This window comes from Paraburkholderia sediminicola (assembly GCF_046027825.1).
Lineage (GTDB): Bacteria > Pseudomonadota > Gammaproteobacteria > Burkholderiales > Burkholderiaceae > Paraburkholderia > Paraburkholderia sediminicola_D.
This window is the reverse complement of record NZ_JAQQDU010000076.1, coordinates 1-42,921: the sequence shown is the minus strand read 5'-3', so window position 1 is coordinate 42,921 and position 42,921 is coordinate 1. Positions and strand designations below refer to the sequence as shown.

Here is a 42,921-nt window from a genome sequence, read left to right as displayed (position 1 = left end):
TCAATCGGCGCAGTCCAGTAGCGCAATAAAACAAACTAATAGAGCGGCGCTATAAAGCGGTGAGTGCCCCGCCAGCGCTAATCCTTTAGGGCCGGCGCCGCATTGTGCGGCGCCGGCCGCTTTTTTGTGGCTGTATTCTGCCTCTCATCATCGCCACGGCACGCTTGCCAGCGTCCGTCGGTCTGTCTTGTTATTCTGCTGTTCGACCCAGATCGGGTTGACCCAACTCAACCCGAACCAAGCCGGCTTTCCAGTGACCAGGCCCGCATTTTGCACAGGAGCGTGCGTCGCCCAATCTTTCGCACGTATCTTTTCGTGTAAAAGCCCAATTAAGGGGCTGGCATCAGGTTCGGGCAGTGCGTTTTGCCGGGCAATGCGTGTCGCCTGCTGAAAGAATTACATGCCGCGCGTAGCAACGCGGCGGTCGCCCGGATGGTTGCAATCCATTGCAGACCTCGGGTGAGAACCTCAATCCCTTCGCGATACGCGAGAACGGAGGCTTCTGGTGTTGATCAGCCGTAGAAAGCGGATCGGCAAGATCCGCAAAAAACCAACAAGCATCGCGGCAACATCTCTGGTCGCCGTGGCCCTCGGCGGAATCGGTGCTCTGCCGGGTTCGGCCGTGGCCCAAACCCCTTCGCCGCTGGGTGAATGGCAGTACTCCGTGGGCATTCCGCTGCAGAAGCTGTGGCAGCCGAATATTCCCGACTGGCAGGTGCGATTTGGCGCGGCGACGTCGTTCCAGCCGCGTTATGAGGGCTCCGACCGGTATCACGTGATGGCCGGTCCGAGCATCGACGTGCGCTACAAGGACCTGTTCTTCTTTTCGAGCGGCGAGGGCCTTGGGGTCAACTTCGCGCAGGGGCAGAACTGGCGCATGAGTCTCGCGGCCGTCTACGATCTCGGGCGTCGTGCGCACGACGATCCGGAGGAATTGAACGGCCTCGGCAACATCAATCCGGCGCCGGGCGCCAAACTCTCCGGGGAATATGTCGTCTCGAAGGATTTCCCGCTTGTGCTGCGCGCCGACATCCGGCGCTATTTTGGTGGCTCGAACGGCTGGATCGGCGATCTCGGCGCCTATCTGCCGATGCCCGGCAGCACCAAAAAATTCTTCTGGTTCGCCGGGCCGAACGTGTCAATCGCGGACTCTAATTACATGAATGCCTGGTACGGTGTGAATCAGAATCAGGCGGCGCACTCGCAATACTCGGAGTATCACGCGAGTGCGGGTTTCAAGTCGGTGGGTTTCGGCATTAGCGCAGTGTGGCTGTTCGACAAGCACTGGTTTGCCACTGCCGACGGCGCATTCGAACAACTGGTCGGCAGCGCGGGCAATAGTCCGATTACGCACAGCAGGGCCACCGGTGTGGCCGATATCTCCATCAATTACCGCTTCTGATGCAGCGTTCCTGCGGTTGGGTCTTGGGCCAACGTGCTGCGATGACGTTGGTGCGGGGGTTCTTTACTGGGCGATAGTGAGTGTCTTTCTCAGTCGTTGCGCATACAACCAGGCCACCTCCCAAGGAAAAACAGACAGACTAGCGTGCCCGCCGCGCAGCAAGAAACTGAGTCATCAGTGCCGCAACCTGATCGACTGCTTCATCCAGCACAAAGTGCCCACCTTCAAGCAGATGCACTTCGGCGCTGGGCACATTGCCGCAATACGCGTGAGCGCCTTCCACTTCGAATGAAGGATCGTACTTTCCCCACACTACAAGCAAAGGGGGCTGACGTTCCTCCAGATATCGCTGCCATAGCGGATACCGCTCGACATTCGTCCGGTAGTCATAGAAGAGCTCAGTCTGAATATCGATCTGTCCGGCCCGCGATAGAAACGCAAATTCATCAGTCCAGGTATCCGGATCGTAACGATCGGCATTCGGACTACGTCCAACATGCCGCAACCGTGTCGCCTCAAACGAAAGCAGATTCGCGCGCAACGCAGCTTCATGCGTTGCGCGATCGTTCCAGAATGCCTTGCGCGTTTGCCATAACGGACCGAGGCCCGTTTCGTGTGCGACTGCGTTTTGCACTACCAATGCCTCAACACGCTCAGGGTTCGAAAGTGCAAGCCGGAAGCCCACCGGACCTCCGTAGTCCTGCATCACCAGCGTATAGCGCTTCAGTTCCAGTGCATCGATGAAACGTGTCATCACATCGGCGAGGTGGTCAAAGGTGTACTCGAACGCGTCGGGCGAGGGTGCGCTGCTGTGGCCGAAACCCGGGTAATCCGGCGCGATCAGCCGGTAGTCTTGCGCGAGCAACGGCATCAGCGTCTCGTACATTCGCGACGACGACGGGAACCCGTGCAGCAGCAGAATCACCGGCGCATCGCGCGGCCCGGTTTCGCGGTAGAAAATGTCGAGACCGTCGATCTCGATGCTGCGATAGCGCATCCCGGTGCGTGTGGATGTCATGAACATGCTCCTTCAATCGTTTGTAAGATCGATCATGCGCCGCGCGAACTGTCGCGCAGATGCAGTCCCGCCGCCGCGACAAAAAAGCCCAATGCAGCGATGCAGACACCCGGCCAGCCCCAACGCGCGAGCGCTGGCCCGGCGATGGTGGCGCCTATCGCGCTGCCGACGAAAAAGAGCCCGGTATAGAGCCCGTTCACCCGGCCACGTGATTCGGGCGCAAGCAGATTGATCGCGCGCCGGCCAAGCGCCTGATCGGCAATCACACCGCCGTCGAGAAAGAATGCAGCGACGGCCAGCATTGCGATCGATGTGGTACGCGACACACCTGAGGTCAACGCCAATGCCGCCATCAGCGCGGCCGCGATGGCGACCGCATGCGCGAGCATGCTGGCGGGCTTCGACCAGCCCCTGTCTCCGGCACGGCCCGCCAACGGCGCGATGAACACGCTGCTGCCGCCGGCTAACGCAAAGAGCGCGACGGAGGTACTGTTCAGACCGAGCGGTGCGCGCGTCAGAACAATGGCAACGCTGCTCCAGAACGCATTGAAACCGGCCATAAGCAGGCCCTGGTACAACGCCCGCCGGCGCAGCACGGGCTCCTGCGCTACCAGCCTCACCATCGACGTCAACAGCGCGGCATAGGGCGGCGCACCGTGAGGGCGACTATCCGGCAAACGCGGCACCACGGCGAGCGTGACGGCGGCGAGCAGCAGGGCGTCGGCCGCGTAAAACGCACGCCAGCCGAGTGCACCGCCAATCACACTGGCAAGCGGCCGCGATAACAGAATGCCCAGCATCAGACCGCTCATCACATTGCCGACGACTTTGCCGCGCGAAGCCGGTGGCGCGAGCGACGCTGCCGCGGGCACCAGCATCTGCACGACGCTCGATGTCACGCCGACGGCGAACGATGCCGCCAGAAACACCGGGGCGAACGGCGCGATAGCGGCCAGGGCGAGACACGCGATCTGTGCGAACAGCGTCGCCGCAATCAAGGGCCGATTCGGCAAGCGGTCGATCAGCGGAACGAGCCCAACCAGGCCGACCGCGTAGCCCAACAACGTCAATGCGGTGACGAGCGTGGTCCATGCGCCGAGATGCAGCGAGGCGTTGAGCGGGCCGACCAGGGTTTGTGACGCGTACAGGGGCAGCACGGCGACCGCGACCATCGCGGCGAAGCGGACGGTCGGTACGTTTTGTACCGGCGGCGTGGCTGTTCGGGCTGCGGTCTGGCATTGGATCGTGGGAGAGTCCATCGTCGGGTTGGCAGTCAAGTGAAGGTGGACCGATGCTACTCTCACGTCAGACAAACACAATTCGCACTGAATTTGATACATCCTCACGAAAAACGGGAGAATCGGCGATGGACGCATTGCGCGATCTGGAAACCTTGGTGGCGATCGTCGAGGAGGGCAGTCTGACGAGCGCCGCGCGCCGGCTTGACCGGTCGTTACAGGCCGTCAGCCGGTCGCTGCAGGTGCTGGAGCGGTCGCACGGATCGACCTTGATCGTCCGAACGACACGCACTTCGCAACCGAGTGCGGCCGGCATGCGCTTTTACGAGCGCGTCAAAGGCGCGCTGGCCGAACTCGAACTGGCGCGCACCGAACTGGCGGAGGAAGCGCACCGGCTCACCGGCCGCATGCTGATCAATGCACCGACGCTATTCGGACCGAAATTCATTGCGCCGCTCGCCGCGGAGTTTTTGCAGCGCCATCCGCAACTGGAGTTGTCACTCGATCTGAGCGACGAGTATCGCGATCCCGTCGAAACCGGTGCGGATGTGACGATCCGTATCGGCGAAATGCCTGATTCACGGCTGGTGGCGCGACGGATCGGCACGCTGCGGCGGGTGGTGTTCGCCGCGCCCGCTTATCTTGCCGAACACGGCAGACCGTCGCATCCGCGGGATTTGGCGCGACACGACTGTGTCGTTCGAACGGGTGTGCCGCATCCTGGCCGGTGGGTGATGACGTCTGCCGACGGCAACGAGATTGCGGTGAACGTGGCAGGGCGCTTCGACAGCAATCAGGTGGCTGCCGTGAACGCCGGTGTGCTGGGCGGGATGGGGGTCGGGGTTGCGGCCTTCTGGCAGATTCAGGAATGGGTCGAGGCCGGACGGGTTGAGGTTTTGCTGGCGGATTATCAGCTGACCCCCTTGCCGTTGCATGCGATGTGGGCGAAGACGCGGCGGTTGCCGCAGAGGACGCGGCTGTTGGTCGATTTCCTTGCTGTCAAATTGGGGGCGCTGTAGTTTTCTAGTCAACAGCCGGATTCACGTGAACGCTGGCCGCGCCAGGCGAACTGCGCAGCCGTCAACGCCGCGCAGCAGAAGGTACGATGCGCCATTGTGCTACGCTTGCCAGATCGAAACCCACGCACTGCGACCCCGCCTTTATCATGCGTTCCTGGCGCATATCGACACCGCCCCGCAGCGGGCACATCAACACATCGCGTGTTACCGACCTCGTCATGTCGATTTCACATGCCGACCCGGACGCGCTCGCTGCAAGCATTCTGAAAACCGTCGGCGACACGCTTCCCGTTGCGCAGTGCACGATTTTCGCCTACGAATTCGACGCGAGGCCGCGCACCGTCTCCGCCGCCGACCATCGCGGCGGCCGGTTTCTGCGTGATGTCGCTGACCGCTACGCTACGCATTTTTATGCGCTCGACGGCAACCGCGCCATCGTCGGCCGCCCGCAAGCGAGGCAGCCGCACGAAGCGTTAGTGCTGCATCAGCAGCAAAGCGAAGAAATCGAAAACGAAGCCTATCGCGCTGCGTGCTACGCGCAGCCCAACGTGTCGGACCGGCTATCGTTGCTCCTGCAACCCATGGAAAGTGTCTGGCTGTCGATCAATCTGTATCGTGACAGTGCCTATGGCATGTTTCAGCCAGGTGAACTCGAGCATGTGGAGAGCATGGCGCACCTGTTCGCGCACGCGGCGAAAAGCCATTACGCCCTCAACGGACAGCATCAGCAAGGGACGGCCGCCGCGATGCTGGCACGCGTCAGACGCGCCTGCCCGGCGCTGACGCCGCGCGAGATCGACGTGCTGCGCGGCACGCTCGAAGGCGCGAGCGCCGCCGAGATTGGCGAGCAAATGGGCATCAAGGCCACCAGCGTCGTTACGTATCAGAAGCGGGCTTACGCGCGGCTGGGTATCTCCAGCCAGCGCCAGTTGTTCGCGCTATGCCTGCTGCCTGAGCGGTCCTGATCCGGTGCGACGGCGTTGCGGCAGTAGATTGGCTGTGATGAAGTTGATCGGCAGCCAGAAGAACCGCCGAAGCGCCGTTGAACTAGCACCTGAAATCACCCGCGCTTCGCCAGCGCATCGGCCTGCGTCTCACGATCCCAGCGCTTCAGCCACGGCATGATGAAATCCGCGAAACCGTCTGCGGGCGGCGACAGCGCGCGTTCGGTCGAGCGATACACGCAGACCTCGCGGATAGTCTCCGGGTCGACGATCCGCTTCATCACCAGACCGAAGGTTCGCGCGAGCGGCGCGACGTAGGCGGGCGCGAGCGTCACGGCAAGCCCCTGTGAAGCGAGACCGAACGCCGTCGTGACGTTGTCGACCACGTCCACCGGAATGATGCGCGCCTCCACCGGCAGATTAGCGAGCATCTGTTCGACAGCGCGCTCGTGATCGCGCCCGGTGGCAACAATGGGCACGCCGCGCAAATGCTGCCACTGCACCCGGCGCCGCACGGCCAACGGATGGGTTGGGGCGCACCACATCACCCACGGGCTCGCGAAGGCCGGATCGCAACGCACCCGCGTGCCGCTTTGCCGATCCGGACCGATCGCCAGGTCCACGTCGCCGCTTTCCACGCGCTCCAGCAACTGTTCGACCACGGTGTCGCAAATGCGCACGACCACTTTCGGTTTGTCGCGCGCATACTCGGCGATCGCCGCCGGCAACGCGGTCGCCGCGAGCACCAGCGGCGCGCCGACGCGCACGATGCCGGCCGCGCGATTGCGGATGTCGTCGGCGGATTGGGCGGCGGCGCGCACATAGCGCAACACCGATTCGGCCGACGATAGAAAATCCTGCCCCGCGCTGGACAGATTGACGCGCCGCGTCGTACGGTCGAAAAGGCGAAAGCCCAGTTCCGTTTCCAGTTCGGCCAGCAACTGGCTGACCGCCGACGAGGTCAGCCCGAGCCGTTCCGCCGCCGCGCCGATGCTGTGCAAATCGACGATGGCGAGAAACGCTTCGAACTGACGGATGGTGACGCGTGTGAGTGGCATCAGGCGATTCTAAAGAAAAACTTACTAATCGTGAAAAATCGATTGATTGTGTGCGGCGAGCCATTGGCCGAGACTTGTCCTGGTCGACGCGAAGCCGGAAACCCGCTTAGACTTTCGTCTCGCCCACGCGGCTACGACCCGGCTGCAAGAGTCCACGTTCAGGGCCGCATCCAAGGGTATACGCAGGCCACAGCCAGGCCACATGCGGGGCTCCACTCAAGGAATTGCCATGTTCGACCACATTCCCGCCTATCCCGGCGACCCGATTCTGAGCCTGAACGAGGATTTTCAACTCGATCCGCGGCCCAACAAGGTCAACCTGAGCATCGGCATCTATTTCGACGATGCCGGCAAGCTGCCGGTGATGGACGCGGTGCGGCGTGCCGAAACCGCGCTGCTCGGTTCGATCGGCCCGCGCTCCTACCTGCCGATGGCGGGCCTGCCGCTTTACCGCGACGCAGCACAGGCGCTGGTGTTCGGCGCGGACAGCGAAGCGCGTGCAGCGGGCCGCATCGCGACCTTGCAGACCATCGGCGGCTCAGGTGCACTGAAAGTTGGCGCGGATTTTCTGAAACGCTATTTTCCGGCCTCGCAGATATGGATCAGCGATCCGAGCTGGGAAAACCATCGCGTGGTGTTCGAAGGCGCGGGTCTCACGGTCAACACCTATCCCTATTACGACGAACAGACCGGTGGCCTGCGTTTCGCCGACATGATCGACAAGATCGGCCGCTTGCCGGAGCAGAGCATCGTGCTGCTCCACGCGTGCTGCCATAACCCGACCGGCGTCGACCTGAGCCCCGCGCAATGGGCGGAACTGGTGCCGGTTTTGCAGCGCCGCAAACTGATTGCGTTTGTCGACATGGCCTATCAAGGTTTCGGCGCAGGTCTCGAGGAGGACGCTGCCTGCGTGCGCCTGCTCGCCGATGCGGGGGTGCCGTTGATTGCCGCCAATTCGTTTTCGAAGAATTTCTCGCTGTACGGCGAGCGTTGCGGCACATTGAGCGTTGTCTGCAAGAGCAACGAAGAAGCGGCTCGCGTGCTCGGGCAATTGATGTCGACTGTGCGCGCCAATTACAGCAATCCGCCGACGCACGGCGCTCGCCTCGTCGCCAATGTGCTGTCGGACGCGTCCTTGCGTGCTTCATGGGAAGCGGAGCTCGCCGCTATGCGCGACCGGATTCTCGCCATGCGCGGCACCATCCACGAAGGCCTGGCAGGCCGCGTCGATGAAGTGATGCGCGCGCGTTACGTCGCGCAGCGCGGCATGTTCACCTATACGGGCTTGAGTGAGGCCCAAGTTGAGCGTTTGTGCAGCGAATACGCCGTGTATTTGTTGCGTTCGGGGCGCATGTGCGTCGCCGGATTGAATGCGCGCAACGCTGACTATGTGGCGTCGTCGATCGCGGCGGTGGTGGCGGGCGCATAACGCCTGTTGCCCGCAACGGCCGGGCACAACGAACGAAAAGCGAACGATAACAACGGAGACCCTGATGACGACTCTTGAATTACAACCGGCAAGCCCGCCGAAGTCCACCACGATGCATCCCGACGAATGGCAGGCACGCGTACAACTGGCGGCGTGCTATCGCATCTTCGATATGCTCGGCTGGACCGAGATGATCTACAACCACATCACGTTGCGGGTGCCGGCGAGCGTCAGTGGCGGTGAGCGCCACTTCCTGATCAACCCATTCGGTCTGCACTACAGCGAAGTGACAGCGAGCAATCTCGTGAAGATCGACGCGCAAGGACGCGTGCTCGACAACTCGCGGTATCCGGTGAATCCCGCTGGTTTTGTCGTGCATGCGGCGATTCACGAAGGCTTGCCGGATGCGCATTGCGTGATGCACACGCACACGACGGCAGGCGTCGCGGTGGCCTGTCTCGAAGGTGGCCTGGAGCAAACCAACTTTTATAGCGCGCAGTTGCATGACCGCATCGCGTATCACGACTTTGAAGGCATCACGGTGCATGCGGAAGAAGGGCCGCGCCTGCTCGAACATATCGGCAATAGGCAGGCGGTGATCCTGCGCAACCATGGCCTGCTTGCATGGGGCCACACGTTGCCGCAGACTTTCGCTATCCTGTGGACGCTCAACCGCGCGTGCGAAATCCAGATGGCCACGTTCTCGATGGGCCGGGCGCGGCCGGTGCCGGAAGAAGTGGCGATCCGCTGTACGCGCGACGCATTGCAGTTCGATCCGCGTCACGGTGCGGGACAGGATGTGTTTGACGCGTTAGTGCGGCGCGTGGATCGCATCGACGCGAGCTATAGGGACTAACGCGAGGAACTCGAGCGAGAACTGAGGCGAGCACTAACGCAAGTATTGAGGCGAAGATTGACCCGAGGATTAAAGCAAGGATTGAAACGATGAAAGTAGGAATCTACGGTGCCGGCGCGATCGGTGGCTGGATGGGCGTGAAGCTTGCGCAGGCCGGCCATGACGTGAGCGTGGTGGCGCGCGGCGCGACGCTCGGTGCGTTGCAGCAGCACGGCTTGCGTCTGATTGAAGGCGGCGTGACGCACACCGTAAAGGTGAAGGCGAGCGAACAGGCGGCGGATCTCGGCGTGCAGGACCTCGTCGTGGTGGCGGTGAAGGGCCCGGCCATGGCGTCGGTGGCCGCGCATATCGCGCCGCTGCTGAACCCGCAGACGATCGTGCTGACAGCGATGAACGGCGTGCCATGGTGGTTCTGCGACGGACTCGGCCGTGATTTCGCCGGCAAGCGGCTAACGTCGATCGATCCTGACGGCGCGATCGCGGCGGCGATTCCGACCGCACAGACGGTGGGCTGCGTGGTGCATGCCAGCTGTCTCATCGAGTCGCCAGGTGTCATCAGGCATCATCAGGGCAACGGGTTGATCGTCGGCGAGGCGTCGGGGCAATCGGGCGAACGCGTCAAAGCGCTGACCGCCACACTGGCCGCGGCGGGCTTCAATGCGGCAATGTCGGAGCAGATTCAGCGTGACGTCTGGTACAAGCTGTGGGGCAACATGACGATGAATCCGATCAGCGCCATCACCGGCGCGACCACTGACCGGATTCTCAGCGACGAACTGGTGCGCAACTTCGTGACGAGCATCATGCTGGAAGCGAAGGAGATCGGCGCGCGCTTCGGTATTCCTATCGAGCAGGCGCCGGCGGATCGCCACGAGGTCACGCTCAAACTCGGCGCGATGAAAACCTCGATGCTGCAGGATGTGCAGGCCGGCAAGGCGGTCGAACTCGATGCGCTGGTGGCCGCCGTGCGTGAACTGGGGCAGCTTACCGATGTGCCGACGCCGTACACGGACGCGTTGCTTGGGCTCGCGCGCCTGCATGCAAGTACGTTGGGGTTGTATCCGAGACAGTGAACTGTGTTATGAGAAGAAGCCGCCCCGGGTTGTTAACGGGGCGGTTTTTTTATCTTATGTCTTACTTCTTCGGCGTCGCATCGTACTCCCGTCGCATTAGGCAGCCACTTCGGAAGCCGGCGGTAGCTTCGCCGCCTCGATCAACGACAACACCCGTTGCGTGTCGTCGAGTTCCGTCATGCATAGCAGCGCAAGGCGTGCCAGATACAAAGGCGCTTGCGCTTCACCTTCAGCGGTCAGTATCTTGCAGAGCGTCGTGTAGACGAGGTCGAGTTCGCTATCGGTCATGGTTTGGGTCCTCTTGCGTCAGTTCGTCAGGCTGGCCGTCACGGCGCTTTGCACGTTCGCCGCGCTGCCGTTGCGCCAGCGGGCGAGCACATGACCGTCCGGCCTGATCAGGTAGACGCTGCCCGGCGTCGCGTCGAGCATCTCGTGCAAGCGGCCCGCCGGATCGATCACATGCGGGCTGGTGGCGCGCGGCGCATCGCCCGGGATCAGCGTGACCGCTTTGAACGGAATGCTGTATTCGCCGAGCGCGTGCTGCAATTGCTGCCATGCATCGTCTTGCGCCCCGTCCGCGCCGAAGCGAAGTGCGGTGAAGCATGGTCCAAGCAGATCGGTGAGGTGGATATCCATCGCGACGCCATCGCACATGCGTTGAAGACGGCATTCCGGCAGTACCGTGCCGGGCGCCGGACCTTTGACGAACGCGCCCGATGCAACAGCCGCGACCTGATTGAGCGGCGACTGGGTATACGTAATCGCATGTGTCTGGCGCGGATTGATCAGCGGCCGCACGGCAGGATGATGCTCGGCAAGTCCTAGCACGGCCGAGCGCATCAAGTCGAATGCGAACGACGGCGGCGCCATGAATTCCGTGCTCTTCATCCCGTAGCTCAGATTCTCACGCGCCGCGAAAACGCGCTCGTCGCTATAGCTGTCGAGCAGACGGTCCGACGCAATGCCGTTGACCACACAAGCGAGTTTCCAGCCGAGATTGTCGGCGTCGTCGATACCGGAATTCGCGCCGCGCACGCCGAAAATCGGCACGAGATGCGCGGCATCGCCCGCGAACAGCACCGAGCCGTGGCGGTAGCGTTCGAGCGTCAAGGCGTTGGCCTTGTAGACGGTGATCCAGATCGGCGACCATTCGCCTGTTTCGCCCATCGAGTCGAGCACGCTCTGCACGCGTGGCATGACGTTTTCGGGTTTGACAGCAGCCTCCGGGTCTTCATCGTCGCGAAGCTGGTAGTCGATGCGCCAGACGTTGTCGGGCTGCTTGTGCACCAGCACCGTCGAACCGGGATTGGAGGGCGGATCGAAGTATGCCAGACGCTCGGTGGCGCGCTCGCTCTTCAGTTCGATATCGACGATCACGTAACGGCCTTCGTACGTCGTGCCGGTGAGCTTGAGGCCGAGCGCCTCGCGAATCGTGCTGCGGCCGCCGTCGCACGCGACAACCCAATCGGCACGCATTTTCCAACTGGTGTCGCCGGTGCTTAGGTCGAGCGTAGCGCCGGCGGTGCCATCGTCGGCCTGCTGTTCGATGCCGGTCACGCGGGTTTGCCAGCGGATGTCGATCAGATCGGCATGCTGTTCCACTTCGTCGAGCAGCAACTGTTCGATCTGGTATTGCGCGATGTTGATCATCGGCGGGAGCGATTGCTCGTCGTCCTGATGCATGGCGAAGCGGAACACTTCGGCATCGCGGTAGAAACTGCGGCCACCCGTCCATGGCAGGCCTTTTTGCAGGAAACCGTCCACTGCGCCCAGGCGTTTGAAAATCTCCAGGCTTCGGCGCGAAATGCAGATCGCGCGGCTGCCGGTGCAGACACCGTCGTCGGCTTCGATCAGCACTGAGCGCTCGCCCTGGCGAGCCAGCGCGAGCGCCAGCGTCATGCCGACCGGGCCACCGCCGACAATTGCAACGGCGCGCCGCACGGGATCACGCCCGTCGACCAGCGGCGGCACCACGCCCGCATAGTAACGAGGCGTGAACGGATAGGGTTTGAAGCTGCGGCTCATGCGTGTCTCCTGGATCTTCGATGCCGATGGATTGCCCGCCGGCGCTTGAGCGCGCTCTGGAGGCGGTGCGAATCGATAGGTGAAGTATGAAGGAGGGGTGGCGCGTGCCTGTCCTCATTTTGGGTACATCGCGCTGGCGCATTACATATAGAAAAGCCGCGAGTGCTCCAGCACCTCGCGGCTTTTCTTGTTCAATCATGCGGGGACCGCGCAGACGACCTCAATCCGCCCCAGCCGCATGCGAAGGCTGGCGCGTGTACTGCACGCTCCCGGCGACCAGGCATTCCTCGATCATCGCGCGGAACGTCGGCGCCGCATGAGACGCGCCGGTCGCGCCCATCTCCGGGCCGCCTTCTGGGGCGCCCCCGATCCCGACCACCAGCGTCGCCCGCGGCCGCCATTCCCGTGTACGCCGCAGCATATTGCGCAGATACGGCGGCGAATCCGGCGCGTCGAGCGAGATGATGCAGATGATCGGCGCGTCCTTGAAGCTCGGTTCGTCGGCATGTGCGCTGCGATAACCCGAGTGCGTGGCCATCATCGGCGCGAGTCCCTGGCGGCCAAGCAATTGCACGGCGATCGCGGTGGTCACTTCGTCGAATGCGCCGCGTCCGGGGACGCACAGCACCGACGTCTTTTCGCTTTCATGGCGCGACTGCGGGCGAGCCGAAATATGGCTGTCCTGCCGCTCCGAAAGATCAGCCGATGCTGAAGCCAGCATCGCCCCAGCCGAGTCGGCCGGTTCCGCGCGCGACAGGCGGTCCGGCAGTCCGTCGGCGATTTCCAGGTTCTCGACGATATCGACCAGCGCGTCGTTGATCCGCGCCAGCTGCTCGGGCATCAACACCCCGCGCATCGCGTCGTTACGCGCGAGCTTGAGACCCTCCAGCGCGACCTTGTCGTAGTAATCGATCAGCGACATCTCTCGCAGCAGGCGCTCGGCCTGCACGATGGCTTCATGCGGATCGTCCGCCAGAATCCGCTGATAGAAGGTCTGCGCGGGCGTCAATGCGGGCTGGTCGCCCAGCAGCACCGTGAGAAAGTTCAGACGATCGGCGTAGCGGCCCAGCGTGACGACACACAGTGTGAGCGGCGTGGACAGGACGAGGCCGATCGGTCCCCACAGCCAGCTCCAGAAGATCGCCGCCACCACCACCGCCAGCGGCGACAACCCGGATCGGTGACCGTACAGCAGCGGCTCCGCAATTTGTCCCGCCACCACATCGACGACGATGAACAGGATCAGCGTATAGACCGCCATGGTCCATTGCGGCTGGATGGCGGCGGCGAGAAACACGGCAAGAATCGCGGCGATCCAGATGCCGATGTACGGCACGAAGCGCAGCAAGGCTGCAATCACGCCGAACAGCAGCGCCCCCGGCACGCCAATGATGGCCAGACCGATGGCGATGATCCCGCCCGCGCTGAGGTTCACGCCCAGTTGCGCGACGAAATAGCGGCTCAGCCGCCCGGCGGCGTCGTTGATCGCCGTGGTGGTGCGGTGCAGATCGCGCGAGCCGAACAGACTGATCAAACGGTCGCGCAGATCTTCGCGCTGCAGCAGGATGAAGATCGTGACGACCAGCACGATGAAGGTGGTCTCGATCGGCGCAATGGCCGGTGACAGCGCGCGTTGCGCGAGTTGCATCGGCGTGAGCGACGGCTCGTGCACCTCGACCGGCGTCGGCACCGGGGGCGCATTGCGCGCGGCGCGTCCGGTCAGGCGCGGCGGGCTCGGCTTGCTCGGCGCGACGCGTTGCAGCGTGGCGGCGGCGCGGCTCATCAGCGAATCAGCCCGGCCGACGGTTTTCTCCTGCACCGTCTCGATCTTTTGCTCGATCGCCGCCTGATACTGCGGCAGATCTCCCGCCAGTTGCACCAGTTGGGCGCCGATCAGGCCGCCGACCGCCAGCAAGGTGGCGAGGGCGAACAGCACGGCGATAAAGATCGACGGCAATTGACCCATGTGCAAGCGCCGCAACGACTGCACCAGCGGTGCCAGCAGAAAGCTGAGCAGCACGGAGAGCGTGATCGGGATCAACACCTCGCGGCCGAAGTACAGTGCGCACACCACCACCACGCCGGTAATGATCGACGCCAAACCATGCAGACTGGGCGTGCCCGGCGGGTAGACGCGGTTCGGCCGGCCATGCGGCGGTAATGATATTTTCATGAGCACACGTTTCGATGTTGTGGCGCTGTCGCGGCTACCGAGGGCACGCGCGGAGGGCGGCAGTCAGATAAAGCGCCTGAGCAATTCATATGCCTGGATTGTAGGCGCTTTGAGGTGTGCCGACCGACTCCCTTAGCCCATGTGCAAACGCAACAGTTCGAACAGTTGCGAACTCGCATACAGCAGCAAGCCGATAAAGCCGCCCACAATCGTTCCGTTGATGCGGATGTACTGCAAATCCTTGCCGATGTTCAGCTCGATTTGCCGTGACATTTCGCGCGCGTCCCAGTTCTTAACCGTATCGCTGATATGGCGCGTGAGGAACTGGGCGAAGTCGGGCGCCATGGCGCGCGCCGCTTCTTCCAGGTGGTCGTTCAGCGACTGACGCAGCGCCGGGTCGTGCGCCAGTTCGCGGCCGACCCATTGGCCCATCGCCATCACTCGGGCGTGCAAGGCCGAATCGCTGCTTTGCAGATCGCGTTTGAGCCATGCGCGCAATTCACCCCACATGTCTTTCACATACGCGCTGAGGGCTTCGCCCTCCACCAGATAACGCTTCAGCTCCTCGCCTTTTTCCAGGAACGCCGGATCGCTCTTGAGTTTGACGATCAGCTTTTGCGCCGCGTCGTCGAATTTCTGGCGCAACTGATGCGTGGGGTTCTCGCTGATCTGCTCGAGCATACGGTTCACTGCGTTGGCGATCGTTTCGGCGCCTTTTTCCCCGAGCCACGCCGACGGCAGGATCATCTCCATCTTGGGATATTCACCCTTCACCCACTCGACGATGCGCTCAGCGATAAACTCGCGCGCCTGCGGTTCGTGCAACAGTGCCACGACCTGTTCGATGCCGGCGTCAAGCAATTCCTGATGACGGCCGTCTTTGGTGAGCGTGTCGAGAATCGAGCCCATGGATTGCGACAGATCGACTTTGGCGAGCACGTCGCGCAACGCGTCCTTGATGAAGACCTGGATGCGCACGTCGTCGGTCAATTCGAGAATTCCGCCTGTCAGCTTGACCACGTAGTCGCCCAGACGCGCGGTATTGGCCGGCGTCGTCAGCCAGCCGGTGATGCTTTGCGCCGGGTCGTGTTTCTGGATCAGGCCGACCAGCGACGGCACGTCCAGAAACTTGTCCTGCACGAACACCGCGAGGTTGTCGGCAATCTTGTGTTTGTTCTTCGGAATGATCGCCGTGTGCGCGGAGACGATTGGAATCGGCACACGGCGAAACAGCGCGACCACGGCGAACCAGTCAGCGAGTGCGCCGACCATGGCGGCTTCGGCCACCGCTTTGATGCCGTCCACCCAGAGGCCGCGCGGCATGAAGGCGGTCACGACGAAAACGCAAGCGGCGGCTGCCAGCAGCAGTAACGGGGTGCGCTTGGCCTTCTTCAGTTCGGTTTCTTTGTTCATTGGCAGCGGCGCGGCGGGGTTCAATTCGATTGACATGTTGCGGTGCGATTCGTGGTCGTCCGGAAACGCGAGTGTAGCGCCGCTGTTCCGGCCAGTGTGGCACGGCTTTGGGACATGCTTTGACCTGTCGGCACGGTAACATCTGCGGTTAGACTGCGAAGCGATGCCCGTGCGAGTGGCTTGAGCCGGCGCGAGAAGAGTGCTGAGCGAACCACACGCGGGCGCTAAATAGTTGTTGAACGAGCGCTGATCGAGCGCCGAATGAATGTTGAGCAACGATGCAATTGAACGGAATGGAGGCACAGTGATCAGGTTTCTGCACACCGCGGACTGGCAGATAGGCACGCAATTCGGCCAGTTCGAGCCGGACGAAGCCGCGCACCTCGCGGAAGCGCGCTTCGAAACCGTGCGCCGTATCGCCGAGGAAGCGGCGGCGCGCAAGGTCGACGCCGTGCTGGTCGCCGGCGACGTATTCGACCTGCAGACTGTCTCGGACACGGTGATCCGCCGCTTGTTCGGCGCGCTGCAAGCGTTCTCCGGGCCATGGATCATGCTGCCCGGCAATCACGATGCCGCGCTGGTCGAGAGTGTCTGGACCCGTGCGCAGCGCCTGAACTGCGTCGCGCCGAACGTACGGTTGGTGCTTGAGCCCGGCGTGGTGACGCTCGACGCCTGCCAGTGCGCGTTGCTCTGCGCGCCGCTCACGCAACGGATCACCTACGACGACACGACGGGCTTCTTCGACACAACGGAGACGCCGCCCGGCTATCACCGCATCGGGCTCGCGCATGGCAGTGTGAGCGGGATTCTGCAGGAAGGCATTGATTCGTCAAACCCGATCGCCCCGACGCGTGCCGCGAGCGCGCGTCTGGACTATCTCGCGCTCGGCGACTGGCACGGCCATTTTCGCGTCGACGAACGCACCTGGTACGCCGGTACGCACGAACAGGACCGCTTCCGCGCCAACGATCCGGGCTTCATGCTCGACGTCACACTGACCGGGCCAGGCGCCGTGCCGGCCGTCGAAGCGGTACGGGTCGGTAAATATCAATGGCATCGTTGGGAAGAGACGATCTCGGTGCCGACCGATGTGGATTCGCTCAAGTTGCGCCTCGGCGCGTTAGGCAGTCACGACGTGCTGCGCGTAACGGTAAGCGGCACGACTGCGCTGGCCGAAGCCGAAGCGATCCACGTCGCGGTGGAAGAGACCCGCGCGCGGGTGCGTGCGTTACGTGTGGATCTGAGTGGCCTGCAGGTGCTGCCGACCGCCGACGACCTCGCCGAACTCGGCGCGCAGAGCGGCTACCTCGCGAAGGTGGTGGCGCGGCTGCGAGGCTTGCAGGAGGACCCGCAGTCCGACCCGCAACAGGTCAAGCGCGCGGCGGAGGCGTTGTTGCTTCTGGCGCGTTTCCAACGTGAACTGCCGCGCGAAGCGAGGTCCGCATGAAGCTGGAAAGTATCGCGATTCAGGAGTTCAAGCAGTTCAGCGGCCGGCTCGTTATCGACGACCTGCAGCCCGGGCTCAATCTGTTCACCGGCCCGAACGAGGCCGGCAAGAGCACGATCGCCGAAGCGGTGCGGGCGGTGTTCCTCGAACGCTACAAGGCTTCGCACTTGAAAGACCTGCTGCCGTGGGGCAAGGCGAGCGGCCAGCCTTCGGTTGAAGTGACGTTCGATATGGAGGGCACAGCGTGCAGGCTGTCGAAGCAGTTTGTCACCCGGCAGCGCTGTGAGTTGAAGATCGGTCAGACGGTGTTCGGCGAGGACGAAGCGGAGGACAAGCTCGCCGCGTTGCTCGGTTTTTCGCGTGCCGCACGGGGGCCGCTCAAGGCGGAAAACGCGGGCGTTCCCGGTTTGTTGTGGGTACAACAAGGCGGGACGCAGGAGGTGCGAGATTCCACGGGGCACGCGGCGCAGTATCTGCGCGATGCGCTGTCGCAACTCTCGGGCGGCAATGAGTCGGCGGGGGAGGATGCGCTGATCGCGGCGGTGCAGCGCGAGCTTCGGCAGTTGCTCACGGCACGTACGCAGAAGTCCACTGGACCGCTGGCTGAGGCCGAACAGGCCCTGGCGGCGTTGATTGTCGAACGCGACGATCTGGAGCAGCAGCGTCAGCAGTTCGACGAGAATATCGGGCGCCTTGCTACGGCGCAGATAGCCTTCGAGGACGCGCAAAGCAAGCGCCCTTGGGAGCTTCACGAGCAGAAGGCCGTGCAGGCGCAACAGCGCGCCGATGCCGCGGCAGAACTCGAACGCAGTCTTCTGGGGCTGGCGCAGTCGCTGAAATTGAGCGATGCGGAACTGGCGCTGTCGGTGCAGCAGGAACAGGCCGCAACAGAACTGGAGGCGGCCGTTGCCCGCGAGCGGCAGCAACTCGATGCCGCGCGAGCCAACGTCTCGGCGGTTCAGCATGAGCATGCGCAGGCCCAGGCGAGCGTGGCGCAATTCGAACAGGCGTATGCCGACGCCAGCCGCGCCCACGAACTGGCGAACGCCGCGGTGACCGCGGGCGATTTGCGCAGCCAGATCGCTCTGCACCGCACCGAGAGCGAGCGGCTTGAAGCGGCTATTGCAGCCGCGAGCAAGGCAAACGAGGCCGTGCTGGAGGCGACGCGCGCAGCAGCGGCAGTCGAAATCGATGCGGCGCAATTGAAGCGGCTCCAATCGCTCGATGCGGAGTTGATCGTGCTGCGCGCGCGTACTGAAGCGGCGATGACGCGTATTGAATACCGGTTGAATGGTGCGATTACCGTCGGCGATGCGAAGGTGAGCGGCGAGGGCGTGCTGCGACTCGACGAGGAGAAGCTGATCGGTCTTGGCGAGCTCGGTGAATTGCGTGTGATTCCGGGCGTTTCCGATCTGTCGGCACAGTTGGCTGAGTTGGCATCGCTCGAAGCCCGGCATGCGCAGGTATTGCAGGCGCTGGGCGTGGCATCGCTGGGTGAGGCGGAGGCGAGGCAGGAGCAGTGGAAGACGCTGCTTGCCCAGCAGAAAAGCCAGGCGAAGATTCTTGAGGTGCATGCGCCCCAAGGCATCGACGCGCTGCGTGCTGCCTTGGCTTCGGCTGTTGCACGGCTGCAGACATCAAACGAGCGTCTGGCTCTTTTGCCCGATGTGTCTGCCGCGCCACCGCTCGACGAGGCCCGCCGGAATGCTGACATCGCGCGTGATGCGTTGGAAGCCGCCAGAAAAGTGCTGACGCAGGCGGCGGAAAGCAAGTCCACCGCGACGGCCACGACTGAATCGCTCGCCGCTCAGTTGCAGCGAAAGGAAACCCAACTGAGCGATGAAGCGTTTTGCCGCAACCGTGCGCAGTGGCAAACAAAAATTGTTGAGCAGCGTGTGCAGGTCGAGGCGCTGAAGCGGCAACTGGAGGGAAGGGAACGCGAACTGGAAGCGGCGCGTCTTGACGATCCGGCGGCTGAAGCGAAACGCTATCGGGCGTCGGCGGATCTTGCGCGTAACGAACAGCACGCGCGGCAAGTGCGGATCGCTGAGTTGCGCAGTCAACTGGAGACGGTTGGCGCGTCCGGGCTAGGGGAGCGTCTTGCGGCGGTGAAGGCGTCGGTGGAACAGGCCACGCGTCGCAAGGACGAACTCAGCTTGCGGGCGAGTGCGTTGAGTCTGCTCGACGAGGTGCTAGTCGACGAACGCGATGCGGCCGTGGCACAACTGCGCGCGCCGCTGACCGAACGCCTTGGGCACTACCTGAAACGGATATTCCCGCAGTCTACGATTGCACTCGGCGACGATCTGAGTCCCGCAACGCTGGACCGCTATGGTCGTGCGGATACGCTCGATGCGTTGAGCTTCGGCACGCGGGAGCAACTCGGTATTTTGACGCGGCTGGCGTATGCGGATCTGTTGAAGGCGTCGGGCCGCCCAACCTTGCTGATGCTCGACGACGCCGCTGTGCATACCGATGCGGCACGGCGCGATGCGATCAAGCGCGCGTTGATCGATGCGGCTACGCGGCATCAGATTCTGGTGTTCACGTGCCATCCGGAGCTTTGGGATGACCTGGGTGTCCGGCAGCGGGCCATTGAGGATTTGAAGGTGGCAGCGTAGGGGATTGGCAACGTGTTGATTTCTGTGAATGACCCGGGGGCATCATGACTCAGCTCTATCGCAACATGGATCAAGCGGCGCTGCGTGCGGCCTACGACAACGTGGCGGCGGTGGCTGACGTCGCCGAGCGCATGCTCGGCTTTCAGGCACGCAGCGCGGCGTTGTATGCCGCTTTGCCGTGCCGGCGTGATGTGGCGTACGGCCCGCGGCCGCGGCAACGTTTCGACTGGTTTCCTTGCGGGCGGCCTGACGCGCCCATTTTCGTGTTTATACACGGCGGCTACTGGCAGTCACGCAGCAAGGAAGATTTCGCGTTCGTCGCCAGTGGGCCGCTAGGTTGCGGCTTCAATGTTGTGCTCGTGGAGTACACGTTGGCGCCGGAGGCATCGATGACGCAGATCGTCGGTGAAGTCGATGCGCTGCTGGCGGCGCTGGCGGCCGATCGCGATGGACTCGGGACGCGCGGTTCCGTCTGCCTTGCGGGGCATTCCGCAGGTGGGCAACTGAGCACGCTTTACCGCACGCATGAGTCCGTTGTGCACGCCATGCCGATCAGCGCATTGGTGAATCTGGAGCCGATTGCGATGTCCTGGCTCAACGAGAAGCTGCAGCTAACGCAGGCAGAGCTCAGTGCTTATAGCCCGATGCGGCACATCGGCAACGGTGTGCCGATGACTGTCAGCGTCGGCACAGCCGAGTTGCCGGAGCTGGTCCGGCATTCAGAGGAGTACGCGGCGGCGTGCCGGCAAGCGGGGGAGCAGGTAGAGTTTGTGCCGGTCGCCGGGTGTAATCACTTTACGATTCTTGAGGACCTCGCGCGGGCGGATGGGTTGCAAATGGGGGCGTTGGTGAGGGGGATGGGGCGAAAGTGAGCGGAGTGCTCACTCGTACCATCGTGGCGTATAGACCCATTCACCTCCGTCGACGCCGTTAGCAAACGCCCGCGTCGTCGTCGACCCCACGATCACCATTGTCCGCATATCCACATCCGACGAGCGCAGTTCGCCGAGCGTGATCGTCCGCAGTGTGCTGCCGGGTCTGCCGATATCGCGACCGAGCACGACTTTCGTCGCCGCCGCGCGATGTTCCCGCACGATGTCCAACGCTTTGTCCAACTGCCAGGGTCGTGCGCGGGAGATCGGGTTGTAAAACGCCATGACCAGATCTGCTTCGGTGGCATGCCGCAGGCGTTTTTCGATGATGGTCCACGGTTTCAGATTGTCGGATAACGACAGCATGCAGAAGTCGTGACCCAAGGGCGCGCCGGCTTGCGCTGCGGTTGCCATGGCAGCGGACACCCCCGGCACAATGGCGAGTTGGACCGTGCGCCAGTCAGCGTTTGCCGCACCGCCTTCTTCCAGCGCTTCGAGCACCGCAGCAGCCATCGCAAACACGCCAGGGTCGCCCGACGACACCATCACCACGGACCGTCCAGTGCTAGCGAGTTCGAACGCATGACGCGCGCGCTGCATCTCCTCGCGATTGTCCGTGCCGTGTACGCGTTGATCGGCGCGTAAGGGGCCGGCCATTTTCACGTAGGTTTCGTAGCCGAGAATATCGGTGGCTTCGTTCAGCGCTGTTCGAGCGGCGGGCACCATCAGGTCGGCGCTGCCGGGGCCGAGGCCGATCACGGTCAAACGGCCCCGTGTACGGCCAATCGTGTCGGGGTCGATTGCCAATGCCGCCAACGCGAGTGCAACCCCTGCGTCCGCGTCGTCATGCAGTGTTTGATAAGGGACGCGTAGCGCGGCATGCAGCAAATTACTCGGTGGCTCGCCGTCGTCCGGGCGCGGCTGGGCAAAACGTAGCGGCACGTTCAGGCTCGCTGCGGCATCGGCCAGTGCCGGGTCCGCCATGTGTTCAGAAGGGGCCAGCAATGCCGCGAGCGAAAGTGTCGCGAGACCATGGGCGTCCAATGCCTCGCGCACCAACGCAGCAATTCGCTCGCCTGAACCCTTCTGGGAATCTGAGCCGGAATTTGCGCCGAGGTCCGCGTTCGTAGCAGATTGCGAGCCGGCACCTGCACTCGTGCCTGTACCAGCATCAGCACCGGGACCCGCACCCGGCACAGTCACTGCTGCCACCACGCTCCGGGGATGGATCACCAACTCATCATCACGCCCATCCCACGCACATGGCGTCACCCGAATCGCGAGACGTGCCGATTCCGAGCGCGGCAGTTGCGCATCATCGAGCCATGGCGCTTCACCCTCGATTCGCGTGCTTTCTCCAGCGAGCAGGTCCGAAACAAAGCGCTTCCCTTGCGCGATATCGGCGAGCGCGTAACCTTCAGGCGGATTGAGCACGCAGGTGCCGAAGCGAAGTTCGCCACTCGTCGTAATCGCCGGCGACACGGCCAACGCAGCAGCGATCTCACGCGCCATCACGTTGACACCAGCAAGGCCACCGAGCAACGGCACGACCGTGCTGCCATCTTCGGCAACGGCCAGCACCGGCGGCTCGACGCCTTTGTTCGACAACAAGGGCGCCACGCAACGAATCACGATCCCGGCGGCGCACAACGCCACGATCGGCGTGCCGCGGGCATAGAGATCACGCAGATGTGCACTGAGTTCCGTGTACGAGACGTCAGCCTCGACTCGCCCCTGCAAGGCATGCACCTGGCAACCTGCATACAGCGTCTGGATACGCCGCGCCGTTGCCAGCGCGCCCGCACCGAGAATCACAATCGCGGGTGGCGTCAACCTTGCCATTTTTCCCCCGGTACCACGAGTAGCGAGAAATACGGCGACGCCATCGGATCGACTTCGGCGAGTGGCACGATGCGCTGATTGCCCATCGTCGCGCGTTCGACGTAAAGCGCACGATGCGCGAGCCCCAGCTCGCCGAGTACGCGCCGCACCTTATCGAAATTGCGGCCGAGCTTCATGATGACGGCCGCGTCCGCATCGGCGAGGCGCCGGCGCAATTCGTCTTCAGGCAAGACGCCGGACAGCACCGATAAACTCTGATTGCGATACACCAGCGGCGAACCGAGCACCGCCGCACCGCCGAGCATCGAGCACACGCCGGGTACGACTTCGGCCTCGAATCGCGCCGCGAGGCGGTCGTGCAAATACATATACGAGCCGTAGAAAAACGGATCGCCTTCGCAGATCACCGCGACGTCGCGGCCCGCGTTGAGGTGACCGGCGACGATCTCCGCAGCGGTGTCATAGAAGTCGGCGATGATCGCCTCATACGAAAGCGGTGGTTCGAGCGCTTCGGTCGTGACGGGATAAACCAGCGGCAGATGCTGTTGGGCGTCATCCAGATGTGCCTCGATGATGCTGAAGGCGTTGCCTTTTTTACCCTTCGCGACGAAATATGCCACTACGGGTGCCGCTTTCAGCACACGCAGCGCTTTCAGCGTGATGAGTTCAGGGTCGCCGGGGCCGACGCCCAGTCCGAATAAACGTCCTTGTACGCTCATTTACTCGACCTCCGTCGCCAGCGCATTCACGGCGGCAGCGGCCATCGCGCTGCCGCCGCGTCGACCCTGAACCACGACGAAGGGTACGCCGCTGCTATCTTCAGCAAGCATCGCTTTCGATTCGGCCGCGCCGACAAAACCCACCGGAAAACCGAGAATCAGTGCGGGTTTCGGCGCGCCGTCATCGAGCATGTCGAGCAGATGAAAAAGCGCGGTCGGCGCGTTGCCGATCACGACGACGCTGCCTGCCAGATGCGGCCGCCACAATTCGAGCGCCGCCGCCGAGCGCGTATTGCCGAGTTCGCGCGCGAGCGCGGGCACGTCCGGATGCGTGAGCGTGCAGATCACTTCGTTGTTCGCGGGCAATCGTGCGCGCGTGATGCCTTGCGCCACCATGCCGGCGTCGCACAGAATCGGCGCGCCTTGCGCGAGGGCCACACGGCCCGCAGCGCCTGCACCTTCAGAAAACTGAAGATCTTCAATGACGTCGACCATGCCGCAGGCGTGGATCACGCGCACCGCGAGTTTTTCGAGGTCGGCGGGAATACGCGAGAGATTGGCCTCCGCGCGTATCGTCGCGAAGGATTGGCGATAGATCTCCTGACCGTCGCGAATGTAATCAAGCATCTAAAGGGCTCCGGGCCGGGTGTGCCAAGTGTTCGAGCATGTCGGCGGCCTGTTCGATCGTGAGTTGGTGCGCGACACAGGAGCCGAAACCCGGCTGGCGGTCGCGTCGATAAAGGTCGTAGATGCCGGGCGCCACGGCGAGCAGCGTGTACGGCGCGCAATGTGCAGCGGCGCATGAGCGCGGACAGCCGCTCAGATGGACGTCGACGCCGTCGGGTAAGCGATTCGCTAAACGCAGTGCGTCGGCTTTGGTATCGGCGAGGCTTTTTGCGCAGCCTGTGGATCCGGCGCAGGCGATCAGGTGCGTAATGGGCTGCGCGGGATCGCAGGCGAGGCCTAGCGCGTTCATTTCAGCGAGCACGGCGGGCGCGGCATCGGCAGCGATATCGGGCAGCAACACGCTTTGCCAGGGCGTCATGCGCAGCGTGCCGTTGCCTTGCCGTTGCGAGAGTGTGGCAAGGCCGCGCAGGGTGACGGCGTCGAAGCGTCCGAGCGGCGGTTGGCCGCCTGCGTGCTGCAGGGCCACGACTCGCTGCGCGTGCGCGCCGAGCCGTAGCGTGGCATCGGCAGGTGTACCGCGTCGCCAGTTTGCGAGCGACGTGTCGCGTGACAACGGAAAATCGACATACGTTTGAGCGTGCTGCAATACCGTGTCGACGGAATGCGTGGCAAGCAGATGACGCATGCGCGTGGCATCGGCGGCGGTCAGATCGAGGAATGTATGCAGCAGCGCGCGGACAAGACCTGTGACCTGCGCAGGCAGCACGGCTGCGAGGGCGCCGCTGTTATCCGTGCGAGGACGCTCGGTGGTGTCACGCGAGTTGGTGTGTTCGGCATGCTGGAGCGCATCGGCATCGGCATCCGCTTCAACCTCAGTATCCGTATCTGTATCCGTATCCGCATTCGCCCCCCCAGGCGGACAACCCGCCAAACCAAACACAAATCGCACGCCGTCTTCCGCCTGCGTCGCAGCCAGCCAGACATCATGCGGATGATCGAGCCTGGCAAGGCGCTCGCCACCGTCGAGCAGTAGCGCGAACTTGGGTGATAGCGCCGCGAAACGCGCTTCGGTTTGCAGTAAGGTGAGCAGTTCGACGCAGAGCGGTCGCGTGTCGAACAGTGCAAATGGATCGCACCCAGCGGTCGGGCTCACCATCACATTGCGCACATCGTCTGCAGCGCTTGTCGAAATTGCGCCAGGGGCCTGTTGTGCGGTTGTGGATCGCGTATTTGAAGCATCCGCAGCGCCGAATCGAGGTTCGGCGGAAACATTCGCTGCGGTCGCGAGCAGCAAGCTGGAAGCATCCACCTCACCGGTCGCGGGAATCGGCCCAAGACCCGCGTCGACGAGTGCCGCGATCAACGCCGCTTCGTGTCCGCTTCGCACGCCACGCACCTGCAGATTCGCGCGATTGGTCAGTTCAACCACGCCAGCCGCATGCTGCTCACTGACGTCGGCGATGACCGAAGCTTGCGCCGCGCTCAGCTCGCCGCCGGGCAATTTGATCCGGCAAAGCCCACCGTCGCGCGCGGCGACGATGCGTAGCAGCCCCGGACACGCCGAGGGCCGCAGCGCAAGAGCCGCGTCAGGCAAAGCAGTGGAGGGCGAAGCTTGATTCAAGACGGACACCGGGTTGAGCGTCGCGCGACGGCCCGAGCGCCGCCCAGGCGGGCATTGCTGCGGCATCGGTACACCCCGCCCGATGATGGCTGGCACGAACAGTCTGGCCGGCAGGTCTCCTGGCTGGCAGGTCATGGTCCGCCGCGGCCTTCCCGGTGAAACCAGTGGCGTGGAGCGCAGGCGGACTCGCTGCATACAGTTGCGGGGGCAGCCACAGCGGCACTGTGTTCCCTCTTCGGCCCCGAAGGGCACCGGCGGCTGTATTATGCCTTTTTTCGAACAGCACAACGAGGCTGGACGCTTTGATCGGCGTGGCACAGCGCATTATTTGAAGATACAGAACAAGGATGGATGCATGCCGGCGTGGTTGACCGTAGTGGGCATAGGCGATGACGGCTTCGCCGGTTTGGGGCGGCCCGCGCGGCGTGCGTTGCTGGAAGCGTCGGTGGTTTACGGAGGCGAACGTCATCTGGCAATGCTGCCTGCGCGGCTGGCCGCGCGCCGTGCGGCATGGCCGAGGCCGTTCGATCTCACGCCTTTGCTGGCGGAGCGTCCAGGGTCCGTGTGTGTGCTGGCGAGTGGCGACCCGATGCTGTTCGGCGTCGGCGCGACGCTCGCGCGCCAGTTGCCGGCAGGTGAGTTGCGGGTGCTGCCCGCGCCGTCGTCGCTGTCGCTGGCGGCCGCGCGGCTTGGCTGGCCGTTGCAGGATGTCGCGACCGTTTCGCTGGTCGGTCGGCCATTGCCAACGCTGAATAGGCATTTACACGACGGCGCGCGCGTCTTCGTGCTGAGCGCCGATGGGCGCACGCCCGCCGCGCTGGCCGAACTGCTGAACGCGCGCGGTTTCGGCGCGACCCGGATGACCGTGCTCGAACATCTGGGTGGCGATCTGGAACGGTGCATAGATGGCCGCGCGGACCAGTGGTCCGCGGGGGACGTGGCAGCGCTGAATCTGATCGCGCTCGAATGCCGTGCAACGGAAGGTACGCCGCGTTTGCCGCTGACTATCGGCTTGCCTGACGACGCCTTTCGCCACGACGGTCAGTTGACCAAACGCGACGTTCGCGCGATTACGCTGGCACGTCTCGCGCCAACGCCCGGCGAATTGCTATGGGATGTGGGCGCGGGCAGTGGCTCGATCGGCATCGAATGGATGCGCGCGCACCCGACCTGCCGAGCGATCGCGATCGAAGGGCACACGGAGCGGCAGCGGTTCATCGAGCACAATCGCGATGCGTTGGGCGTGCCGGGCTTGCAACTGGTGGCCGGCCGCGCACCCGATGCGCTGGAAGGACTGGCTGTGCCGGACGCCGTGTTCATCGGCGGCGGCGTGACGGTGCCGGGCGTGCTCGACGCCTGCTGGGCGCGTCTGCGCGACGGCGGCAGACTGGTCGCCAATGCGGTCACGTTGCAAGGCGAGGCAATGTTCGTGGCATGGCGGGAGCAACACGGCGGTACGCTGACCCGCATCGCGCTGGCCGACGCCCAGCCGCTCGGCGGCTTCGATACGTGGCGCCATGCGCTGCCGATCACGCTGCTGGATGTCACCAAGCCGGCCAATGGCATGAATGGCACGTCCATCGACGCACCCCGACCGTCATGATCGACCGCCAGGGCAATCTGATCGGAGCCGCGCCATGATGCGGGTCCTGCTGCTCGGGGGCACCGGCGACGCTTTACGGATCGCAAGACAGCTCGGTCCCGCGCACGTATACAGTCTCGCGGGCCTCGGTAAGGTGCCGGACGATCTGCCGTGCGGGGTGCGCGTGGGCGGCTTCGGCGGCAGCGAAGGCATGGCGCGCTATATCGAAGACGAACGCATTGGCCTCGTGATCGACGCGACGCATCCGTACGCTGCGCAGATCAGCGCAAACGCCGCGATAGCAAGCGGCGCCGTGCATGTGCCGTGCTGGGCGCTGCGTCGTGCGGGATGGCAGCCGCAAGCCGGCGACGACTGGCGCATGGTCGGCGATTGGGACGAACTCACGGCCGCGCTTGCTTCGTTCAGGCGGCCGCTGTTCACGCTCGGCCGCGAACCGCTCGCGCATCTCGACGAGATCCCGCCACAGCAATTCTGGACGGTACGCTGCCTCGACGCACACGAGGCCAATCCTCGTGCGCGGATTCTGGCGACACGCGGCCCGTTTACGCTCGAAGGCGAGCGCGCGCTGTTCAGCGCGGAAGCCTTCGATGTCGTCGTCAGCAAAAACAGCGGCGGCAGCGCCACCGAAGCGAAACTCGAAGTCGCGCGCGAACGCGGCTTGCCGGTGGTCATGCTACGGCGCCCTGAACTGGCGGCAGTCGATCGCGAGTTTGCCAGCGTGGCCGACCTGCTGGAAGCATTGCAAGCCTTGGCTTAAGCGCCGCATGTATGACATGCCCGCCAAACGAATCATGGAGTAGTGAATGACGGTGTTTTTTATCGGCGCGGGTCCCGGCGACCCGGAACTGATCACAGTAAAAGGGCAGCGGCTCGTGCGTAGCTGCCCGGTGATCCTGTACGCCGGCTCGCTGGTGCCGGCTGCTGTTCTGGAGGGGCATAGCGCGGAGCAGGTTGTGAATACCGCTAAGCTCGACCTCGATCAGATCGTCGCGTTACTCAATGCAGCGCACGACAAAGGCCAGGATGTGGCGCGCGTGCATTCCGGCGACCCGTCGTTGTACGGGGCGATCGGCGAGCAGATCCGCCGACTTCGCGAACTCGGCATTCCCTACGAGATCGTGCCCGGCGTGACGGCGACCGCGGCATGCGCGGCAACGCTCGGCTGCGAACTCACGTTGCCCGATATTTCGCAGACGCTGATCCTCACACGCTTTGCAAGCAAAACGACGATGCCCGAAGGCGAACAACTCGCCGACCTCGCGAGGCATCGCGCGACGATGGCGATTCACCTCGGCGTGCGCCACCTCGCGCGCATCGTCGACGAGTTGCGGCCGCATTACGGTGCCGCTTGTCCGATCGCGGTGATCTATCGTGCGAGCTGGCCGGATGAAGAAAAAATCACCGGGACACTCGACGATATTGTCGGCAAAGTGCAGTCCACCAATATCGAGCGAACGGCGCTGATTCTGGTGGGGCAGGTGCTGGCTGCTGAAGGATTTGCGGAGTCGACGTTGTACGCGAAAGGCGGCTGATCCGCGCGCCGCCGACTCGTCGTCATCCGCCTGTCTTCAACTGCGCCCACAGCCTGCCTTCCAGTCGTTTGATCGGGGCGGGCAAGGGCTTAAGCAGAAACAGCGTTTTCAAAACGGACTCCGGCGGATACACGGTCGGATCGTTGAGAATCTCCGGCCGCACGAATTTGCGCGCGGCGGCGTCCGCATTCGGATAGAACACCTCATTGGTGATACCGGCATGAACCTCGGGCCGCTCGATGTAGTTGATCCAGTCGAGCGCGGCTTCCGGATGCGGCGCATCTTTCGGGATCGCCATCATGTCGAACCAGACCGGCGCACCGCCTTGAGGAATGAAGTATTTAACCTCGTAGCTCTTGTTGGCGTCGTGCGCCCGATGGCTCGCCATCGACACGTCACCGGACCAGCTCAGCGCGAAACAGATGTCGTCGCCGGCGAGATCGTTGATGTAGCTCGTCGCGTTGAACTGCGTGATGTACGGGCGGATCTTCTTTAGTGCATCGTATGCAGCCTGGTAGTCGGCCGGATTCGTGCTGTTCGGATCGCGGCCGAGATAGTGCAGCGTGACCGCGAACACATCGGTCGGCGCATCGAGTATGGACACGCCGCACGTCTTCAGCTTGCTCAGATACTCGGGCTTGAACAGGATGTCCCAGTTATCGAGCGGCGCATCGTTACCGAGAATCTTCTTGACCCGCGTGACGTTGTAGCCGAGCCCGGTGGTGCCCCACGCCCACGGCACCGCGTACTGATTGCCGGGGTCCGCATCGGCAACCAGCTTCAGCAGACTGGGGTCGAGGTTCACCAGGTTCGGCAGTTTCGATTTGTCGAGCTTCTGGTAGATACCGGCCTGGATCTGCTGGGCCATAAAGTTCGAGGTCGGCACCACGACGTCGTAACCGGTCGAGCCCGTCAGCAATTTGGCCTGCAAGGTTTCGTCGCCGTCGTAGACGTCGTAGCGCACATGAATGCCCGACTCTTTCTCGAACTTCGGCACCGTATCTTTCGCGATGTAGTCGGCCCAGTTGTACAGGTTCAGCAGCTTTTCATCGGCGTGCGAGGGTGCGCCGAACGCGCTTAACAGCAGCGCGGCCAGCATCGACACGGCCGGCCTGGGCTTCATGAAGGGGTGGGGCATGATGGTCTTCCAGAGTGGTTTCAACAAGGCGGTTGGCGGCGCTTACATGCGCTGATGACGTTGCAGCTTCTGATTGCGCATCAGGCACAGCATGTCGGCGGCAAGGTGAGCCGCGGCGAGCGCGGTCACGTCGCTGTGGTCGTAGGGTGGCGACACTTCCACCACGTCCGCGCCGACCAGATTCACAGCGCCTAGCGCGCGAACGATTTCCAGCGCCTGCGCGGAGCTCAGACCGCCCGCCACTGGCGTGCCCGTGCCGGGTGCGAAGGCCGGATCGAGGCAGTCGATGTCGAAGGTGAGGTAGGTGGGTGCGTCGCCGACGATCTTCAGCACTTCATCGATCGTCGCCTGCGTGCCGTTGCGATGGACCCACGGCGCGTCGAGAATGCGCACGCCCATGAAGTCGTCGTTCCATGTGCGAATGCCGACTTGCACCGAACGTGCGGGATCGATCAGGCCCTCACGAATCGCCTTGTAGAACATCGTGCCGTGGTTCAGCGAATCAGGATTGTCGTCGGGCCAGGTGTCGCAATGCGCGTCGAAATGAATCAGGCTCAGCGGCTTGCCGTATTTTTCAGCGTGCGCGACCAGCAGCGGGTACGTGATGTAGTGGTCGCCGCCGAGCGTCAGCATGCGGGTGTCTGTTGCGAGAATCTCGCGAGCGTGGGCGATGATCGCGTCGCGAATGCCGAGCGGGTTGTGGGCGTCGAACCAGCAGTCGCCGTAGTCGACCACGTTGAGATGATCGAACGGATCGATGCCCCACGGAAACGCGCCCAGGTCGGCGAGTTGTACCGACGCTGCGCGCATGCCCGCCGGGCCGAAACGCGTGCCGGGGCGGAAGGTGGTCGCGAGGTCGAGCGGAATGCCCGATACGGCGACGTCGACACCGGTGAGATCGCGCGTGTAGGGCCGGCGCATGAAGGACAGCACGCCGGCGTAGGTGGGTCCGGCGGGGTGCCCGGCGGTGGCCGTGTCGGTGCGCGCGGGATGCAAGGTGGTGGCGAGTGGCGCAGCGTTCAGGTTTTGGGGCAGGTTCAGGGACATACAGGTCGATCCGGTCAGTTTCGAAGGACGCCGTCACACAAATATTTCTCATGTCTGACGAAATGGCTGGCGCCGTGTAGAGGGCAACTGACGCTATGATTGCGGGGCAATATTCCGGCGAAAAGCGAAGAATCTTGCTGGAAGTATCGATATTTCTAATATCTGTCCCTGACTCTGGCGAGCCGACCCGATGCGTAGACTTCCCCCTTTGCAGGCTTTGCTCGCGTTCGACGCCGCCGCGCGTCTTGGCAGCTTCACGCGCGCGGCACAGGAACTGGCGTTGACCCAATCGGCGATCAGTCATCAGATCCTGCAACTCGAGGAATGGACCGGTCAGCCGCTATTCCGGCGGATCGGACGCGGCGTCGCGTTGACGGCCGCCGGCGCGCTGTATGCGCAAACCGTCACCACTGCGCTCTCTACGCTTGCCGACGGGCGCGACCGGATCGAGCCGTATGGCAATCCGGATTCGGTGATCCTCGTGTGCGCGCCGCAGTTTGCCTCCGGCTGGCTGATGCCGCGCATGCGGGCGTTTTCCGAGGCGCTGCCGAACCTCGATATCTGGCTCGTGACCGGCGAAGAGGTCAACGAGATCGATCGTGTCGACGTCGATCTGGTGGTGTCGGAAAAGGAAATTCGCACGCCGGAAGTGGTGTGCGAATTGCTGCTTGAAGAAGAGGCGGTGGCCATCTGCGGCCCCGTGACCGCGCGGCGTTTGCGCTCGGTGCCATTCCCGGAGGTTCTAACGCAGGCGCCGTTGCTGGTTCACGAGGCGCATGCAGAGTGGGCGCCGTGGTTGCCTGAGTTAAGGCGGGGTGGTTTGCGTACGCGGCGTGCGATGACGGTCAGCGATCCGCGCTTTCTCGTGGCGGCTGCCGAGCAGGAAGCGGGCATCGCGATGGTATCCCGGCTCACCGCGGGCGACGCCTTGACGAGCGGGCGCGTCGAGGTCTTGCCGCAGGTGCCGGGGTTCGCGCTCGCGCCGCTCTGGTTGATGCGCTCCGCGCAGCCGGCACGTTCCGCGGCAGTGGACGCGGTTTATGCATGGATGATGAGGCTCTGCCGGGACGGCGATTGATGGATTGATGCACAGCACACGCGCTCGCGCGTCCGGCAAATTTCGCAAGCTCTGCACCATCTTCCGCCCATGAGGCCGCTATCCTAGCGCCATGATGAAGCCCAGCACCGAACACAATTATCGTCGACGGATCGCCCGCGTAATGATGATCCCCATCCACAAGGACTAGCCATGTTTCGTCTATGCCGTGCCGCCCTCGCGTGTTCGGTGGCGTTGTTGTGGGCGGGCGCCGCCGCGCCGGCCGATCAACCCGCCTGGCATGTGGGCGAGGCGGCTCGTGTCTTTCATCCTGCGGTGGCGCGTGATTGGCGCGGGGCTCGGACCCAGGCGCTGGTGACGACCATCTGGTACCCCGCTGATCTGGCACGCCCGGAGCTCGCACATGACCTTGGCGAGCCGGGTCATCCGCTTTTTCATGGGCATCCGGCCGTCGTGGATGCGCCTCTGTCGAGCGCGCACGCGAAGTATCCGCTGCTCGTGCTCTCGCACGGCACCGGCGGCACCGCGGACAGTCTCGACTGGCTGGCTTCGGCGTTGGCCGCCCAGGGCTATATCGTGGCCGGCGCCAATCATCCGGGTAACAACGCGCTCGAGCCGATGACCCGCGATGGCTTCATGCTCTGGTGGGAACGCGCCACGGACGCGAGCGAGGTGCTGGACGGCGTCCTCGCCGATCCGATGCTGGGCCCGCATGTCGACCGGGACAGGATCGGCGCCGTGGGTTTCTCGCTCGGCGGTTATACGGTGCTCGAACTGGCGGGCGCGCGAACCAATCTGGCGGCGTTCGAGCGCTTCTGCACGTCACCGCAGGCGGACGCCATCTGTCATCCGCCGGAAGCCGCCAGAATCCACGAGGACCCTCAAGCGCCTGCCTTGACACTCGCCACACTGTCGCCGGAAACGAAGGCGTCCCGGGCCCGCGCCGGTGAGTCGTATCGTGACCCGCGCGTCAAGGCGGTCTTTGCGATCGCGCCGGCGCTAGGCGAGGCGTTCGATAGCCACTCGTTCGCGGATGTCACTATTCCCATATCGTTGCTCGCGGGCGAGGCCGACGTGACCGCGCCCGTGGACACCAACATCCACCGCATTGCGGGCTTGCTGCCGAGCGCAACCGTTACGATGGTGCCGGGCGCGTCGCACTACACCTTTCTCGTCACCTGCTTACCCGATGTGGTCGAACACCTCGCGGCCATCTGCAAGGACAATCCGGGTGTCGATCGCGATGCGGTACATGCGCAAACCGCTAGACGGGCGATCGATTTTTTTGCCACCGCGTTGCCTGCGGGTGGCGCGTAGCGTAGCGGCGTTCAGTCCTCGAGTGGCGACAACGCTTCAAGCGGGACCTGTTTCGTCGGTCCGATGTTGATCGGCGGCACGAACCCCAGCAGCACAACCACAAAAATCGCAATCGCAAAGATCGAGAGGAAGGTCAGGTGCAGCGACTGATGCAACACCAGGCGGATCATGTCGCTATCGGCGAGGCTCGCCGCCTGATTCTGCAGTAGCGCTTTCAGTTGATCGGAGGTGACCACGGCGAGGCCCTTCGAGTGACCGAGCCCGAAGTTGAGCACCGCACCGAACAGCGTTGCGCCGAGCGTGCTGCCGAGATTGCGCGAAAAGAGATTCGACGCGGTGGCGCTGCCGCGCTCCTCCATCTTCACAATCTCCTGGATCAGCACCAGCGAACTGACGCTCGACGTGCCCATGCCGAAGCCCATGATGAGCGAACCGAACGCCGCAATGAGCGGCGAGCCGCCGGGCTGCAGGAACAGCAGCAGCACCGCGCCGAGCGGCACGAATGCGCTGCCGCCAATCAGAATGCGCCGCAAGCCGATGCGGTGAAATGATTTAGCCGCGAGCGTCGCACCCGCCGGCCAGCCCACCATCATCATCGTGAGCGCAAGACCGGCGACCACGGGCGAGCGATGCAACACCCCCTGAACATACATCGGCAGGAAGGTGGTGGCGCCCATCAGGATCATGCCGGATAGCACGGTGGCGGCATTGCACGCGGCAATGGGCCGATGGCTCCAGAGCGCGAAGGAGATCATCGGCTCAACCGCGCGGCGTTCCTGAAACACGAACAACAGCAGGCACAGCATGAACGCGCCACCTGCGAGCATGGCCTTGGCGATGTCGTCATCGCCCGCGTAAGTCAGCGCCATCATCAGTGCCGCGATTGCCGCCATGAACAGCGCCGCGCCCGCGAAGTCGATCGAGGGACGCGCATGCCGCTCTGATTCGCGCAGGAAGGCGATGAAACCGGCGGCCGAGGCAAGACCGATCGGCACGTTCATCCAGAAGATCCATGCCCATGACAGGTTGTGAATGATGAAGCCGCCCACCATCGGCCCGACCACCGCTGAAATGGCCCACACGCTGGCAAGATAGCCTTGCACCTTGCCGCGCTCGCGCGCCGGATAGAGGTCGGCGACGATGGTCAGCGTGACCGGCTGGATCGCGCCCGCGCCAACGCCCTGAATCAGGCGGAACACGATCATGGCGGGCATCGACCACGCGAAGCCGGCCAGCACCGAACCGAGCAGAAAGATCGCGATACCGGCGAGCATGACGGGCTTCCTCCCATACAGGTCGGCGAGCTTGCCGAAGACCACGGTCATCGCGGTTTGCGTCAGCAGGAATGACGAAAAGACCCAGCTATACAGATGGAGATCGCCGAGTTGCGCGACGATCTGCGGCATGGCGGTGGAAACGATGGTGGCTTCGATGGCGACCATCGCCATCGAAGCCATGACGGCGGCAATGACTAAAGGACGCGACGATTGCGGGCTGCGGGACATGGGGGCGGTAGTATTAGGATGTTGGAAGCGTCTGACGGCGTAACAGGCGACATGCACGCCGCGACGCATAAGCGCGGCCGCCCGAAGGCGGCCGATGTCGAGTATGCACCTTGCGGAGAATGTGCGCTGAACACGAACCGCTATGGCGAGGCTAATGCCGCGTTAACGCGGCGGCCTGGCACAGCCTTTGCGCGTTCGGCAGTACTTTCGCCAGATGGAGGGTCATTATGAGAATCGAATTCACCGGACGCCGTGAAGTGGTGGCAGCGGCGCGCGTCGCCTTCGAAGCCAATGTCGATGGGGCTGACGTCTGGTGCAGCGTGTCGCTGGACGCGCTGAACGACCATTTTGGCAACGAGGGACCATCGGCCCACGATCTGGTCGGGACCTTCGAGGCAAATCGCGCGCGAATAGAGAACGCGACGCGCCGGGTTCTCGAAAAAAACGGGGGACAATCCGTGGAGCTTGAAACCGGGGATTTCAACTGAGGCCCGAGTGGCCCACATCCTGACACAGGAGGACGGTCCGGTATATGTGCGCCGGACCTGATTCGATAGATTTTCCCCGGCAAACCGCCTACGCTTCAACACACCCGAACACAGTCCGGGCTGCCTTAGTCTCGCCCGACATAATCGCCTCCACCCGATCGCGGACACCCGAAAGCGGTTGAGACCCGGAACGGCGCGCCGCGCAGTCATGCGGCAGATCTTTACGCAAGTGTTAGCGAAGCGCGACGGATTCGTCTGACGTGACGTCCTTGCGCGCGTGGAGAACGTCATGAAACCAACGCACCGCCTCCTGGCCGCCATCATGATGGCGTTCGCATTATTGTGTGTGCCGCTGCGAAGCGCTTTTGCTCAGGCGGCTAACAGTCTGGTAGGGACGTGGTCGCTCGTCTCGCTGACGGTGGCGAAGAGTGGTAGTGACGTAGATTTGCTGGGTCCGCATCCGCAAGGGCAACTCATCTTCGGCAATGACGGCCGCTATGTGCTGATGGTGGTGAGTTCCGACCTGCCGAAATTCTCTTCGGGGGACGTACAGCAAGGCACGGCAGAGGAAAACGCGAAGATAATCCGCGGCAACGTCGCGCATTTCGGCACCTATACCGTGGACCCCGCGGCGCAGATTATCGCTTTTCACATTCAAAAGTGCACCTTTCCGAACTGGGACGCAGAGGTTCAGCGCCGTCCATTTACACTCGACGGTGACCGGCTGACGTACATCACGCCGGGCGCCTTCGGCTATGGATCGTCAAAGGTCGTGTGGCAACGAATCAAATAGCGCGCCTCGCCCGCGGGCCGGCTTGCTGTTCGCACGCAACCTGATCCGCGGCACAGGCTATGCTGCACGACACTCGAAGTGACCGCGGCTGCGGTATAGTCGCGCCAACTGATCGCAGATACGCCTTGGACCTTTGCCGCAGAGTCGGCCGGCTGAGGCTTCGACTATCCGGAGAACGCCGTGCAGGAAATCATAGAAGGATTCATCCGCTTTCAACGCGAAGTCTTCCCGCAGCAAAGCGCATTGTTCAAACGCTTGTCGGTTTCGCAAAGTCCGCGAACGCTATTCGTGACCTGCTCGGATAGCCGTGTCGTACCCGAGTTGCTGACGCAGGTGGAGCCCGGCGCGCTGTTCGTGATCCGCAATGCGGGCAACATCGTGCCGTCTTACGGCCCGGAACCGGGCGGGGTATCGGCCACCGTCGAATACGCAGTGGCTGTGCTGGGCGTGCGGGATATCGTGATTTGCGGTCACTCCAATTGCGGGGCGATGACGGCGATCTGCACGTGCAAGAACCTCGACCATCTGCCGGCCGTGGCGGGTTGGCTTCGTCACGCAGACGCGGCAAAAGCGATCAACGCGTCGCGCACTTACGCATCGGATGCAGAGCGTCTCGACGCGCTGGTCAAAGATAACGTGATTGCCCAACTTGGGAACATCCGCACGCATCCGTCAGTGGCGGTGGGTCTGGTGAACAAAACGCTGCGACTGCACGGCTGGATTTTCAATATCGAAAGTGGCGCGATGCTCGCACTCGATGGCCGCACAGGGCAGTTTTTGCCATTGGTCGACAACCCTGAAATTTATGTGGTCTAGCGTGACGTGACGGTTGGATGCGGGGGCGCCACCTTCGGATAAACCTCTTCGGCGTTGCGGATGGCCACCTATACTGCCAGAGCGCCTGGGGCCGATGACTCCGCTCTACGGCTTGTTGCACCATGAGCCGACGGCACCGTTCGATGGCGTGGTGCAACGCGAATTGAATCCGCTCGCGAGGTTTCCATGAAAATTCTGATGGTACTGACTTCCCATGACCAGCTCGGCAATACGGGCCGGAAAACCGGCTTCTGGCTTGAAGAGTTTGCGGCGCCCTATTACGTGTTCAAGGATGCCGGCGCCGATGTGATACTCGCGTCGCCCCAAGGCGGCCAGCCGCCGCTCGACCCGAAGAGCGACGATCCCGATGCGCAGACCGACGCGACCCGGCGGTTCAGCAAGGATCCGGACGCGCAAGCCGCGCTGGCGAGTACTGTGAAGCTTTCCACCGTGTCGGCATCGGACTATGACGCGGTGTTCTATCCCGGCGGCCACGGACCGCTGTGGGATCTCGCCGAAGACCCGCATTCCATTGCGCTGATCGAAGCGCTCTATGCCGCCGGAAAACCCGTCGGCGCGGTATGCCATGCGCCCGGCGTGCTACGTCACACGAAGGCGCCGGACGAAGCGCCGCTCGTACGCGATAAACCGGTTACCGGTTTTTCCAATTCTGAAGAAGCGGCAGTCGGCCTCACCGACGTCGTGCCTTTCCTCGTCGAAGACATGTTGAAGAAGAGCGGCGCCCAGTATTCGAAGGGGCCGGATTGGCAGTCGCATGTCGTGGTCGCGGGCAATCTGATCACGGGGCAGAATCCCGCATCGTCGGAAGCCGCGGCGCAAGCGCTGCTCGCGAAACTCGCGGCAAAATAATCCGGCTTGCCATCCGTAGCGGTGGTTCCAGTCCGGCACAAACTGGAGCCGCTTCATCGCCGCCACGCCCACTCGCGATCGGCAGGCGATTCCTGCCAGATTGGTCGGGCGAGCGTTCGTCGATCGGATGGTCACGCTGACGCATCAACCCGTAGACGCGGCCGAGCTGCCACGAGCGACGCAGCTAGCCGCCTCTCAATGCGTTGTATCTGTCCAAGGGAACGCCATGTCTACCGCATCCGCGCACATCGATAGTTACCTGTTCGAACCGGTCAAGCTCGGTCCCCTGCAGTTGCCCAATCGCATCGTGATGGCGCCGTTGACGCGCAGTCGCGCGAAGGAGGCCGATGTGCCGAGCGAACTGGCCATCGAGTATTACGCGCAACGTGCGACAGCCGGTCTCATCATCGCCGAGGCGACGCAGATTTCGCCGCAAGGCAAGGGCTATGTGTTCACGCCCGGTATTTACGACGATGCGCAAGTACAAGCGTGGAAACGCATTACCGATGCCGTGCATGCGAAGAGCGGCCATATCTACCTGCAGTTGTGGCACGTAGGCCGTATTTCTCACCCGTCGTTGCAGCCGGGTAATGCGTTGCCCGTGGCGCCCTCGGCGATCAAACCCGAAGGTCAGGCTTATACCGACGACGGCTTCGTGCCGCTCGTCACACCGCGCGCTCTCGAAACCTCGGAAATGGCGGGCATCGTCGAGCAATATCGTGTGGCCGCGCAAAATGCGAAGGCCGCCGGTTTCGATGGCGTGGAAATCCACGCGGCAAACGGCTACCTGCTCGATCAGTTCCTGCGCGACAAGACCAATCAACGAACCGACCAATATGGAGGGTCGATTGAAAATCGCGCCCGCCTGTTGCTGGAAGTTGCCGATGCCGTGACGGACGTCTGGGGCGGTGAGCGCGTCGGCGTGCGTATTTCTCCGCTCAGTAGCTTCGGCGATATCGACGACAGCAATCCCGAACCCCTTTTTACCTATGTGGTGAAGCAACTCAATGTGCACAAGCTCGTCTACTTGCATGTAATCGAAGGCGACACGGGCGGCACGCGCGAAGTCGCGGGCGGCTTCGATTTGCAGGTGTTGCGCCAGGCATTCGATGGATTGTTCATGGCGAACAATGGTTATGACATGGAGCTCGCGCAGAAGACGCTCAAGGCGAAACGGGCGGATCTGATCGCGTTCGGCCGGCCGTTTATTTCCAACCCTGATCTGGTCGAGCGACTCAAGGTCGGCGCGCCGTTGAACGAGCCGGATAGGGACACGATGTATGGCGGCGGCGCTGAAGGCTACATCGATTACCCGACGATGGAAGAAGAGGCGAAGCGCTGAGTGGGCTTGGGCTTTGTCATGCAGCGAACGGCGTTGACCGGGCGGTGGACCTGGAATCAGGGTGCAGAAGCAGCCTCAAGCAGCCTCAGCCGGCAAAGCAGCGAAATGCAAGGCTGATACGCGGCCCGGTCACACCGGCCACCTTGGGAATGCCGTGTTCATGCGTGAATTGCGAGGCATAGCTCATGACGATGCAACTGCCTGGCTCCAACTCCACATGCATGATCCGACCGGAACCCGCCTTCGGCCGGATCGACATGCGGCGGCTCGCGCCCAGCGAGACGATGGCGATGGGCAGTGACGGCACCAGCTTTTCCGTCTTGTCGCCGTGGAGTGCAACGCTGTCGTTGCCGTCGCGATAGAGATTGAGGCCGACGCGATTGAACGGCGCGCCGAGTAGTGCGCGGACGGCTTCAAATGCTTCGCCCAGCGGCGCCGGCAGATCTTCGGATTCGCGGGAGAAGGTGGCGAGCAGACGCGGCACTGCGACCTCCCGGTCGTACATCATGCGGTGCTGGCTGAGCCAGCCGATGTTTTGAAATGCCTGGTCGAACCACTGTTGCGCCGCGAGTGCCGGAATCGACTCGGGAAAATAGCGAATCCCGCCTTGCTCGTCATTGACGAGGGACACCGGCTCGGGGGCAAACAGGCCTTGCTGGGACACCATGATTCAAACCTTGAGGAGCGATAGCCCGGACACGAAGCGGCGGGCTGTCCATACAGGTCATTATACTGTGTTTTTATACAGTATTTTGGGGTTGTGCCACGCGTTTGCGCCGGACAAAAAACCATGAACCGCGAACGAGTACACGTTCTGATGGCGGCCGTCTGCATGACGACCGCCTTTTCGGCTTGCGTGCAAACAGGCGGTGGCGTGTCGAACGCCAATGCGCCACCGGCAATGACAAGCGGCAAAGCTGCGCCGCAGTCGGACAGCAGTCTGTCGACGGCAGTCCGGCAAGCGCTCGATAAGGCCCCAGGCTTCAATGTGTCGGGCGTGTTCGTGCGCGCACACGACGGCGCGGTGATTTTGACCGGTACGGTGCACAGCGCCGATCAGATCCGCCAAGCGGAGCAAATCGCCCGAACCGTGCCGGGTGTGCTTGTCGTGGTGAACAAACTCACGCTGTGGCACGGCGGTAACGGCTGAACCCGGGCTTTGCGGCGGATACGGATGCAAACGCGGGGCACCGTTTCAGGCGGGGCGCAGGCACACCTGCTGGCGGGATGCGGAATGGGTGAGTACGGTTTTTTGCAGTCGATGGCGCGAGCAGCAGCAGGCATAATCCGTTTTCCGATTACATGACCCTTTCACCGAAGGGCGAAACCAAAGCGATGCGCAGCTTCCCGCGCTCCCAGGAAAACTCATGCTGCCCATTACCGCAGTCCGGAATACAGCCGTGCCGCTGCGCAGCGTCGCGCTGATTCTCGTCTCGATGTTCTGCTTCGCGCTCGTCGACGCCCTGGCGAAATCTGTTGCGCTCGCCTATCCGGCCAATGAAGTGACGTTCTTCCGGATGCTGTTCGGCTTGTTGCCTGCGGTAGCGGTGTGTCTGCGCGGCAAGCCGCTCATCGAGCGTCTCAGGCATATGGATGTGCGTGGGCAGACCTTGCGTTCGCTGACCTTGCTCGGCGCGTCGGGCCTGTTCTTTGCGGGGCTGCCCTATGTGCCGCTCAGCGAAGCGGTGGCGATCGTGTATTCGGAGACCTTGCTGGTCATCGTTCTCGCACCGCTGCTTCTGAAGGAAACGCTCAAACCGCGTGACGCACTGGCGGCCGCGGTCGGCTTTGTTGGGGTACTTTTCGTGGTGCGCCCGGACGGTTCGCATTCGAACTGGCTCGGTCCGGTCCTGCTGATTTCGAGCGCGTTTTTCGGCGCGTTATCGATCATCCAGATCAAGCGGATTCGCGCCTCCGACGATTCAGGTACGACGGTGCTGTATTTCACGGTGGTCGGCGCGATCGTCACCGGCGTATCGCTGTTTTTTGCGTGGCGCACACCTTCAATCGAAGCACTCGCGGTGATGGCCTTGATCGGCGGGTTCGCCACGGCAGGGCAGTTGCTGATGACGATGGCATTTCGACAGGCCGACGCCGGTGCGCTCGCACCGTATAACTACACCAGCATCGTGTGGGCGGCGCTATTCGGCTATATCGCGTGGGGCGAGACGATTGGCAGTATGTCGCTGCTCGGCATTGCGTTGATTGTCGGAAGCTCGATTGCGGTTGCCGTGCGCGGCAAACAGACCGAGGGTCCGCTCGTGTAGGCGTGCGCTCCATGCGTCGAATGCAAGCCAACATTTCATTGTTTCGTAGTTCAAACAATCGTTTTAGGAAAGCAAGGCCAGCAAGCTGGCTTTTTCGGACAATACGCCCTTCGCAGCGGACGCATTGACGTTGGTCGACTATAAATAGTAGATAGCACGCATCCAGCTTGCACGCTTATTCGTACGTGACTGTACCGGCCCGAACTCGCGGTCGTTGTAGCGGCATCGATTGATTCGCTGCGAACCCTCCGATGAATGCGAGCACGTTTGCGATACCGCAAACGCGTAGGTCCACGATTTGAGAGGGAGACGTCGTGGTTAGCGAACCCAGGAAGATCGTTCTCACAAGCCTTTTTGTCAGCGCGGTTGCGATCGCGGCCTATATTTCGCAGTCAGGCAAAAGCTGGTTGTCGGCGGACGAACTCGGCCTGGAGCGCGACAATGCGTCGGCTCATTACACGCGCGGCGACATGGTGACCGGCTCGGTGAGTTCCGGGCCGGTCGTGACGCGCAGCGATTCCGCGGCGGCTACCGCTGCGAACCTCCAGGCGGCGCGCAAGAGTCTGCAGCGCAATGATCTTGTCGCCGCGCAAGCGCAACTGGACGCGGTACGGTCAACACATCGGGACGACGATCAGGTTCTCGCGCTGCAACGAGAGGTCGAGGCACGCACGAAGCAGACGCAGCAGGCGCCGGCCGCTGCGCACGGGGAGAAGCGGGCGCAGCAAGGGTCGAAATCGGCGCGATCTTCGTCGCCGTCTTCCGGGAAAACAGGCCGTGGTCATGAAAGCTATTTCGCGACGCACGAGCACTCGAACCGTGCATCCAGTTCCGCGAAGACCCGGCGCGCTCCAGAAACGGTAGTAGCAACTGCTAGCGCGGGTAGCACAACGAGCGCGAGAGCGATCGGCACTGGCGCACCGGTGGTTGCGAGCGCGTCATTGCCTGTTCCGGCGCAGGTGAAGGTGGTCTCGAACGTGACCAGCGCGCCTGCTGCGTCAACGCCGACGCCGCCAACATCGGCGCCACCGCCAGACCCGCAAGCCAGGTTGACCGTGCAAGCTGCACCTGTGCAATCGGCCGCTCAACTCGGGCCCTCCACCGGCGCGCTATTGCAATCGGACGGCGGGCCAAAAACACGCGCAGAGGTACGCGCGGAAATCGCCCGCGCTCGCGCCGATGGCAACCTTCCCGCGTTCGGCAATCCGGACCCGGCCGGACCCGGCGGCGCACCGAGCCGGACCGGCGCGCTGGGTCAGTGAAGTTGCGCCGCCAGATAGCTATCGCGACGAAGCGGAGAGCCGCGCAAAAGTGGCTTCGTCCGTGCGATCGAACGCAAGCGGCGTAACCGACACGCGCCCCGACGCCACCACGGCTGTTTCGCTATCGGGATCGTTCGCGCGTGTGCCGCGTTGAAATCGCAGCCAGTGATAATCGATGCCGCGCGGATCGACTTGCGGCAGCACCTCGATATCTTCAACGAGTCCGACGCCTTGTTTGCTCGGTGTGAGCGGACCGGCTGAGGCCGCGTCGACGTCGGGGAAATTGATGTTCAGGCAGGTGGGGGCATGGTGCTCAATCGCGAGCAATTGGCGAATCACGCCTGGCGCGAGTGCACGGGCAGTGTCCCAGCGCACCTTGTTGCGGTCGCTGAAAGTCTGGCTCAACGCGAACGACGGCAGGCCAAGCAACAGGCCCGTCATCGCGGCGCCGACCGTGCCCGAGAACATCGTTTCCACGCCGAGATTG

Annotated in this window: 38 protein-coding genes and 1 riboswitch; of the genes, 22 read left to right on the top strand and 16 right to left on the bottom strand. The window is 63.1% G+C overall.

The annotated features are described in order from the left end of the window. Positions 1–505 precede the first annotated feature (505 nt). The gene (locus tag PQQ96_RS31305) at positions 506–1,402 is read left to right on the top strand and encodes a MipA/OmpV family protein (RefSeq protein WP_408299744.1); all 897 of its coding nucleotides are present in this window, start codon (positions 506–508) and stop codon (positions 1,400–1,402) included. Between the two features lie 139 nt (positions 1,403–1,541). On the opposite strand, the gene PQQ96_RS31300 is transcribed toward PQQ96_RS31305, so the two are convergent. Together PQQ96_RS31300 and PQQ96_RS31295 are read right to left on the bottom strand one after the other, a co-directional pair. Continuing rightward, positions 1,542–2,420 (bottom strand): alpha/beta fold hydrolase, encoded by an 879-nt coding sequence (locus tag PQQ96_RS31300; RefSeq protein ID WP_408299742.1) that lies wholly within the window; start codon positions 2,418–2,420, stop codon positions 1,542–1,544. Between the two features lie 32 nt (positions 2,421–2,452). Next, positions 2,453–3,679 (bottom strand): MFS transporter, encoded by a 1,227-nt coding sequence (locus PQQ96_RS31295; RefSeq protein ID WP_408299740.1) that lies wholly within the window; start codon positions 3,677–3,679, stop codon positions 2,453–2,455. A 107-nt stretch (positions 3,680–3,786) separates the two neighbouring features. Between PQQ96_RS31295 and PQQ96_RS31290 the strand changes: the two genes are divergently transcribed. Together PQQ96_RS31290 and PQQ96_RS31285 are read left to right on the top strand one after the other, a co-directional pair. Next, positions 3,787–4,677 carry a LysR family transcriptional regulator gene (locus PQQ96_RS31290; protein WP_408299738.1) on the top strand — a complete coding sequence of 297 codons (891 nt, stop codon included), beginning with the start codon at positions 3,787–3,789 and terminating at the stop codon, positions 4,675–4,677. A gap of 146 nt (positions 4,678–4,823) precedes the next feature. After that, a complete protein-coding gene (locus PQQ96_RS31285; protein WP_408299737.1) occupies positions 4,824–5,642 on the top strand; it encodes a helix-turn-helix transcriptional regulator in 819 nt (272 codons plus the stop codon). Positions 5,643–5,737: 95 nt separating this feature from the next. Here PQQ96_RS31285 and PQQ96_RS31280 read toward each other — a convergent pair whose 3' ends face one another. Continuing rightward, the gene (locus PQQ96_RS31280) at positions 5,738–6,679 is read right to left on the bottom strand and encodes a LysR family transcriptional regulator (protein WP_408299735.1); all 942 of its coding nucleotides are present in this window, start codon (positions 6,677–6,679) and stop codon (positions 5,738–5,740) included. Positions 6,680–6,908: 229 nt separating this feature from the next. On the opposite strand from PQQ96_RS31280, the gene PQQ96_RS31275 reads away from it, so the two are divergent. The 3 genes from PQQ96_RS31275 to PQQ96_RS31265 all read left to right on the top strand — a co-directional run bounded on the left by PQQ96_RS31275 (position 6,909) and on the right by PQQ96_RS31265 (position 10,037). Beyond that, complete coding sequence (locus PQQ96_RS31275) at positions 6,909–8,108, top strand: amino acid aminotransferase (RefSeq protein WP_408299733.1); 1,200 nt, start codon at positions 6,909–6,911, stop codon at positions 8,106–8,108. Positions 8,109–8,172: 64 nt separating this feature from the next. Continuing rightward, the gene (locus tag PQQ96_RS31270) at positions 8,173–8,964 is read left to right on the top strand and encodes a class II aldolase/adducin family protein (protein WP_408299731.1); all 792 of its coding nucleotides are present in this window, start codon (positions 8,173–8,175) and stop codon (positions 8,962–8,964) included. Between the two features lie 89 nt (positions 8,965–9,053). Next, positions 9,054–10,037, top strand: a complete 984-nt coding sequence (locus PQQ96_RS31265) for a 2-dehydropantoate 2-reductase (RefSeq protein WP_408299730.1) — start codon at positions 9,054–9,056, stop codon at positions 10,035–10,037. A 96-nt stretch (positions 10,038–10,133) separates the two neighbouring features. On the opposite strand, the gene PQQ96_RS31260 is transcribed toward PQQ96_RS31265, so the two are convergent. The 4 genes from PQQ96_RS31260 to PQQ96_RS31245 form a co-directional block, all read right to left on the bottom strand. Then, the gene (locus PQQ96_RS31260) at positions 10,134–10,325 is read right to left on the bottom strand and encodes a hypothetical protein (protein ID WP_408299728.1); all 192 of its coding nucleotides are present in this window, start codon (positions 10,323–10,325) and stop codon (positions 10,134–10,136) included. An 18-nt stretch (positions 10,326–10,343) separates the two neighbouring features. Further along, a complete protein-coding gene (locus tag PQQ96_RS31255) occupies positions 10,344–12,062 on the bottom strand; it encodes an FAD-dependent oxidoreductase (RefSeq protein WP_408299726.1) in 1,719 nt (572 codons plus the stop codon). A gap of 220 nt (positions 12,063–12,282) precedes the next feature. Further along, the gene (locus tag PQQ96_RS31250) at positions 12,283–14,235 is read right to left on the bottom strand and encodes an AI-2E family transporter (RefSeq protein WP_408299725.1); all 1,953 of its coding nucleotides are present in this window, start codon (positions 14,233–14,235) and stop codon (positions 12,283–12,285) included. Between the two features lie 132 nt (positions 14,236–14,367). Beyond that, complete coding sequence (locus tag PQQ96_RS31245; RefSeq protein ID WP_408299749.1) at positions 14,368–15,648, bottom strand: DUF445 domain-containing protein; 1,281 nt, start codon at positions 15,646–15,648, stop codon at positions 14,368–14,370. A gap of 304 nt (positions 15,649–15,952) precedes the next feature. Here PQQ96_RS31245 and PQQ96_RS31240 point away from each other — a divergent pair, with 304 nt between their 5' ends. From PQQ96_RS31240 to PQQ96_RS31230, 3 genes are read left to right on the top strand one after another with little or no spacing between them, the layout of a single operon-like run. Further along, the gene (locus PQQ96_RS31240; RefSeq protein ID WP_408299723.1) at positions 15,953–17,095 is read left to right on the top strand and encodes a metallophosphoesterase family protein; all 1,143 of its coding nucleotides are present in this window, start codon (positions 15,953–15,955) and stop codon (positions 17,093–17,095) included. Further along, on the top strand, positions 17,092–19,716 hold the full coding sequence (locus PQQ96_RS31235; protein ID WP_408299722.1) for an AAA family ATPase: 2,625 nt from the start codon (positions 17,092–17,094) through the stop codon (positions 19,714–19,716). Before PQQ96_RS31240 ends, PQQ96_RS31235 begins: the two co-directional genes overlap by 4 nt. A gap of 44 nt (positions 19,717–19,760) precedes the next feature. After that, complete coding sequence (locus PQQ96_RS31230; RefSeq protein ID WP_408299720.1) at positions 19,761–20,588, top strand: alpha/beta hydrolase; 828 nt, start codon at positions 19,761–19,763, stop codon at positions 20,586–20,588. Between the two features lie 9 nt (positions 20,589–20,597). Here the strand turns inward: PQQ96_RS31230 and cobJ are convergent, their stop codons facing one another. The 4 genes from cobJ to PQQ96_RS31210 are packed head-to-tail and all read right to left on the bottom strand — an operon-like array spanning position 20,598 to position 25,406. Further along, positions 20,598–22,430, bottom strand: a complete 1,833-nt coding sequence (gene cobJ / locus PQQ96_RS31225; protein WP_408299718.1) for a precorrin-3B C(17)-methyltransferase — start codon at positions 22,428–22,430, stop codon at positions 20,598–20,600. Continuing rightward, a complete protein-coding gene (locus tag PQQ96_RS31220) occupies positions 22,418–23,149 on the bottom strand; it encodes a precorrin-2 C(20)-methyltransferase (protein WP_408299716.1) in 732 nt (243 codons plus the stop codon). The genes cobJ and PQQ96_RS31220 overlap by 13 nt, the downstream gene beginning before the upstream one ends. Continuing rightward, positions 23,150–23,776, bottom strand: a complete 627-nt coding sequence (locus PQQ96_RS31215) for a precorrin-8X methylmutase (RefSeq protein WP_408299714.1) — start codon at positions 23,774–23,776, stop codon at positions 23,150–23,152. Then, positions 23,769–25,406, bottom strand: a complete 1,638-nt coding sequence (locus PQQ96_RS31210) for a ferredoxin-like domain-containing protein (protein WP_408299747.1) — start codon at positions 25,404–25,406, stop codon at positions 23,769–23,771. The genes PQQ96_RS31215 and PQQ96_RS31210 overlap by 8 nt, the downstream gene beginning before the upstream one ends. Positions 25,407–25,489: 83 nt before the next feature. Further along, a riboswitch (cobalamin riboswitch) is annotated at positions 25,490–25,668 on the bottom strand. Positions 25,669–25,752: 84 nt separating this feature from the next. Between PQQ96_RS31210 and cbiE the strand changes: the two genes are divergently transcribed. Genes cbiE through cobM form a run of 3 tightly spaced genes read left to right on the top strand, consistent with a single transcriptional unit; the run spans position 25,753 to position 28,532 of the window. Continuing rightward, positions 25,753–27,000: a precorrin-6y C5,15-methyltransferase (decarboxylating) subunit CbiE gene (gene cbiE, locus PQQ96_RS31205; protein ID WP_408299712.1), complete on the top strand. Its 1,248-nt coding sequence runs from the start codon at positions 25,753–25,755 to the stop codon at positions 26,998–27,000. 34 nt (positions 27,001–27,034) lie between these two features. Next, entirely contained in the window at positions 27,035–27,757 is a 723-nt protein-coding gene (locus tag PQQ96_RS31200; RefSeq protein WP_408299710.1) for a cobalt-precorrin-6A reductase, read from the top strand. A 46-nt stretch (positions 27,758–27,803) separates the two neighbouring features. Then, a complete protein-coding gene (gene cobM / locus PQQ96_RS31195) occupies positions 27,804–28,532 on the top strand; it encodes a precorrin-4 C(11)-methyltransferase (RefSeq protein WP_408299708.1) in 729 nt (242 codons plus the stop codon). A gap of 22 nt (positions 28,533–28,554) precedes the next feature. Here the strand turns inward: cobM and PQQ96_RS31190 are convergent, their stop codons facing one another. Further along, a complete protein-coding gene (locus PQQ96_RS31190; RefSeq protein WP_408299746.1) occupies positions 28,555–29,631 on the bottom strand; it encodes a polyamine ABC transporter substrate-binding protein in 1,077 nt (358 codons plus the stop codon). A gap of 81 nt (positions 29,632–29,712) precedes the next feature. Further along, on the bottom strand, positions 29,713–30,717 hold the full coding sequence (gene speB / locus PQQ96_RS31185; RefSeq protein WP_408299706.1) for an agmatinase: 1,005 nt from the start codon (positions 30,715–30,717) through the stop codon (positions 29,713–29,715). Positions 30,718–30,907: 190 nt separating this feature from the next. Between speB and PQQ96_RS31180 the strand changes: the two genes are divergently transcribed. Beyond that, on the top strand, positions 30,908–31,795 hold the full coding sequence (locus PQQ96_RS31180) for a LysR substrate-binding domain-containing protein (protein WP_408299704.1): 888 nt from the start codon (positions 30,908–30,910) through the stop codon (positions 31,793–31,795). A 171-nt stretch (positions 31,796–31,966) separates the two neighbouring features. Continuing rightward, positions 31,967–33,091, top strand: coding sequence for an alpha/beta hydrolase family protein (locus tag PQQ96_RS31175; protein WP_408299703.1), 1,125 nt, complete (start codon positions 31,967–31,969; stop codon positions 33,089–33,091). Positions 33,092–33,102: 11 nt separating this feature from the next. On the opposite strand, the gene PQQ96_RS31170 is transcribed toward PQQ96_RS31175, so the two are convergent. Further along, the gene (locus PQQ96_RS31170) at positions 33,103–34,596 is read right to left on the bottom strand and encodes an MDR family MFS transporter (RefSeq protein WP_408299701.1); all 1,494 of its coding nucleotides are present in this window, start codon (positions 34,594–34,596) and stop codon (positions 33,103–33,105) included. 227 nt (positions 34,597–34,823) lie between these two features. Between PQQ96_RS31170 and PQQ96_RS31165 the strand changes: the two genes are divergently transcribed. The 5 genes from PQQ96_RS31165 (at position 34,824) to PQQ96_RS31145 (ending at position 38,905) form a co-directional block, all read left to right on the top strand. Then, entirely contained in the window at positions 34,824–35,084 is a 261-nt protein-coding gene (locus PQQ96_RS31165; protein ID WP_074287414.1) for a DUF1488 family protein, read from the top strand. Between the two features lie 322 nt (positions 35,085–35,406). Then, on the top strand, positions 35,407–35,877 hold the full coding sequence (locus tag PQQ96_RS31160; RefSeq protein ID WP_408299699.1) for a lipocalin-like domain-containing protein: 471 nt from the start codon (positions 35,407–35,409) through the stop codon (positions 35,875–35,877). Between the two features lie 180 nt (positions 35,878–36,057). Further along, the gene (locus PQQ96_RS31155) at positions 36,058–36,693 is read left to right on the top strand and encodes a carbonic anhydrase (protein ID WP_408299697.1); all 636 of its coding nucleotides are present in this window, start codon (positions 36,058–36,060) and stop codon (positions 36,691–36,693) included. A gap of 186 nt (positions 36,694–36,879) precedes the next feature. Beyond that, on the top strand, positions 36,880–37,563 hold the full coding sequence (locus PQQ96_RS31150) for a type 1 glutamine amidotransferase domain-containing protein (protein ID WP_408299695.1): 684 nt from the start codon (positions 36,880–36,882) through the stop codon (positions 37,561–37,563). A 226-nt stretch (positions 37,564–37,789) separates the two neighbouring features. Next, positions 37,790–38,905 (top strand): alkene reductase, encoded by a 1,116-nt coding sequence (locus PQQ96_RS31145; protein ID WP_408299693.1) that lies wholly within the window; start codon positions 37,790–37,792, stop codon positions 38,903–38,905. 85 nt (positions 38,906–38,990) lie between these two features. Here the strand turns inward: PQQ96_RS31145 and PQQ96_RS31140 are convergent, their stop codons facing one another. Then, entirely contained in the window at positions 38,991–39,572 is a 582-nt protein-coding gene (locus tag PQQ96_RS31140) for an alpha-ketoglutarate-dependent dioxygenase AlkB (protein ID WP_408299692.1), read from the bottom strand. 123 nt (positions 39,573–39,695) lie between these two features. Between PQQ96_RS31140 and PQQ96_RS31135 the strand changes: the two genes are divergently transcribed. From PQQ96_RS31135 to PQQ96_RS31125, 3 genes are all read left to right on the top strand, one after another. Then, entirely contained in the window at positions 39,696–40,055 is a 360-nt protein-coding gene (locus PQQ96_RS31135) for a BON domain-containing protein (RefSeq protein ID WP_408299691.1), read from the top strand. 217 nt (positions 40,056–40,272) lie between these two features. Beyond that, positions 40,273–41,172 carry a DMT family transporter gene (locus PQQ96_RS31130; protein ID WP_408299689.1) on the top strand — a complete coding sequence of 300 codons (900 nt, stop codon included), beginning with the start codon at positions 40,273–40,275 and terminating at the stop codon, positions 41,170–41,172. Between the two features lie 314 nt (positions 41,173–41,486). After that, entirely contained in the window at positions 41,487–42,434 is a 948-nt protein-coding gene (locus tag PQQ96_RS31125) for a DUF4148 domain-containing protein (RefSeq protein WP_408299687.1), read from the top strand. 18 nt (positions 42,435–42,452) lie between these two features. On the opposite strand, the gene surE is transcribed toward PQQ96_RS31125, so the two are convergent. Further along, positions 42,453–42,921, bottom strand: a 469-nt coding sequence (gene surE / locus PQQ96_RS31120) for a 5'/3'-nucleotidase SurE (protein WP_408299685.1), incomplete at its 5' end; no start/stop codon positions are given.

What these genes read in the sequence shown, in the direction of transcription:
- PQQ96_RS31300 (WP_408299742.1), bottom strand. Translation starts at nt 2,420, where the DNA reads ATGACATCCACACGCACCGGGATGCGCTATCGCAGCATCGAGATCGAC.
- PQQ96_RS31295 (WP_408299740.1), bottom strand. Translation starts at nt 3,679, where the DNA reads ATGGACTCTCCCACGATCCAATGCCAGACCGCAGCCCGAACAGCCACG.
- PQQ96_RS31290 (WP_408299738.1), top strand. Translation starts at nt 3,787, where the DNA reads ATGGACGCATTGCGCGATCTGGAAACCTTGGTGGCGATCGTCGAGGAG.
- PQQ96_RS31285 (WP_408299737.1), top strand. Translation starts at nt 4,824, where the DNA reads ATGCGTTCCTGGCGCATATCGACACCGCCCCGCAGCGGGCACATCAAC.
- PQQ96_RS31280 (WP_408299735.1), bottom strand. Translation starts at nt 6,679, where the DNA reads ATGCCACTCACACGCGTCACCATCCGTCAGTTCGAAGCGTTTCTCGCC.
- PQQ96_RS31275 (WP_408299733.1), top strand. Translation starts at nt 6,909, where the DNA reads ATGTTCGACCACATTCCCGCCTATCCCGGCGACCCGATTCTGAGCCTG.
- PQQ96_RS31270 (WP_408299731.1), top strand. Translation starts at nt 8,173, where the DNA reads ATGACGACTCTTGAATTACAACCGGCAAGCCCGCCGAAGTCCACCACG.
- PQQ96_RS31265 (WP_408299730.1), top strand. Translation starts at nt 9,054, where the DNA reads ATGAAAGTAGGAATCTACGGTGCCGGCGCGATCGGTGGCTGGATGGGC.
- PQQ96_RS31260 (WP_408299728.1), bottom strand. Translation starts at nt 10,325, where the DNA reads ATGACCGATAGCGAACTCGACCTCGTCTACACGACGCTCTGCAAGATA.
- PQQ96_RS31255 (WP_408299726.1), bottom strand. Translation starts at nt 12,062, where the DNA reads ATGAGCCGCAGCTTCAAACCCTATCCGTTCACGCCTCGTTACTATGCG.
- PQQ96_RS31250 (WP_408299725.1), bottom strand. Translation starts at nt 14,235, where the DNA reads ATGAAAATATCATTACCGCCGCATGGCCGGCCGAACCGCGTCTACCCG.
- PQQ96_RS31245 (WP_408299749.1), bottom strand. Translation starts at nt 15,648, where the DNA reads ATGAACAAAGAAACCGAACTGAAGAAGGCCAAGCGCACCCCGTTACTG.
- PQQ96_RS31235 (WP_408299722.1), top strand. Translation starts at nt 17,092, where the DNA reads ATGAAGCTGGAAAGTATCGCGATTCAGGAGTTCAAGCAGTTCAGCGGC.
- PQQ96_RS31230 (WP_408299720.1), top strand. Translation starts at nt 19,761, where the DNA reads ATGACTCAGCTCTATCGCAACATGGATCAAGCGGCGCTGCGTGCGGCC.
- cobJ (WP_408299718.1), bottom strand. Translation starts at nt 22,430, where the DNA reads ATGGCAAGGTTGACGCCACCCGCGATTGTGATTCTCGGTGCGGGCGCG.
- PQQ96_RS31220 (WP_408299716.1), bottom strand. Translation starts at nt 23,149, where the DNA reads ATGAGCGTACAAGGACGTTTATTCGGACTGGGCGTCGGCCCCGGCGAC.
- PQQ96_RS31215 (WP_408299714.1), bottom strand. Translation starts at nt 23,776, where the DNA reads ATGCTTGATTACATTCGCGACGGTCAGGAGATCTATCGCCAATCCTTC.
- cbiE (WP_408299712.1), top strand. Translation starts at nt 25,753, where the DNA reads ATGCCGGCGTGGTTGACCGTAGTGGGCATAGGCGATGACGGCTTCGCC.
- PQQ96_RS31200 (WP_408299710.1), top strand. Translation starts at nt 27,035, where the DNA reads ATGATGCGGGTCCTGCTGCTCGGGGGCACCGGCGACGCTTTACGGATC.
- cobM (WP_408299708.1), top strand. Translation starts at nt 27,804, where the DNA reads ATGACGGTGTTTTTTATCGGCGCGGGTCCCGGCGACCCGGAACTGATC.
- PQQ96_RS31190 (WP_408299746.1), bottom strand. Translation starts at nt 29,631, where the DNA reads ATGCTGGCCGCGCTGCTGTTAAGCGCGTTCGGCGCACCCTCGCACGCC.
- speB (WP_408299706.1), bottom strand. Translation starts at nt 30,717, where the DNA reads ATGTCCCTGAACCTGCCCCAAAACCTGAACGCTGCGCCACTCGCCACC.
- PQQ96_RS31180 (WP_408299704.1), top strand. Translation starts at nt 30,908, where the DNA reads ATGCGTAGACTTCCCCCTTTGCAGGCTTTGCTCGCGTTCGACGCCGCC.
- PQQ96_RS31175 (WP_408299703.1), top strand. Translation starts at nt 31,967, where the DNA reads ATGTTTCGTCTATGCCGTGCCGCCCTCGCGTGTTCGGTGGCGTTGTTG.
- PQQ96_RS31170 (WP_408299701.1), bottom strand. Translation starts at nt 34,596, where the DNA reads ATGTCCCGCAGCCCGCAATCGTCGCGTCCTTTAGTCATTGCCGCCGTC.
- PQQ96_RS31165 (WP_074287414.1), top strand. Translation starts at nt 34,824, where the DNA reads ATGAGAATCGAATTCACCGGACGCCGTGAAGTGGTGGCAGCGGCGCGC.
- PQQ96_RS31160 (WP_408299699.1), top strand. Translation starts at nt 35,407, where the DNA reads ATGATGGCGTTCGCATTATTGTGTGTGCCGCTGCGAAGCGCTTTTGCT.
- PQQ96_RS31150 (WP_408299695.1), top strand. Translation starts at nt 36,880, where the DNA reads ATGAAAATTCTGATGGTACTGACTTCCCATGACCAGCTCGGCAATACG.
- PQQ96_RS31145 (WP_408299693.1), top strand. Translation starts at nt 37,790, where the DNA reads ATGTCTACCGCATCCGCGCACATCGATAGTTACCTGTTCGAACCGGTC.
- PQQ96_RS31140 (WP_408299692.1), bottom strand. Translation starts at nt 39,572, where the DNA reads ATGGTGTCCCAGCAAGGCCTGTTTGCCCCCGAGCCGGTGTCCCTCGTC.
- PQQ96_RS31135 (WP_408299691.1), top strand. Translation starts at nt 39,696, where the DNA reads ATGAACCGCGAACGAGTACACGTTCTGATGGCGGCCGTCTGCATGACG.
- PQQ96_RS31130 (WP_408299689.1), top strand. Translation starts at nt 40,273, where the DNA reads ATGCTGCCCATTACCGCAGTCCGGAATACAGCCGTGCCGCTGCGCAGC.